34 protein-coding genes and 1 pseudogene are annotated in these 43,902 nt (G+C 39.6%); 18 read left to right on the forward strand and 17 right to left on the reverse strand.

Going from position 1 to position 43,902, the window contains the following annotated elements:
* Nucleotides 1–729, reverse strand: a pseudogene (locus tag RM368_RS19715) (cobaltochelatase subunit CobN); the annotation flags it as partial.
* Between the two features lie 94 nt (nt 730–823).
* Here RM368_RS19715 and RM368_RS19720 point away from each other — a divergent pair.
* Nucleotides 824–2,857 (forward strand): GAF domain-containing sensor histidine kinase, encoded by a 2,034-nt coding sequence (locus tag RM368_RS19720; protein ID WP_322695616.1) that lies wholly within the window; start codon nt 824–826, stop codon nt 2,855–2,857.
* 198 nt (nt 2,858–3,055) lie between these two features.
* Here RM368_RS19720 and RM368_RS19725 read toward each other — a convergent pair whose 3' ends face one another.
* The 3 genes from RM368_RS19725 to RM368_RS19735 form a co-directional block, all read right to left on the reverse strand.
* Entirely contained in the window at nt 3,056–3,679 is a 624-nt protein-coding gene (locus RM368_RS19725) for a hypothetical protein (RefSeq protein ID WP_322695617.1), read from the reverse strand.
* A 298-nt stretch (nt 3,680–3,977) separates the two neighbouring features.
* A complete protein-coding gene (locus tag RM368_RS19730; protein WP_322695618.1) occupies nt 3,978–4,808 on the reverse strand; it encodes an ATP-grasp domain-containing protein in 831 nt (276 codons plus the stop codon).
* A gap of 82 nt (nt 4,809–4,890) precedes the next feature.
* Nucleotides 4,891–5,799 (reverse strand): hypothetical protein, encoded by a 909-nt coding sequence (locus RM368_RS19735; protein WP_322695619.1) that lies wholly within the window; start codon nt 5,797–5,799, stop codon nt 4,891–4,893.
* 136 nt (nt 5,800–5,935) lie between these two features.
* Between RM368_RS19735 and RM368_RS19740 the strand changes: the two genes are divergently transcribed.
* The 5 genes from RM368_RS19740 (at nt 5,936) to RM368_RS19760 (ending at nt 9,874) form a co-directional block, all read left to right on the forward strand.
* Entirely contained in the window at nt 5,936–6,853 is a 918-nt protein-coding gene (locus tag RM368_RS19740; RefSeq protein WP_322695620.1) for a metallophosphoesterase family protein, read from the forward strand.
* Nucleotides 6,854–6,860: 7 nt separating this feature from the next.
* The gene (locus RM368_RS19745; RefSeq protein ID WP_322695621.1) at nt 6,861–7,394 is read left to right on the forward strand and encodes a GAF domain-containing protein; all 534 of its coding nucleotides are present in this window, start codon (nt 6,861–6,863) and stop codon (nt 7,392–7,394) included.
* Between the two features lie 57 nt (nt 7,395–7,451).
* Nucleotides 7,452–8,834, forward strand: a complete 1,383-nt coding sequence (locus RM368_RS19750; RefSeq protein ID WP_322695622.1) for an AAA family ATPase — start codon at nt 7,452–7,454, stop codon at nt 8,832–8,834.
* Nucleotides 8,831–9,466, forward strand: a complete 636-nt coding sequence (locus RM368_RS19755) for a retron system putative HNH endonuclease (protein ID WP_322695623.1) — start codon at nt 8,831–8,833, stop codon at nt 9,464–9,466. The genes RM368_RS19750 and RM368_RS19755 overlap by 4 nt, the downstream gene beginning before the upstream one ends.
* Before the next feature lie 114 nt (nt 9,467–9,580).
* The gene (locus tag RM368_RS19760; protein WP_322695624.1) at nt 9,581–9,874 is read left to right on the forward strand and encodes an antibiotic biosynthesis monooxygenase; all 294 of its coding nucleotides are present in this window, start codon (nt 9,581–9,583) and stop codon (nt 9,872–9,874) included.
* A gap of 533 nt (nt 9,875–10,407) precedes the next feature.
* On the opposite strand, the gene pcrA is transcribed toward RM368_RS19760, so the two are convergent.
* Nucleotides 10,408–12,732: a DNA helicase PcrA gene (gene pcrA, locus RM368_RS19765; RefSeq protein WP_322695625.1), complete on the reverse strand. Its 2,325-nt coding sequence runs from the start codon at nt 12,730–12,732 to the stop codon at nt 10,408–10,410.
* Here pcrA and RM368_RS19770 point away from each other — a divergent pair.
* From RM368_RS19770 to RM368_RS19785, 4 genes are all read left to right on the forward strand, one after another.
* On the forward strand, nt 12,719–12,919 hold the full coding sequence (locus RM368_RS19770) for a hypothetical protein (protein ID WP_322695626.1): 201 nt from the start codon (nt 12,719–12,721) through the stop codon (nt 12,917–12,919). The two genes, pcrA and RM368_RS19770, sit on opposite strands and share 14 nt — an antisense overlap.
* A gap of 425 nt (nt 12,920–13,344) precedes the next feature.
* A complete protein-coding gene (locus tag RM368_RS19775; protein WP_322695627.1) occupies nt 13,345–14,313 on the forward strand; it encodes a sodium-dependent bicarbonate transport family permease in 969 nt (322 codons plus the stop codon).
* Between the two features lie 4 nt (nt 14,314–14,317).
* Nucleotides 14,318–14,629, forward strand: coding sequence for a P-II family nitrogen regulator (locus tag RM368_RS19780; protein WP_322695628.1), 312 nt, complete (start codon nt 14,318–14,320; stop codon nt 14,627–14,629).
* A gap of 146 nt (nt 14,630–14,775) precedes the next feature.
* Nucleotides 14,776–15,489: a carbonic anhydrase gene (locus tag RM368_RS19785; RefSeq protein ID WP_322695629.1), complete on the forward strand. Its 714-nt coding sequence runs from the start codon at nt 14,776–14,778 to the stop codon at nt 15,487–15,489.
* Between the two features lie 144 nt (nt 15,490–15,633).
* Here RM368_RS19785 and RM368_RS19790 read toward each other — a convergent pair whose 3' ends face one another.
* Entirely contained in the window at nt 15,634–17,358 is a 1,725-nt protein-coding gene (locus tag RM368_RS19790; protein ID WP_322695630.1) for a sensor histidine kinase, read from the reverse strand.
* A gap of 1,032 nt (nt 17,359–18,390) precedes the next feature.
* Here RM368_RS19790 and RM368_RS19795 point away from each other — a divergent pair.
* Entirely contained in the window at nt 18,391–18,828 is a 438-nt protein-coding gene (locus RM368_RS19795) for a CAAD domain-containing protein (RefSeq protein WP_322695631.1), read from the forward strand.
* A gap of 414 nt (nt 18,829–19,242) precedes the next feature.
* On the opposite strand, the gene RM368_RS19800 is transcribed toward RM368_RS19795, so the two are convergent.
* Nucleotides 19,243–20,415, reverse strand: a complete 1,173-nt coding sequence (locus RM368_RS19800) for an S-layer homology domain-containing protein (protein WP_322695632.1) — start codon at nt 20,413–20,415, stop codon at nt 19,243–19,245.
* Nucleotides 20,416–20,694: 279 nt separating this feature from the next.
* Nucleotides 20,695–21,444 carry a Uma2 family endonuclease gene (locus RM368_RS19805; protein ID WP_322695633.1) on the reverse strand — a complete coding sequence of 250 codons (750 nt, stop codon included), beginning with the start codon at nt 21,442–21,444 and terminating at the stop codon, nt 20,695–20,697.
* Nucleotides 21,445–21,728: 284 nt separating this feature from the next.
* On the opposite strand from RM368_RS19805, the gene RM368_RS19810 reads away from it, so the two are divergent.
* On the forward strand, nt 21,729–23,087 hold the full coding sequence (locus RM368_RS19810; RefSeq protein ID WP_322695634.1) for a sensor histidine kinase: 1,359 nt from the start codon (nt 21,729–21,731) through the stop codon (nt 23,085–23,087).
* Nucleotides 23,088–23,595: 508 nt separating this feature from the next.
* On the opposite strand, the gene RM368_RS19815 is transcribed toward RM368_RS19810, so the two are convergent.
* On the reverse strand, nt 23,596–25,095 hold the full coding sequence (locus RM368_RS19815) for a glycosyl hydrolase family 57 (RefSeq protein WP_322695635.1): 1,500 nt from the start codon (nt 25,093–25,095) through the stop codon (nt 23,596–23,598).
* A 436-nt stretch (nt 25,096–25,531) separates the two neighbouring features.
* Here RM368_RS19815 and RM368_RS19820 point away from each other — a divergent pair, with 436 nt between their 5' ends.
* Entirely contained in the window at nt 25,532–26,746 is a 1,215-nt protein-coding gene (locus RM368_RS19820; RefSeq protein ID WP_322695636.1) for a ScyD/ScyE family protein, read from the forward strand.
* A 177-nt stretch (nt 26,747–26,923) separates the two neighbouring features.
* Here RM368_RS19820 and RM368_RS19825 read toward each other — a convergent pair whose 3' ends face one another.
* Nucleotides 26,924–27,745, reverse strand: coding sequence for an SDR family NAD(P)-dependent oxidoreductase (locus tag RM368_RS19825; protein ID WP_322695637.1), 822 nt, complete (start codon nt 27,743–27,745; stop codon nt 26,924–26,926).
* Between the two features lie 917 nt (nt 27,746–28,662).
* Between RM368_RS19825 and RM368_RS19830 the strand changes: the two genes are divergently transcribed.
* Complete coding sequence (locus RM368_RS19830; protein WP_322695638.1) at nt 28,663–28,956, forward strand: hypothetical protein; 294 nt, start codon at nt 28,663–28,665, stop codon at nt 28,954–28,956.
* 128 nt (nt 28,957–29,084) lie between these two features.
* Here the strand turns inward: RM368_RS19830 and RM368_RS19835 are convergent, their stop codons facing one another.
* Nucleotides 29,085–31,229, reverse strand: coding sequence for a peptidase domain-containing ABC transporter (locus tag RM368_RS19835; RefSeq protein ID WP_322695639.1), 2,145 nt, complete (start codon nt 31,227–31,229; stop codon nt 29,085–29,087).
* Between the two features lie 578 nt (nt 31,230–31,807).
* Nucleotides 31,808–31,990, reverse strand: a complete 183-nt coding sequence (locus RM368_RS19840; protein WP_322695640.1) for a hypothetical protein — start codon at nt 31,988–31,990, stop codon at nt 31,808–31,810.
* A 1,170-nt stretch (nt 31,991–33,160) separates the two neighbouring features.
* On the opposite strand from RM368_RS19840, the gene RM368_RS19845 reads away from it, so the two are divergent.
* Both RM368_RS19845 and RM368_RS19850 read left to right on the forward strand, forming a co-directional pair.
* A complete protein-coding gene (locus RM368_RS19845; RefSeq protein ID WP_322695641.1) occupies nt 33,161–34,492 on the forward strand; it encodes an HlyD family efflux transporter periplasmic adaptor subunit in 1,332 nt (443 codons plus the stop codon).
* 138 nt (nt 34,493–34,630) lie between these two features.
* Nucleotides 34,631–35,230: a Uma2 family endonuclease gene (locus RM368_RS19850; protein ID WP_322695642.1), complete on the forward strand. Its 600-nt coding sequence runs from the start codon at nt 34,631–34,633 to the stop codon at nt 35,228–35,230.
* Between the two features lie 211 nt (nt 35,231–35,441).
* Here the strand turns inward: RM368_RS19850 and RM368_RS19855 are convergent, their stop codons facing one another.
* A complete protein-coding gene (locus tag RM368_RS19855; protein ID WP_322695643.1) occupies nt 35,442–37,157 on the reverse strand; it encodes an alpha/beta hydrolase in 1,716 nt (571 codons plus the stop codon).
* Nucleotides 37,158–37,401: 244 nt separating this feature from the next.
* Between RM368_RS19855 and RM368_RS19860 the strand changes: the two genes are divergently transcribed.
* Nucleotides 37,402–37,596, forward strand: a complete 195-nt coding sequence (locus RM368_RS19860; RefSeq protein WP_322695644.1) for a hypothetical protein — start codon at nt 37,402–37,404, stop codon at nt 37,594–37,596.
* 20 nt (nt 37,597–37,616) lie between these two features.
* Here the strand turns inward: RM368_RS19860 and RM368_RS19865 are convergent, their stop codons facing one another.
* From RM368_RS19865 to RM368_RS19880, 4 genes are all read right to left on the reverse strand, one after another.
* Nucleotides 37,617–38,531, reverse strand: coding sequence for an ion channel (locus tag RM368_RS19865; RefSeq protein WP_322684788.1), 915 nt, complete (start codon nt 38,529–38,531; stop codon nt 37,617–37,619).
* A gap of 472 nt (nt 38,532–39,003) precedes the next feature.
* Complete coding sequence (locus RM368_RS19870; protein ID WP_322695645.1) at nt 39,004–39,876, reverse strand: YsnF/AvaK domain-containing protein; 873 nt, start codon at nt 39,874–39,876, stop codon at nt 39,004–39,006.
* A gap of 357 nt (nt 39,877–40,233) precedes the next feature.
* Entirely contained in the window at nt 40,234–41,142 is a 909-nt protein-coding gene (locus RM368_RS19875; protein ID WP_322695646.1) for a DUF2382 domain-containing protein, read from the reverse strand.
* A 471-nt stretch (nt 41,143–41,613) separates the two neighbouring features.
* Complete coding sequence (locus RM368_RS19880; protein ID WP_322695647.1) at nt 41,614–42,426, reverse strand: DUF2382 domain-containing protein; 813 nt, start codon at nt 42,424–42,426, stop codon at nt 41,614–41,616.
* A 234-nt stretch (nt 42,427–42,660) separates the two neighbouring features.
* Here RM368_RS19880 and RM368_RS19885 point away from each other — a divergent pair, with 234 nt between their 5' ends.
* Nucleotides 42,661–43,395 carry a DUF1995 family protein gene (locus RM368_RS19885; protein ID WP_322695648.1) on the forward strand — a complete coding sequence of 245 codons (735 nt, stop codon included), beginning with the start codon at nt 42,661–42,663 and terminating at the stop codon, nt 43,393–43,395.
* Nucleotides 43,396–43,902: the final 507 nt, after the last annotated feature.

Below are 43,902 nucleotides of genomic sequence, written 5' to 3' on the forward strand. Positions count from 1 at the left end.
TTCAAAGGTGGATGAACGAGTATCTGAGGTGGATTCATCCAGTTCAAAGGTGGATGAACGAGTATCTGAGGTGGATTCATCCAGTTCAAAGGTGGATAAACGGAGTTCTGAGGTGGATTCATCCGGTTCAAAGGTGGATGAACGGAGTTCTAACTCTCCCCTGCTCCCCTGCTCCTCCACTCCCCACTCATACAATCCCACGCGCGGAATCGGTTGAGGTGATGGGGGATTATATGCAGTTAATAAGCAACTATCGGAGATGAATTGTAGAGCATTAACGAAATTTTCCACGCCGCCTTCGCTAAAATACTGCCATACCTGGTTAACAATACCCAAGGGCACGGTAGACTGGGAGATCAAATCGGGATCGAAAGCGTCATCCCCTGGCATTACAATGAGGGTTCTACCATTACGTTGCACAATTTCTTGCACTACTTCTAAGCCATAACCCCAGTAAGAACGTCCTCCTAATAAGCGCAAAATAATTACTTGGGCAAGTTCCAAAACTTGCTCGCCATAAGTATCTATGCTTAATTGTTGCTGCAACTGCAACAGGTTGGCGACTCTTAATGCCGGAAAGCTTGTAGGTAATTTTGTCACCGCAGCTGCCAAGGTTTGAATGTCAGTATCAGCAGCCGTGATCAAGACGAAAGGGGCGGGAGTTTGTTCTAAAAAAATTATACCTTCTGACTGATTCCATCCACCCGATGTGCTACTTATACGATGCATAATCCTGTGTTACCGTTTTAAGTTATTGGTTAGTACATAATCAAAACAAACTTTTTTCCCTGGATTGTGTCCTCTCTTACCAAAATGATTGAAAATGCTTAGTTCTCCTGATTTGAGCTTTTCTCGAACCTTGCCTATTGTTGTATTTAATCAGCTTGGGGAGTTGTTAGAACAAATGGCTCAAACGGTGGGAAGTGCCGTTTTGATACTGACAGAAGCTACGCTGGCGCGGATTTACATACCTGTGGAGTGGCAAAGGCAAAGGTTTACATTAGTGGTTTCTGAGCAATTTAGCGTCCTTTTGGTAGGAACCTTTGAGCAAGGAAGCAGGGAAACAGAGGGGCAAGGAATTTACTCAGAAATCAATGCACAGTTGACGTTTAATTTGGAGGCGATCGCTTCTTTTGTCTACGAGTTGAGAAACTTGTTTGAGTGCGATTCTTATACTCACCAAAATCTCGAACGTTATCAGCAAATTATTAAACCCAATGATGCCACGCTCCAAAGTCAATTTACGCTGTTGTTATTAGAATATCTCCTAACTCAGCCAAACCAAGAAATAATAGCATCTCCCAGCCCAATTGGGCCAGCAGTTTATATCTGTCAGCCAGTGGAAGATGCTTTAAAAAAACAAATTTCCCAAGAGCGGTTGTTAAATCATGTAACAACACAGATCCGTAAAAGCCTGGATTTGCCGGTCATTATGGCAACGGCAATTACACAGGTGCGTGAATTTCTAGAATTAGACAGATTAGTAATTTATAAATTTGCAGCTTCTCAAGTAAATACTCAACCATACCTGTCTGATACTATTCCCTTCAATGAAACGGCACTGACAACAGACATGGAAGAATCGGTTAGTGAATCTGCCGAAATCTATTTTTATCTACAAGAAAACAACAATCGACACTCGCGTTTTATATCAACAAATAATCAATCTTTACTAGGAGACTGCCAAAAGTATGGAGGTTATATTGTCTATGAAGCTCGTGCTACAGATGCGATTACATCGGTGTTGAATTACACGGAAAAAAATTGCTTTATCCGAACCTCTCAGTGTTGGGAGAAGTATCAGCAAGGTTTTACCTTAGCTGTGGATGATGTCGAAAAAACTTATGTCCTAGAAGAATGTTTGTTGAATTTTTTAAGAGAATGCCAAGTTAGGGCTAAGTTCGCTGCACCGATAATGTTTGAGGAGAAACTGTGGGGATTGCTGATTGCTCATCAGTGCGATCGCCCATACCAGTGGAATGATAGCGAAAAAAGCTTGCTGGTTGCGATCGCAGAACAATTAGCGATCGCTATTCACCAAGCTGAGTTAATGCAAACTCTCACCCAAGAAAAACAAAATCTCGAACAACGAGTTATTGAGCGGACAATGGCTCTGCGTGATGCTCTCCTCGCCGCCGAAGCTGCTAGTCGGATTAGAAGTGAGTTTCTCGCTACAATCAGTCATGAATTGCTCACGCCTTTAACTTATGTGATTGGGATGTCTTCGACGTTATTACGCTGGCCTTTGGGTGAATTGAGCCAACGACAACGCGGTTATCTGCAAACCATCCACGACAGTGGAGAACATTTATTAGAAATGATTAATGACATCCTCGATTTATCGCAAATTGAGGCTGGTAAGACAGCTTTAAATATTTCGGAATTTTCTTTAGTAAATGTTGCCGAAAATGCTGTAAATTCGCTGCAAAAAAAAGCGGCGAGTGAACAAATTAATCTCATACTTGATTTGCAAATCGATCCCAAGTGCGATCGCTTTATCGGCGATGCCAAACGAGTAGAACAAATCCTCTGGAATCTGTTAACTAATGCGATTAAATTTACCCCTGAAACTGGCAGTGTTACTTTACGTCTTTGGGTGGAAGATAATACCGCTATTTTTCAAGTAGAAGATACCGGAATTGGCATTCCTGAAGAACAATTACCATTACTGTTTGAGAAATTTCAGCAACTCGATACACCTTATCGCCGCCGCTACGAAGGCACTGGGTTGGGATTGGCTTTAACTAAACAACTCGTGGAACTTCATCGAGGTCGAATTGAAGTAGAATCAACTGTAAGTATCGGCTCAATTTTTACTGTATGGATACCAACCCAGGCAATGAGAGTGGGGAGTTAGAAATTAGGAGTTTGGGTTTGGAGTTTGGAGTGTAGGAGTTAGGAGTTAAGAGTTTTACTCTCCAATGCTACAAGGTTTAGGATTAGGGGTTAGGTCTGTATTAGACTCAACTGCAAACCGATATATTAGCTTAATCAAAGTAGTTAATTTTGGCGTTTACGAAAATATTAGTGTTTTGAATATGTTTTCCTAGAACGCTTATTCTGATTTTAAAACTGCTAGGAGAATTCGCATTAGTTCTTCTAAATCTTCTGGAACTCTATAACTATTAATTGCTAATTCAAAATATTTGTTGGCTCTATCTAATCTAGCAAACTGCCATATCTTACCTGTAGTTACAGAACCGATCAAAATAGGTTGCTCTGTAATTGCAGGAGATTCTTCCCACTGATCTAGCGCTATCATTTCGGCAACTAATTGAGTGAATCCTCTAGTTAAATCCTCATACTTAGCTTCAACTACTAACAATTGATTTGTTTGATAAGTTCTAATTAGATAATCTAAATTTCCCTGAAGTAGATTAGAAACTTTGATGCCAAATTCAATTCTAATCTGAACATTTGTATAATGAATTAACTCTAAAACTACCTTAGATATTATTACTTCTCTTCTTGCCAACTCCGTAGTTAAAGGTACATAAGGCAGTACTTCAGTAATTCTATCTCTTAGTTCAGCTAACCTATCTAATTCTCCTTGATATAGTGGTAACATTAAATTAACTAAGACTAACTTATACCCGAAATAATCAGCTAAGTCTTCTGAATAATAACCATTTTCAAAATACTTACTAAAGGTATAATTTTGATTAGGATCTAACTTCACTTGATACACCTCTACTTTCTAAAAACTCTATCTGCTTGCAGTCACACAAGAGAGTTAAGCTTGCGTAGCTGACGTGGATATGAGTTGATGCAGACCCAATACTGCTCGGTTAAAGGGAAAAGGGTAAGGGGCAAAGGAGTAGAAGGCTCGATATATAAGATTTTTTTGAACATGAGTCCCTTTCCCCCAAAACCCGATAAGTATTGGATGCAGACCTTGGACATTGCTCCCGCGATGTCTACGATGGGCTACTACGCCTACGCTTAAATTCATACTTTAATTATGCAATGTCAATTTTTTATTTTGAGGCTAGACTAATTAGCATTTTTTCAAAAATTTTCAACACATACTCCTCTCCATTGTCTCTAATAAAGATGCCAAAATTGGGGTGAGAGTTGATTTCAATTAACCAATATTGATTATCTCGATCTAATACGATATCAAACCCACCATAATCAAGGTCTAACTCTTCAAAAACTGGTTGAGCAAAATTAGCAATCTCTGATAGTATTTGTGGATGGTTAATATACTTGGCTTTCGCACCATCCCAGTGTAGAGGACTGAGATTACCAGCAAATTTCGCATCAGTTATATCTTTTTCATAGAGCAAAACCAATTCTTTATTTAAGAAAACCGCTCTATATTCAGATTTTATCTGAATATATTCTTGAGCAAGAGCGACGTAATCATACTTATGATTAATAGTAAAAATTTCTTTTAAAGCAGTTTCAATTTCATCTGGATTCTTACACAAAAAGACATTATGTCCGCTTGCACCAGAGTTTCTTTTAATAATTACTGGTGTTTCAAAATTTTCTGTTATCTCTAATACGATATCTTGAATATTTGGAAATTTTAAGTAAATCTGATATTTGGTGTCACAAAAAGGGGAAAGAAAACCTACTGTCCGAGGAAGTTTAACTTTTTTATTTAAAACATGATAAGTATATTCTTTGTCTTTTAGCAGATGTGCTACTGCTTGATTAAGTAAGGGAGTGCTATAGTTACAAAAATAATGCTGTTTACTATTCAATTTAATTTTGATTAAGTTTTCCGAAGGATGAAGAATTTCATAGCTGATATTTAAATTTCCACAAGCTTTCAGCAATAGCGAAACATTGTCTAACATAAATACTTAAAGTTCAACTCCAAATTACGAATTACGTTAGCGACGCAGGAGCGTTATTACGAATTACGAATTACGAATTATTTTAACTTGCTGTTTGCCGTTTAAAAATTACTATCTCAGTACCAACAACCGGGTTACGAGCTATCAGCGTATTTTGGGAATCGATAATTTCTAAATGAGTAAAATCAAGTTCTTGAGAGCGTTGTAATATCTCCGCAGCTAGTTTGTCTTGCTGAGATTCATTGAGAGTGTACCAATCATTACTAATTTTTACAGTCAAGTTACTGGTACGGAAGTTGGCTTGAATTGACTTTATCAGACCAGAGGCAACGCGATCGCTAATTTCAGCTACCTGATTTTCAATAGCCGCAATCAAAGCTTGTTCAGGTGTCAATTCTATGATGGGTGTCGGCGTTGGCGTGGGTGTTGGGATTGGCGTTGGCGTAGGAATTGGTTCTGGTTCTGGTTCTGGTTCCGGTTCCGGTGTTGGTGGCGTAATTTGTACTTCTGGCGGCGTAATTTCCTCTGTTGGCTGTGGTTCTGGTACGACTGATTCCGGTGGAGTAGTTATCGTTGGTGTTGGTGTTGGTATAGGAACCTCTTCAACTGGGGGAACAGTTGCTATTTCCGTAGGTTTCCCACTAAAGATAGTCGTAGTTGTCCAAACGAGAATTACAGCAATTCCAGTCACAATTCCCGTCAAAGCTGTATCTGATAGCTTTGTTGACAGATTTGATGGTAAAAACAAGCGGATTGTCCTTAATAGTCCACCCCATCGCAACTGAAGTTGCTGAAAAAAACCTGGTTTTTCCTGAGTACCAGGTGGGGGTGCTTTCTCCAGTTTTTCCACCGTTACTTCTAGAACCCCAATCGTTCCTTGGAGAAGTTGGATAATTTTAGCCTTCCAAAATGGCTGAACTCTCTGGTAAGGTTTTTGGGGAGGTTGAGTTACTTGCTCATCCGTCGGTTTTGACTGATTGTCTTGTGACATGGAACTTTCACCAAAAGCAGCGAATCAAAGACAAACAACGTACATTATTACTGGTGCTGCCTTCTTTTGCATTAATGTATCACTTCATTGCTCAAAGTTTTCCGCTAAACTGACTATTTATTAAATTTGGTGACTTATGAAACTGAAACGCCGTCAATTTTTATTTTTAAGTAGTGCCAGCGCCATTGGTACAGGATTTTTAGCCTGGATGTTTACTCATCAAAATTATCAAAGTGCTGATATTAGCGATTCAACAACAGCTATAGCCGCCAACCCAGCCAAAAAAGACTTGTTATTACGTTTTGTGTCTGTAGCAGATACAGGAACTGGCGCGAAAGGACAGTATGCTGTGGCTGGAGCAATGAATGCGTATCACAAGAAAAATCCTTATGATTTAGTCGTCTTAGCTGGAGACAACATTTACAATAACGGCGAAATTGAAAAAATTAATGCAGTTTTTGAGCGTCCTTATCAAGGTTTGCTCAAGCAAGGTGTGAAATTTCATGCTTGTTTAGGTAATCACGATATTCGTACTGCCAATGGCGATCTACAAGTCAAGTATGCTGGCTTTAATATGAAGGGACGTTACTATACATTTCGCCGGGGAACGGTGCAGTTTTTTGCTTTAGATACTAACAGTAATGCTGATTGGAAAAACCAGCTAAGTTGGTTAGAAAAAAAATTAAGTCTTAGTAATGCTCCTTGGAAAGTAGTGTTTGGTCATCATCCAATTTATTCATCGGGTCAGTATGGGAATAATCCAGATTTTATTAAAACTTTTACTCCCCTATTTAAAAAATACGGCGTTCAACTTTACATCAATGGTCACGAGCATAATTATGAGCGCACTCGTGCTATTGATGGTACAACTTACTTAATTTGTGGTGCGGGTGCTGGTAATCGTCCTGTAGGGCGTTCTGAGTGGACAGGATATTCTACCAGTGATTTAAGTTTTGCTTCTTATGAAGTGTATAAAGATAGAATAGAAATAAGTGCGATCGCTACTAATAATCGCATTTTTGATAAAGGGATTATTCAATTAAAATCAGCTTAGTTATTATATGACTCAGCAAGAACTTCCTTCTGCACTCAGCAATATTTTAGAATCATCTCAAACCCCAGATACTCTATTTTCTGAACTGTTGGCAGCAGTAGGGGATTTTTTACAATCTGATAGATGTTTTCTATGCCTACATAATCCACAAAATAACCTTACTAGAGTTGCCTTTTGTTGGATTCGCACTCCAGATGTACCTACCGTCTACAATGAAGACTGGGAAGCGCTGCCCCCATCTTTAGTAGATGAAGATCCGATGTTTGCTGCTGCGCTACGTGCTGAACCTTCAATCTTTGTCGAAGATGTAGAAACTGCTGAACCTCAAGTCTTAAATCGGGAGTATGAAAAGAAGAATTTTGGACATCGCGCCCTGATTCATGCCCATATCCGCCAGGATGGACAACTTTGGGGAATTTTACAACCCTGCATTTTTGGTCATCCCAGAATTTGGACTGAATATGAACGAGGAGTGATTAATAATCTTGTCGAAAAAATCACACCTATTGCAGTTGATTATGTCAAATCTGCTTTTGATTAGCTGTTTTATTTTCCGATTTGTTAGCCTTAGTAAATTACGTTCAGCGTTGTTAAAACTATGAAAGTCAAGCGCTTGAAAATGCAATCTTTCCGTGGAATCGGCGATTTGACGCTTGATTTCCATGAGGCTGAACCAACTGTGCTTATTGGTAATAACGGTGTGGGAAAATCAAGTATTCTTGATTGTCTAGCTGTTCTTTTGTCACAGTTTACAGGAAGACTCGCACAAAATGATGTAATTGTTGGATCTACAAATACCACAGCAAGTATACAAACAGGACAATTAAATATTGGTGAGATCCACGGTCATGTTAATTTAAACATTGGCCATAACCGCGAAGCAATATGGTCGGGGGAACGGGACTTAAAAATACGTGATTTTAGCGATCAGGATCTCTATAACGGATATAAAGAAACATTCAACGAGATTACAACTTTACTTAACTCTCAAAAAGTTAATTGGTTTATTAGTAAGGTTCAGAAAGGAAAAAACACAGTTACAAGAAGTGATTTTGAAAAGTTAGAAACAGCTATTAATGAAATACGCCATTTATTAGAATCTAATTCTGAGACCAGCTTGCCTCTGGTGGTTTATTATCCGGTTAATCGTGCAGTTATTGATATTGCCTTAGAGATACAAGATGAGCATTCGTTTGAACAGATAGATGCTTATGACCAGGCACTCAATGGAGTACAAATCAGCTTTAATAGCTTCTTTCAATGGTTTAAAGTATTAGAGGATTTGGAAAACGAAGAAAGGCGAGATATCCCTGAATATCGAAATCACCAACTTGAATCTGTGAGGAAAGCAATTTATTCACTACTTTCAGGATTTTCTAATTTACGAGTTCGTCGTTCTCCTCTGCGAATGACTGTAAAAAAACAAGGTCAAGAACTAATCATTAATCAGTTATCTGATGGGGAGAAATGCTTGCTGGCAATGGTGGGAGATTTAGCAAGACGATTAGCGATCGCCAACCCTAGTTTACCAGATCCACTCCAAGGTAGTGGTGTTGTTTTAATTGACGAAATCGAACTCCACCTACATCCAAAATGGCAACGGGAAATCATTCCAGCTTTAACAAGAACATTCCCTAATTGTCAATTTATTGTCACCACCCATTCGCCTCAAGTAATAAGCCAAGTCAAGCCGGAAGGAATTTTTATTTTAGAAAAAACAGACGAAGGTGTTGTTGCTAAAAGACCAGAAAGTTCCTTTGGAAGAGACAGCAATCGGATCTTAGAAGACCTCATGGGTGTCCCAGCACGTCCACAAGAAATTAAAGATCGTCTACATGAGTTATTTAGGCTCATTGATGAAGGAAATCTTGATGGTGCTAGGCAATTATCTCAGGAAATTGCTGATATTATTGGACAAGATGAACCAGAATTAGTAAAAGCAAGTGTATCTATTCGACGCAAAGAGATTTTGAAGCGGTGAAATATATCAAAAAAGGTACGGAGCCAGAAAGTTTTGCCGTTTGGAAAAATCTAGCAAATGAGGATTGGCAACCAAGTTGGGAAAATTTTAGTAAACCACAAAAAACTGATGTACATAATTCATTGTTGCAAGAGCAAGGTTTTATTTGCTGTTACTGTGGAAGACGGATTAATATTGACAATAGCCATCTTGAACATTTAAAACCAAGAACAACTTATCCTCAATTAGCGCTAGAATATACAAATATATTAGCATCATGCCAAAAAGATACAGTACCCAAAGAACCTCTGCATTGTGGAAAGCAGAAAGATAAATGGCATGATGAACATCTCTTTGTTTCGCCTCTAGATATTAACTGTGCAGAGTTTTTTAGGTACACTGATGATGGTCAGATTTTGGCGACAAATAATTTAGAAAAGCAATTACCTGCTGAAATAACAATTGATAAACTTGGACTCAATATTGACAAGCTGAAAGATTTACGTGCAAAAGCTCTTGAGCCAATATTGGAAATTATCAACACAATTACAGAAGAAGATAGACAAGACTTGATTTTAGGCTTCAGTGAAACTGATTCCCAAGGATACTACGAAGAGTTTTGTACTGCGATTATCTATTTACTAAAAAATTAGTTTTAATTACAATCAAATATGTGCGTAGGTGTAGCCCGTCCTAGACATCACTCACGTCTACTTTATACTAAATAATATCAGCATAATATCGGCATAATTATTCACCACAAACTTATGATTCTTGAGGCTGTGATGCTTCTTATTAAACCTGGTCTAGAATCCGATTTTGAAGCTGCTTTCAAAAAAGCTTCTAAAATTATTTCTTCAATGGACGGATATTTATCCCATGAATTGCATAAATGTATAGAAGTCCAAGGTAAATATTTATTACTTATCAGATGGAAAACTTTAGAATCTCATACTGTAGGATTTAGAAGTTCTGTTGAGTATCAAGAGTGGAAAAAACTTTTGCATCATTTTTATGAGCCATTTCCCACTGTTGAACACTTTGAAGAAATTGAAATATAAAAAACAATAAGCTACAAAAACTCATCCTTTGATAAGTTCAGAAGAAGCTAAAGTTAATACAACCTAAGCTTAATTTATAAATGTTGGTGTTTTAGTCACAAATAACTCGTTTTTAGATAAGTAAAACTAAAGTTGGATTTAATGAATTTAAGGATTAATTATAAAAAGTCCAAAAAGGATAAGTAAAATAGGGGCTTTAGTTAACAAAACTTCTTCCTAACTTATTAATGAACAAGTTGTAGTTAGTTCGGCACGTTCTGGAGTTACAAATGAACAAGTTTTAGTTACTACAGCTTGTTCTGGAGCTATAAATGCTCCTTCTGTAGTTGACACAGCTTGTTCTATAGCAACGCATCATCAAAACATAGTCTATTTGATCGTTTATATACCTCTTAAGCTAATGCGCTTATATATTGCACAAACTCCGTATAGATCGTCATTAGTCATTAGTCCAGAAGTGTTTCTAAGAACAAAGGACTTTTGACAAAGGACAACCTTCATAAGTTAATGTGCAATTTTCTTTGCGTAACAGCTTACTCTACTCGTTGCAACTGCGCTACTCTGGGGTCAATAATTTTTTGTCCTAAGCTAGCAAATTTAATAGCTACAGACATCTTATTACCCGTTCCGAAAACATGGGTGATTTCACCAAGACCAAAAGTTTTGTGTAATACTCGATCGCCTACTTGCCAATTCTGCTTCGTGTCTTGCTTTCTATTCGGAGTAGAGGCACTTTTGGTATAACTTTGGCGACTTAGACGTTGAGTAGTTAATAATTCTTCTGGCAATTCGTCGAGAAATTGCGATCGCACCGCAGGTTCGCGAGAACCATACAAACGGCGTTCCCGCGCGTGTGATAAATACAACCTTTCTTGGGCGCGAGTAATCCCTACATAACACAAGCGGCGTTCTTCTTCCAAAGATGCGGGATCGCTGAGGGAACGAAAGCCGGGAAATAGCCCTTGTTCTAATCCCACCAAAAATACTACGGGAAATTCCAAACCTTTGGAAGCGTGCAAAGTCATCAAAGAAACGGCTGTCTGGCCTTCTTTTAAGTTATCCAAATCGGAACTGAGGGCGGCACTATTGAGAAAGTCTCGCAGGGAAATTTCTTCGTTTTCTTCTTGAAATTGCAGTGCAGCGTTATAAAGTTCCTGAACGTTTTGTACCCGATCTGTGGCTTCATCTGTGCCTTGATTCATCAAGTCTTGAACGTAACCAGAATCTTCTAATATTCCTTGCAAAACCTCTGTCACTGGAAGCGTAGCAACTTGTCCTTGCCAACGGCTAATCATTGCAGCAAAATTATTTACAGCTTTTGCCGCCCGTCCAGCTAATGTATTAACTGATGTTTCATCGCTAAGTATTTCCCACAAAGTTGTCCCTAGTTGCCCAGAGGCGTTTACCAAAGCGTCAATAGTGGTTTTGCCAATTCCCCGCCGGGGAGTATTAATAACTCGTAATAAACTGACTGTATCAGCTGGGTTAGCGATCGCTCTTAAATAAGCAACTACATCTTTAATTTCTTTGCGATCGTAAAATCTCATTCCCCCCACAACTGTGTAAGGAATTTGATATTTCACTAACAATTCTTCAAAGGGACGAGATTGGGCATTTGTCCGATAAAGTATGGCAAAACTACCCCAGTTTAACTCTGGATTTTGGTTTTTTAAAGTGCTAATTTGATTAATTACAAATGCCGCTTCTGCAAGTTCTTCATCGGCTTTGTGATAAGTAATTTGTTCGCCCGACCCCCGCGTTGCTTTCAAGACTTTATCAATCCGTTGGGTGTTATTTTCAATCAGTTCATTAGCCGCTTGCAGAATATTTTCACAAGAACGATAGTTTTCTTCTAGCTTAACCATCGTCCGGGTGTCATCATCTACCAAACCATCGCCAAAGTCTTCCTGAAATCCTAGCAAGATGGTGAAATCTGCCATCCGAAAGCTATAAATTGATTGGTCTGCATCACCGACAACAAAAACTGAGCGATTTTCCCATTCCCATTCGCTCTTTTTGGTTTCGCCATTAGTAACTAATAAATTAATCAGTTGATACTGAGTGCGGTTAGTATCTTGGTATTCATCTACGAGGATATGACGAAACTTGCGATGCCAGTAACCCAATACTTGCTCGTTTTGTTGAAATAATCTTGTAGGTACAAGAATCAGATCGTCAAAGTCAAGAGCGTTGTTTTGTGCTAATTTATCTTGATATAAATTGTAAACTTGGGCAATTACTCGTCCGCGATAATTAGGTTGATCTCGCTCAAATTCTTGGGGTGATAAACCTTGGTTCTTAGCGTTACTAATAGCGTAACGAACAGAACGGGCATCAAACTTTTTATCATCTAAATTTAGCTCTTTATTAACGATTTCTTTGATTAGACTGATTACATCTGATTCATCAAAAATAGAAAAATTGCGATTCCACTTGCGTCCTTTTTCGTCTACGTATTTTTCAATATCAAAGCGGAGAATGCGAGAAAATAGACTGTGGAAAGTGCCACACCACAAATCTTTGATCGTCTCTTTGTAAACTTGCGATCGCAGTTGCGTTTGTTGGTATTCTGTCAACAAATCCAATCGCTGGCCGTGTTGTTTCATCGCCAGTTGTTCCGCAAACAGCCGTTGAATCCGTTCTTTCATCTCCCGCGCGGCTTTATTCGTAAAAGTAACCGCCAGGATATTTTCTGGGTCGACACGGTGTTTCAGAATTAGATTTGCAATGCGATAAGTCAGCGCTCGTGTTTTACCGGAACCTGCGCCAGCAACAACTAGCAACGGGCCGCAGTAGTGTTCGACAGCTTGACGTTGGCTGGGGTTAAGGTGACTGAGAAAGTCGATGGTTGTTGTCATAGATGTGAAAAAGCGATGTCTCCGACGGTCACTGAGCGCAGCCGAAGTGCGGGCTACGCCTACGCCTGGGGTCACATCAATAGAAAGTCGCTATTGCCCAGATTACAACATCCTAACGAAACTTGGTCAACAAAGATTGTTAGGTATCATCTTTATCGGATTTATGCCAAAAATCCGCGAAACATAGACCAAAACATTGTCGGGGCAATTCATAATTCCCATGACAATACGTTAATTTTTCTACGTAGAAAACTTAGCCACTAGTTATTCCGGCGCGTTGTGTCGTAAAATCAGCCACGGGGAATCAAACATCAAAACATCGCGAGCAAGCTCTAACTTGTTCTGTTGTCAACAGTAGGGGCAATTAAATTAATAAATTGCCCCAATACGTTTTCGTGGGGACATAACAATGTTTCCTAGACCGTGGTTTATTTGCTTGAAAAACACTGTAATACCTAACTGAAAGTATAGTCACCAATAAGACTATTCACTCTTTGAGTACCCGATTGACATTAGGTAACAATACCAGATACATCATCATTGAACCGTTAAATTTTTAAAGATGAAAAATTTCTTGAATTGCAGGTTTACCAAGTATAAAGAGGGGTGGATATGGATTTTAGCTTAATTGTATCCAACATTTTGAATCCGCCAATTCTGTTTTTCTTTTTAGGCATGACTGCTATTTTTGTCAAGTCTGATTTAGAAATTCCCCCACCAGTACCCAAACTGCTTTCGTTGTATTTGCTGTTTGCAATTGGTTTTAAAGGAGGGGTAGAACTAATCAAAAGCGGACTGAATCAGGAAGTAATTCTAACACTCCTGGCAGCAATGTTGATGGCTTGTGTTGTTCCAATTTACACCTTTTTTATCCTGAAGTGGAAACTGGATACTTACGATGCTGCGGCGATCGCAGCAACCTACGGTTCTATCAGTGCCGTCACTTTCATCACTGCCGGCGCTTTTCTCACTGAGCTTGGTATTCAGTATGATGGTTACATGGTAGCAGCTCTGGCCCTGATGGAATCTCCGGCGATCATTGTAGGTCTGATCTTGGTAAGTATATTCACCGCCGATGAAAAGCGAGAATTTGCTTGGTCGGAAGTTTTGCAAGAAGCATTTCTTAATAGTTCAGTTTTTCTACTAGTCGGTAGCCTCTTAATCGGCGTCTTGACAGGAGAACGTGGTTGGCACGTATTAGAACCCTTTACTCAAGGATTATTTTATGGCATTCTCACCTTCTTTTTACTAGATATGGGATTAGTGGCTGCCAGAAGAATTAAAGACTTGCAAAAAACCGGAGTTTTCCTGATTTTATTTGCCATACTAATTCCAATACTCAATGCAGGCATTGGATTAGCGATCGCCAAATTCATCGGTATGCCTCGCGGAGATTCGCTGTTGTTCGCTGTATTGTGTGCCAGTGCTTCTTACATCGCTGTCCCTGCGGCTATGCGGATGACTGTTCCCGAAGCAAATCCCAGCCTGTATGTTTCAACCGCTTTAGCAGTGACATTCCCGTTCAATATTATTGTGGGAATTCCGTTATATCTCTACGGAATTAACCTATTTTGGAGGTAATAATATGCACGTAGTTAAAAAGATAGAAATTATCGCTAACTCCTTTGAGCTTGCCAAAATTTTAGATAATTTAGACAAGTCGGGTGTACATAACCATGCCGTAATCCGAAATGTTGTTGGTAAAGGATTACGAGGAACGACAGAAGATTTAGACATGACCATGCTTGATAATGTTTACATCCTCGCGTTTTGTATGCCAGAACAACTCAAGCGTGTTGTCGAAAATATCAAACCAGTCCTTAATAAGTTCGGAGGTACTTGTTACGTTTCCGATGTAATGGAGATTCGCTCTGTCAGATGTGTTGCGTCGATGTAAGTAGGTTGGCGTAAATATTTGTAGTTGGGATAAGGCAGAAAGCAGTTCTTGCTAAAGGCAGGAGGGAAGAGGGTTGTAAACTAGTTAATTTTTCTTCATATAGTTTGATTTTTTCCCGCCGACTTACTAAGAGAGTGATAAATTCAATGAAGCATTTCATAGAACGTCGTGAGTTTTTGAAGTTAGGAATGACCGGGGCGTTTGGGATGATGCTATCTGCCAGCGATTTACTTTGGCGGGTAGAACAGGCTAAAGCTGCCGAAATTCCCTCAATTTCCCCTGAATCTCTCAGTCCCGATGCAGCATTGCAAAAGCTGATTGACGGAAATCAGCGCTTTGTCGCTCATCATCCTCAATACCCCGATCAATCTGAGCTGCGGCTGCACGAAGTTGCTCAAGCTCAACATCCATTTGCAACTATTCTTAGTTGTGCGGATTCACGAGTACCCGCAGAAATTGTTTTCGATCAAGGTATTGGAGACATTTTTGATGTTCGGATTGCCGGAAATATTGCCACACATGAAGCGATCGGCAGTATTGAATATGCAGTTGTCTTATTAGGTTCTCCACTGCTGATGGTGATGGGTCATGAGCGTTGTGGCGCAGTAACCGCAGCTGTCCAAAACGAATCGTTACTTGGTGATATTAGTACTTTTGTGAAGGCAATTAAGCCAGCAGTGGAAAAGGTCAAGGATCAGTCGGGTGACGCAGTTGAAAACGCTGTGGTGGCAAATGTGCAATATCAAATTGAACGATTGAAGCGCTCAAAGCTTTTAACTGAGCAAGTGGAGTCAGGCAAATTGAAAATTGTCGGAGGACGTTACGACTTGGATACAGGGAGGGTGAGTATCATTACTTAATTCAGGGGATGAGGGAGCAGGGGGGCAGGGGAGCAGCACTTCGGCTACGCTCAGTGACCAAGGAGCAGGGGAGCAGGGGGAGAATAACTCCTAACTCAGCACTCATTACTTATTACTCAGCACTCCTAACGCCCAATGCCCCATTCAATCCTGCACAGTCATTGGCAGACGAATAGTGAAAGTAGAACCAATTCCTGGCTGACTTTTGACAATAATTTCACCACCCATCATCTGACAAAAGTGGCGGCTAATTGCCAAACCCAGTCCCGTACCTCCATACTTTTTCGTCGTTGAAGTATCACCTTGGGTAAAAGGTTGAAATAACTGCTGCTGTTGGCGGTTAGACATACCGATACCGGTGTCGGTAACAGTGAAAATAATGCTGCCCAAAGGAGCCTCCGGTCGGAATTTATCCTTTTCTCTGTTGACTGTCAACGTCACCTTGCCGTTTGTAGTGAATTTACTGGCGTTGCTGAGTAAGTTTAACAATACCTGCCGCATCCTAGTTTGATCGGCGTACATTGTGCCAAGTTGCTCATCAAAATTTACTTCTAAAACATTGGCATTTTTTTCTATAGCTGGTTTGACTGTGAGAACAACGTTATGAATTAGCGTTGCAATCTCGAATGTCTCAGGATACAAGGTCATTTTCCCTGCTTCAATTTTTGACAAGTCGAGGATTTCGTTAATCAAGTGCAGTAGATGCTTACCAGCAGCGTTAATTGTTTCTAAGTCGGTGATAAAGTCTGGCGATAAACCAAGATCCGTAGCGTCGTCTTCTAGTAGTTGGCTTAAGCCAATAACAGCATTTAACGGTGTGCGTAATTCGTGGCTGACATTGGCCAAAAATATGCTTTTTGCTTTGCTAGCAGCTTCGGCTAATTCTTTGGCTTGTTGTAGTTCTTTTGTTCGCTCAGATACGCGCTCAATCAGACGATTTAGAGATTTGGCGAGTAGGCCAATTTCATCTTCAGTGGTAACAGGTGCTCGCAAATCAAAATTATGTTTCCTGGCAACTTGTTCAGCTACTTGGGTTACAGTGATCACTGGTTCAGCGATCGCTCGACTAGTACGCCAAGCTACAATGGCTGCGATCGCTACCGAAACCAGCATACTCACGATCACGATCAATCGCTCAACTATTCTCGCCTGCTCAACGGCATTTTGCCTTTCTTGCTCTTGATCTTGGGCTGTTTGCAGGATGTTAGTCAAGCTTTGAGAAAGCTGGTCTAGCTGCATGGCTGTTTCACCACGCATTATTGTTAATAACTGCGATCGGGCCGAAGAAATCTTCTGAGGCTGCACTTTTGAAGAGTCAATTTTCTGTAAGACGACCTCGATTTGGTCAACGTAGGATTTTAAATTAGTCTTATAATCCAGCAATAAGGTCTGCAAAGTCGAACTTGTTGCTGCTAGTCTTTTAGGTTTACTATCGAGAAATCCGCCAATTTTTGACTCTAGTTGCTTGGCTTTTTCAACATTCTTCAGAAAATCAGCTTTTTTGCTTTGCAGTTGTTGTGAATTTTCTAATACAGCAACTAGGTTATAACTATGTAATTGCGCCCCTACTACTGCATCTTTATAATTACTCAGTAGTTGTCCTTGTTCATAAGCTTGATTGAATTGTCTAACTTCCCTTCCTCGGTAGTAATTAGCAATCACTAACCCAGTCAGTGAGCCAAAAAAGCCAATTCCAATAGCTACAAAGTATCCATAACCAATTTTTTGATGGATACGCCAAGAACTAGCTTTGAGTTTCCCTCGTGAAGGAAATTCTATAGTTGGGAATTCGTCTGTCGATGGCTCTTCGGCTGACACTTTTTTGCTTTCTGAACTGCTGTAGATAGGGGTTGGCTTTTGAGTCGGCATTTCTCAAACCTCCTTGCCTTCCCGCAAAAATAATCAAATTAGTCTAGATTGTCAAAATACCTTAATTAGTCATTAACATCTACATTATCTTCTTTTATCGCAAGAGCAAATCATTGCTTGCTAGATAATAGTACCACCTTAACTTATATAAGTAAATTTTCCAACTATCAACCTAAGTATAATTACTGTTTTAAGATAACTTACTTTTTTTAGGATCGACGATATAGTTTCCTCCACCAAAGACCAACCTGAGAGCGTCTTCTCCTGACTACACTACTTTCCACAATATGCGGTTGATAGCAAGCAATGAGTTCTTGCGATCGCCTACGCGATTACTCTACCTTATTGCTTCCTTAGAAAATTAATACAATCAGGAAAAAAACAAAAGGTTTGATACTTATTGGAAATTGGGCATGAAGAAGAGACAAGGTAGACAAAGAAGAGGGGGAAGACTTGGGAGAGATTTGTTCAATAATTCCCCCTTGTCTCCCTTGTCCCCCTTGTCCCCAAGTCTTCCCATATCCTGGCACACATATCATAAAACAGGTTAAAAGTCTAGTCTATATGAACGCGCAAAAATTTTTATTACGTATTAATATCAATACGAATGCGTGAATTGACGAACGCGGCTTAAGATAGCTTTAATATCGGATAAAATCGGCTTCTAGGCTTATATAAATGAGTAATGGAGTGATTTTTGCATAATTTGTACTTAGATTTAGTACGATTATGAGCAAATGACACGCAATGGGATAATCACAACCTGAGGATTCCAGTTGATTCCAAAAATAAAACTCAGGAAGTTGATTATAATACATCCTGCTGCCTTCTGAGTTCTATCCTCCTACTGACTGTCTATCTTGTAGTTGATGCAGTAGATAGTATGGGGCAACTATGGTTATAGGACACTAAAATCTTTTTGTGCCTTTCACCAAATTGTACTGATTCACAAGTACATTACCTAATCAACAATCTTTTGGTTGTAATTATCCAGATTAGAAAAACTCAACTGTCAAATTAATAGGAGTGAAAATGCCAGAACAAGAATTTACCGAAACCCCATCTAAAGAGACTACAGTGGCAGAGATCAACAGCCAAACAGGAACCATCACCAAACTCCAGCCTCCGGCACAGTCTCAAGACGAATGGCTAAAATACGGGGAGCAAATTTCTACCTTTTTAGCAACATTACCAGATTATGTGGGAAGCTTCTTTAATCAATATAAGCAACCCCTGGTAACAGTTGGCTTGATTGTAGGATCAATTGTTGCCGTTAAAGTACTCTTGGCAATATTAGATGCTTTGAATGATATCCCTTTGGTAGCACCTACTTTTGAGTTGATCGGTATTGGTTACTCTGCCTGGTTTGTTTACCGTTATTTACTCAAAGCCTCAACCAGGAAAGAGTTAACGAGTGAAATCACCACTCTTAAATCACAAGTTGTCGGCAAACAAATTCCAGAAGCTTAATATCTAATTATCAAGGAAGGCAGTTCTTGCTGGAGGAAAACTGCCCGGTTGTTGAGCGTAGTCGAAACACTGTTTCTTGCCGTGAGCAAACGGGTCTTGGGTTTAAGACCACCACAAAACAAGAAAATTTGGGGCTGCTTATTAAGGAGGGGTCTGAATCCCCTTCTTAATAAAACCTCCAGCATAGCTGCCTACTTCAACGCTTCTCTATGAGACGCTACGCGTAGCTTGCTCTTTGTAGAAGTACGCTCTAATTCCAAATCCCCGAAGACTGGACGCCGGAAGTCGGTGTCCAGTCTTTTCTCAAAGTTGCTGACGAAATCTTTAACAGTTTGTAATATTAAGACTACACCATAACGCTAGTAGCCGTAGAAGTTGCTTCCTGCGATCCTTGGTTTAATTACAAATTAGTAATTATTGTTGAGGCGAACCTCCGGTGGGTAATTTAACTTTTGGGTTTGGTTTTGGAGTCTGTGGAAGTTCTGGAGATATTTTGGGCGATGCCTGCGGTGGGCTATCCCTACGCACTATATTCGGAGATGTAATTGCCGCCAGTTTGCCCCGTTTGACTAAAGCTTGATGAATCATCGCCGCCACTTCCGCCCGACTAGCTACTTTGTTGGGATCGAGGACTTGGGGATTTGGGTAGTTAACTACCAAACCATTGGTTGTAGCGGCAGCGATTTTGCCAATAGCATAAGGTGGAATATCTTTAGCATCTTTATAGAAACTAATAATTTGATTTGGGGAAGTGGGTGCTTTCAAATTCAACCCGCTGACAAGGGCAACTAAAACTTGCACTCGTGAAATATTTTGTTGTGGTTTGAAGGTTTTTTTCGGGTAGCCCTTGAGAAAACCCGCACTGATGGCTTGGTCAATTGCTGAAGTTGCCCAAAATTTTGTTGGTACATCTTGAAATGCGATCGCAGTCTTAGACGGTTCTTGGTCAAAAGCTTTTTCTAGTATGGCAGCAAATTCAGCGCGGTTTACAGGCTGATTTGGTCTAAAAGAATAATCAGGAAATCCTTTGAGAATCCCACGGGCAGAAAGAACGTCTATAAAACGCCTACCCCAAAAGTCATTAGGCACATCGTTAAATGCAATTGGCGGCGGAATGATTGATTTTGGTTTTGCTGGAGTTACTAAAGGCAACGCTGATGATTTGAGTGATGACTCAAGTTCTGTTGCAGGAGATATAGGTCTTTGTGGTTGTGGGGATTGAGTTGGGATTACCAGAATAGATGGTAACATTGCGCGGTAAGGAGTTGCGCTGTTAGTTGGGAATGAAGGTGTTTTGGGTTCAACAACAGCTTCAGGTGAAGAATAGGGCAAAACGTTGTTGGGGACTGTATAAGGTTCTACCTTGGCAGTAGGAGAGGGCAATACTTGATTTGGTTGAACGCTAGGAGATGGAGTAGAGGAAGGCAACAGCAGTCCGTTTAAGTTCCAGCTAGAATCTCTGCGGGACAATGACCAAAAGAGAATCGCTCCGATAGTGGTGAAGGCAACCAAAATGGCTATAAATTCATCAAAGCCAAGGGCAGTTTTTGGGGATGACTCCGGTTCGGAAGGAGGTCTATTTGTCATCGTGATTACCCTGGTAGCAGTAAAATTTGTGTCTAAACAAATTAAGCCACAGATGACTCTTTTACACCAGCCCTTTTTTAATTCGTAATGACGCTCCTGCGTCGCTAACGCTGCGCTAACGTAATTCGTAATTACGCCTAATGTGAATTAAGCTTTGAAACCCTTGTAATTTCATAGGTAATCCCAAAACTATGATTTTGAGTGAATCTAGAAACCCTTATAGAATAAGCGGTGTTTCTAATTCACATCAGACGTTAATTCGTAATTTGTAGTACGGTATTAGATTTCTGGTTCAATGCCAAGCGATCGCAATTGGGCAGCTAGGCGATCGGCTCTTTGGGATTCTTGTTCAGCTCTTTGGGATTCTTGTTCTGCTCTTTCATCGCCACTCAACAACAAATTCCCTTGTAAATCCCACCAACGCAACCAGGGTAATTCCACATTCTGATATTTTCCCTGCCATAAGCCTAATTCAACACCCAAAGCAACTATAGGATAATGTCCTCGTTCATTTGCTGGTAAAATCTGATACTGTCCTTCAATCAGATGATAAACTTCTAGGCTGGCTTTACTCGCTTCATAAATGCCGTAGAAGGCAGGACGAATCACCTGCTCATAAATCCAAAATTTACTCTTCAAAGGAGTTTTATCTCGTTCTTCACTACCCTCGCTAGAGACAAATTCTAAGACAATCAACGGGGCAATAAATTCTCGCCACATCACATAAGAACGTCGCGTTTGCCCATTGAGCAAAAATGGTACATTCGGTACATAAAACCAATCTGGTGCTTCTGCGCCTTTTTCAGGGGGATCGGTCAAGCGCCAGTAAATGCCTAAGTCCTGCCCTATACAGTATTCACCTTCAGGATTTAATTGCTTGAGTATGGGTGTAATTGAGTCAGTTAGTAGAAGGCTTTGGGGATGTTCTTGCCAATTTTTCACGAACGTACCATCGGACTCAGGAAGCTGGGTATGATCGGGGAAGGGGAAAGGAGCGAAGGCGTTGGGTGGATTGGTTACAGAGGTCATAACGCTACCTTTGCACTCTTGGTAAAGGTTATTTTTAGTTTAGCTTGCGTAGGCGTAGCCCGCACTTCGGCAAGCTCAGTGACCATCGTAGACATCGTTTTCTCAATATTCTCCACCCGGATTATAAATTGCACGCCAATTACTTCCAGTCGCCTGAGAAAGATTTTCAGCTTGATAGACCCTTGGTTTTATTAGATACCTAAACTAAAACCGGATTTTGAGGGTGGCAGAATGTAAAATATTAACTTATTCTTTACCTGTCTTTGAAAAAATCAGGGTGTCTAGTGCCAGAAGAATTTAGTTGCCAAATCTCACCGCCATTTTTGTCTCTTGGTAGCGATCGCGATCTTGGTTTAGATTCAACCCTCCAAGAACTACCAATGTATAACTTCTCGGTGGAAATTAGTCACACCGGGATGGAAGTAGCTAGTTTTTTGGACAAATACCCCTTGCTACCAGGAGTAATTTTGGTAGAACAGGGACAGTTCATTGGGATGATTTCGCGGCGGCGACTACTAGAATTTTTGATTCGTCCATTCGGACAAGAGTTATTTGTTCAGCAACCATTAGCTGTTCTCTACAGCTATGTGCGGACACCGATGTTGATTGTTACTGATACAACATCGATTTTAACAACAATGCAACTTAGTCTAAAGCGATCGCCAGAATTATTAGCAGAACCAATTGTCGTAGAAACGGAATCTGGCGCTTATAGATTGTTAGATGTCCAAGAATTGAATATTATTTCTTGGCAAATTCGGGGAATTGACAATTTGATCCGCTACGAACGCAGTCAAGCCCAAATGATTCAAAATGATAAAATGGCAAATCTGGGGCGTTTGGTAGACGGCGTAGCCCACGAAATTTTAGACCCAGTGGGTTTTATTTGGGGTAACATAATTTATGTTTCAAACTACAGTCAAGATTTACTCAAACTAATAGCAGCTTACGAGCAAGAGTTACCATTAGTTTCTCCGGCAATTAATCAGATTAAAGAAGAAATTGAATTTGATTTTTTAGAACAAGATTTGTCGCGATCGCTTGCTAGTATTCGCACGGGGGCGGAAAGATTAAAAAAACTCGTTACTAGTTTGCAAAACTTTTGTCACATTGATGAACTTTTTCCCAAACCAGTAGATTTACACGCCTGTATAGATAGCATTATTTTATTAATTAATAGCCGTCTTCAAGGAGAAATCGAAATCGTCAAATACTACGGTCAATTACCCCCAGTGTATTGCTTTATGGGGCAATTAAACCAGGTTTTGATGAATATTTTAAGTGAAGTTGTGGATACTTTACTCAATGAAGGAGTGCGACAGCAGTTACATTTAGAAGAAACAAAGACTGTTCAAAAACCCCGAATTGAGATCGCCACAGAAGTTATATCACAAGAAGCAAGCAACCCAGATGCACCAGATTCTCGCTGGGTTTTAATTCGCATTGCTGACAATGGCTCTGGAATGTCTGAAGAATTACAACAGCAAATTCTAGAGTCTTTTTCTCTGGAAACAAAGAATGGTAAAAATACTGGTTTAGCAGTAAGTTATCGAATTATCACTGTGAGACATGGCGGAAAATTAAATTTCCATTCACAAATTGGTATAGGTACAAAATTTGAAATATTGTTACCTCTGGTGTAAAAAAATATATTGATAAAAATGACTCATATTATTAATAATTTTATATTTTACTTTATAAATAGGTTCTAAACCCCTTGTTTGTCTATTTATTTGTAGCTTGTGTTCAAGGATAAAACTCAATATTTACTTTGGCATCGAAATTATAAGGAATACTTTCAGGAACTTCACCTTAACTTCATCTGTTGACTAAATTCATTAAGGAAAATGCTTAAATGCTTTCTCGAAATGCTCGATTGCTTTCTCAAAATGCTTGATTGCTTTCTCATTTCGGTAAATTTAGCAAGCAAAAAGGTATATTGCTTTCTCAAAATGCTTAAATGCTTTCTCATTTCAGTAGATTCAGCAAACAAAAAGGCATATTGCTTTCTCAAAATGCTTGATTACTTTCTCATTTCGGTATATCGCGTATTTATTTTGGTAGATTCAGCCAGCATTAAATTGGAGGGTGCGTTAAAACAGGCGTAACGCACTAATAAATGCAGTGCGTTACGGCTAGAACACCAATTAATTAAAATGTCTTTTGCAGCAAGCTTTCGCCACGTTGATAAATTTCCCGCGCGTGATCAGTCCAAGCGCCTTGCCCCCAATAACGAAAACAACTGGTTTGCAGCAAAAGATTATGTAGGAGAACGTTACGATATTGAGATTGTCTAGTAATCGGTTCTGCTGAGTCAGTTTGCAGTAATGGATCGATCTTTTGATGGAATAAACTGCTTAATTGATACATGGGAGATAACACATTTTCATATCCTTTTACCCAACTGATATGATTTGTCCACGAGGCTCCATCCAGATGAAAATTAGAGTTTGTTTGCTTCAATTCTTGAATAGCATTCTCTACAGCTTGCGGTTGAATATTATCTGGTGAAACTCTCTCCCAAATCTGATATTGCCCCACTGGTTGACAAGTTGGATAATCTTCAGGGTTGCATCCTGCTGCTTCGATTAATTCTAAATATTCTGTACCACACATCCCAACTACACCTGATTTTCCTCCGCCATTATTTACCATATCCCACCAAGCTTGTTTAAAAGCGCTAGGAAATTCATTCATCATCACGCCGCCATTTTCACCATCGCCAATTTGGCTAACTATTGGTGGCACAAATCCACTACCAATTTGTTGTTTGGATAATGTCTTCGCTTCATAATAAGGCTGCATCTGAGCAACTAATTTCGTATCGGAACCTTGAGTTTTAATTAAAGCTGTGATGCTAATTGTTTCGCCTTGAGAATTCCGGGCAATTAGACGATGTGGTAAATGTTTATAAGTGAGAGATTGACCAGTAAGAGTTTCTACAGAATGTTCTTGAACAAGTAGCCAACGATAGCCACATTCTTTCAACGCTTTCACAAATTCAAACAGAGCATCCGGGTGATTTGGTAGGTGCATTTCCGGGGGCGAAAATCCTTTGACTCGCGCTAATGCTTCCCAGCCAAAAATTGCGGCAAAGTGATGTTGCCATGCAACGATATGTAATTTAATATCTGCTATGGGTGTAGAAGGAATAACTGCATGACCCCACATTGTACCCAGCCATTCTACATAAGGTTGGTAGGTTGGATCGCAAGTAATACGCTTAAGATTATCCAGAACATCACCGCGTCCCATTTGCCGCAGTCCCCACAGCAGATTACCTGAGTAATCCAACATCACACGCGGATTGCAACCTTGATTTACAAGTTCCGGAATGAAGTCTCCCATACGGCTGTAACAATGAGCAAAAGGATCTGCATTGTGGTTATCCCCTTCATGGGGATGTTCAAACATATATTGCAGATTGCTGATCAGTGTACCGCCATTTCCAGCAGGTATAGTTGGCTGATGCATGTGCAAAGCGATCGCAAACACAGCATTTACATCTTCTAAACGAATATTCGTTGTTGGTAAAAATACTGGTCGATCTTGGTTAACCACAGAGAGAACCTCTGTTTCCCAACCAGAAATATTCGGTAAGCCATCAATGATTTCGGGCAAAGGAGTCAGGGTTGTAGGGAAGGAAAGCATTTCTGATTGCTCCGAAACAAGGTATGTCTAATTATGCGATCGCCCAGCAATTTCTGATCTACAACTTTATCTATTGATGCAAACTGCGATCGCCTTGTAGTCCTGCAATATCTGTGTATTTCAACAGTTTTGATATCACACTTGTATAAAAAGCGCTAAAAAATATCCAGTAATTCTATTTAATTTTGTTGCTATAAGCGTACATTTGTACCTCCCTATAGCCGATTCATTATGTTGCAAATATTTTTGGAAATGGTATGATACAACTCGAAATTTATAAATTCAGATTTTATCTGAATTTATGAACTTGAATCTGTTTCCCTTTTTTAAATAAGCTACAAAATCCACAGAAACTATAAACATTAAATATTATTCTTTATCAAGATAAATTTTTTTATTCTATGCTTTACGCAAATTTAACTTTAGGAGCAGTCTAATGAAACTAAAACAATTTGGAATTACATTTTTGAGTGTTTGTATTGCTGCTTTTTCAGGAATGAAAGCAGCAGAAGCGGCATCATTTTCAGTAATTGCCAACGATCTTAATAGTCCACGGGGTCTAAGTTTTGGCCCTGACGGTAGCCTCTATGTCACAGAGGCAGGAACAGGCGGAAATGGAGCTTGTGTTCCTTCACCGAGTGCCGCAGGTCAATCTTTATGTTATGGCACAACTGGTGCAGTCACCAAAATTAGAAATGGTACGCAAGAGCGTATACTTACAGGACTTCCTTCTTTAGCATTACCAAATGGTACTGATTCTGCTGGGCCTCAAGATATTAAATTTGATGCTACTGGCAAGCCTTATATTGCAGTTGGGTATGCTTCCGATCCCACATTTCGCGCCACATTAGGTAACACTGACTTAGGAAAAATCATTACTGCTAATTTCAATACAAATTCCTGGACTAGTGTGGCTGATTTAGCTAATTATGAACTTGCAAATAATCCCGATGGAGGCGATGTAATTAGCAATCCCTTCTCTCTTCTTTTAGATGGAAATAAAATTGTTGCAGTTGATACTGGTGCTAATGAGTTACTCAGTGTCGGGACTGATGGAAGTAATTTGAAAGCGATCGCCACAATTCCCCGCCAGACATTAACTAATCCAGTTTTTCCCACTGGTGCATCTTCATCGCCATTTGAAATCCAAGCAGTACCCACAAATATCGTCAAAGGCCCAGATGGCGCTTATTATATTAGCCAATTAACTGGTTTTCCTTTTCCCGAAGGTGAAGCAAAAATCTACCGAGTTGGTGCTAATGATAAACCAACAGTTTATACTGATGGCTTTACCCAACTTACTGACTTAGATTTTGATAGTCAAGGTAATTTATATGCTTTGCAATACGCTAATCAGTCACTTTGGAAAGGTAATCTAGATGGTTCTGTAATTAAAATAGCCAAGGATGGAACTCGCACAACTATTCTTAGTGGCAATGGATTAGAGTCTCCTACTGCTTTGACTATTGGTGCTGATGATGCTATTTACGTGACAAACCGAGGCGATGGCCCAGGACTTGGACAAGTTATCAAAATTGAGAATTCCAAGTCTGTTCCTGAATCTAGTTCTACTTTCAGCTTATTAGCATTTCTTGGCACTGCGAGTGTTACTTTGTTGCACAAGAGTAAAGCCAAAGGACTTTCCAACTAAAAAAATAATCCCATCGCTTTAGTGAGCAGGGGAAGTAGGGGAGGAAGAATCTAACGATCGTCTTCGCTCCCAAAATTGAATAATTTAATTTTTGGAAATCCCCAAAGACTGAAGATTTCGGAGAAGTTTATTCAGAAATGCTGAGTGTTGAGTCAGCGATCGCCCTCGGCATCTTCTCTACAAGACGCTACGCGAAGGGATAAGTTTTTCAATCAGCCGTTGTCTGCTTGGTGCTAGTGGTGTTGCTATTCGTAAAATTAGCTCTAACAACCAAGGGGCGAGGCGTTGACACAACACGGCTAAATGACTTTGCCATCCAACTAAAATTTCTGATGAATCATTTTGCATTCCGGTGACGAGTGCTTTAGCCACTTGCTGGGGAGTCATCGGGATCGCCCAGCGAAATAATTTTAAGTCGCGCACCATGTCTGTGTCTGTTAGGGAAGGTAGTAATGCAATGACGCGGATATTGTGTTCAGCTAATTCTTGGCGCAAAGCTTGGGTAAATCCTAAGATGGCAAACTTGGTTGCTGAGTATGTCGCCATCGTTGGTGCAGCCACTTTCCCCATCAGGCTCGATACATTGACAATTGTCCCTTGTCTTTGGCTGGCCATACGTCGAGCAATCAAACTAGTCAGGTTGTACATTCCTAACAAGTTCACAGAAATTTCTTCTTGAACTTGAGGCATTTTAGACTGCAAAAATGAGCTTTGGTAGGCAACTCCCGCACAATTAACCAGCAGGTGAATCTGTCCGTAATTGCGCCATAGTTGGGCAACAGCGATATTTACTTCAATTGTCTGCGTTAAATCTAAAGCTACGATCGCAGCTTCTGTACCCATCGCCTCGATTTCCTTGGCTACTTCTAATAACTTGCCGCGATCGCGTGCTACCAATATCATCTGCTTGATGCCTTGTTGCGCTAATTCGATGGCGATCGCTCGTCCAATTCCACGCGAAGCCCCTGTAATTAGGGCAACTTTACCTTGAATCTCCATTAGTTTTATTCTCCAAAATTTAAGTCTTACCAAACTCTTCGTTATTGCCGATACACACAAGCAAGAGCTACTTACTTGTCGGCGCAAGGTAAGACAAATAATCAATCGCAATTGAAATCAAACTGAAACTAAGCCTTTAGCAACGAGATATTTCTTGGTTAATCTGCAATCCCTCATAGTTGTCTATATGAGGCAGAAATTTCTCGTTTTGAACCCGTCAAAGCCTAACACACTTGGCTGAATGGGTATAGCTCATAGATTTTATTTCTCCTAGATCCGAGCGTTCATCAGCATCGCTGTCATACACACGTTAGCAATTAAATCAAGCTATTGCAATATTCTTTAATAAGGATTTCTTAATACTTCTTAACGACAAGTATATATATACAAAAGATTTTCTTAAATAAGTTTTTATGAATCCCTCAGTACCAATATCTCATTTTCCTGACAAATAGCCTTGTTTGAGGAAATTGTGATATCTAATTCATCGCTTAGAAACAAAAAAGACATATAGCATTTTGGCTGATGGTTGCAATAGTTAGAGTTTTTAATTCACAAAATTACATCAGTATATTTACTGTTTTCTTGAAAAGTAAGGTTGATGACCTTTATTGATTGACAATAATCAAAAATGGCTAGATTGTTGTCTAAAATTATCTGCTAAAACTTTAGAATAAATAGTAATTTCTTTAAGTTTAGCTTTGAGTTCATCAAAGTAATGCTTGAGACTTGCTTTGTTTATAACCAACTTCAATCATTCATTAATAATAAAATCCCCGATTTCTCTAAGAAGTCGAGGATCTGAACTGTAAGTCAATATGATTCCTAATTGATGATTCTGCCTAAAGTCATACTCCGTAAATTTACATAATTAGTAATTATTATCCTACGCTTAAATCGACTTACTCGCAGCAAGAATGGATATCAATACTGCTCGGTTAAGAATATTTGTAAAACAGATACCTCGAAGTCATGTTGAGGTACTCAAAAGTCGTGTTGAGGTACTTAAAAGTCGTTTTGAGGTACTTAAAAGTCGTTTTGAGGTACTTAAAAGCCGTTTTGAGGTACTTAAAAGTCGTTTTGAGGTACTCCGAAGTCGTTTTGAGGTACTCCAAAGTCGTGTTGAGGTACTCCGAAGTCGTTTTGAAGTACTTCAAACTTTGTTGCACCGCGATCAAGTACACAGGTGGGTAGGCTACGCCTACGCTTGAGTTTTAAAACAGTCGCTACACATTTCTATTTTTTAGGCAAAACCTACGCAGTATTGACACCACTCCCTATTCCCCATCTAAGTTGTGGCCTAAATGCCTGAAAAATGCTGTAAAGTCCATCAGCTTAATTAAGGAGTTAAAAAGTCTAAATGGTTTCCAGGTTTGGCACGCAAATCTTCCACAGTTCCCTGAATTTGTAATTTGCCTTGATTTAATAGCACAATCCAATCAGCACGGGCAATTACTCTTGGACGGTGGCTAATCAGAATCGTAGTTTTGCCTTGGCGATGCAACAATAGCTGATTTAAAACTTGAGCTTCACTAACAGGATCTAGTCCAGCTGTTGATTCATCTAAAATCAGAACTGGTGGATCATTGATAATGGCTCTTGCTATAGCCAATCTTTGCCGTTGTCCACCAGAAATATTTGACCCAAATTCACCTAATACAGTTTGATATTTTTCAGGTAGTTTACTAATAAAATCGTCTGCTTCAGCAATTTGGCAAGCATCGACAATTTGCTCAAAAGTGACGTGAGGAGAACCTAACCGAAAATTATCAATAATAGAGCGACTCCAAAAATGAGCTTCTTGCGGAACCAGGACTACTTGTTGTCGCAAACAATCAAGGGCTAAATCTTGTAGATTATAAATACCAATGCGAATATTACCAGAATTAGGTGTATATAATCCTGCAATCAGTTTAGCAAGAGAACTTTTACCGCAGCCAGATGTACCAATTAGAGCAATAACTTTACCGCCAGGAATAGTTAAGGAGAAATCTTGCAGTAACTCTAGTCTCCCAGGATAGTGAAAATTGAGATTTGTGCAAATAATATCAGCTTTCCCAGGAATCTTCGTAAAAGGTTTTTTAGTATCGCCTTGAGTTTCAGGTGTGGAATCGATAACTTCTGTTAAGCGCTGCGTGGCAGTTTTGGCACGAGTGAATTCATCTATAAAGTTGAGCGCAGTACTAATAAATGCTAAAAAATTACTATTCATCCCGTTAAATGCCAGCAGTTGACCAATGCTGAGTTCTTTACTAATAACCAGGATGCTGCCGAAACCAATCAGACTAATGCTGCCAATACTAGAAACTAAACTAGAGAAGATACCGTTAATAATTCCAATCTGAATTGTGCGAAATGTTTGATTTGCTAAACGACCAAATCGGTTCTGAAATTCTTCCCAAAACTGAGGAGCGGCGGTAGTAGTTTTCAGGGTCAAAGCGCCTTTAAAGCTTTCAACCAGAACACCTTGGTTTTCTGCATCTAAGACTAAAACACTTCTAATTTTTTGTTGAAGTGTAGGCAAAAAAATAATCGTGGACAAACTCATTACAATCGCAATAATTACACCAACTAAGGTAAGTTTCCAGCTATAGAACAGCATGAAACCTAAAGAAACTGCTGCAATCAATAATTGACTTGGTAGACTAATAACTGCTTGAGAAATTAGTTGATTAATTTGTTGAATATCTTGCAATCTGCTCACAATCTCGCCACTACGACGCGATTCATAGTAAGTCAAAGGCAACCGCAGGATTGTCCTAGCAAATTCTAAAATTAATCCTAACTCCAGCCGTTGGGCAAAATGGGCAATCAGGTTATATTGAACTAGTTTTAAACTACTTGACACAAGATTCATCACCACAACGGCAATAATCACAGCACTCAGAAGTTGGGTGTCACCCCGAACTAGTACATCATCTGTCAGAATTTGGAGCAGAATGGGAGAAGCTAACGAAAGCAGACCAATAATTAAAGCGCAAAGAAAAGCCTCAAATAGTATCTTTCCATAAGGCAATACACGCCGCACAAAGCGCCCAAATCCGTCAATTTTATCATCAGGTTGAGCATAAAAGCGAACCGAATCTGGCTCTAGTAAAAGCATCACTTTATCTGACCAAGCCTCTGTTAACTCTTTTTTAGAGACATAACGGATGTTAGCTGCTGGGTCGGCAACTATATATTTCTTGCCTTTTTGGCCATACAAAACAACCCAGTGGTAGCCTCTCCAGTGAATGATTGCTGGCAGTGGCGCTTGGTTCATCTTGTCTAATATTTCATTAGATGCTCTGACAGAGCGCGCATTGAAACCAAGTGCTTCGGCTCCCCGCCTCAGTCCTAACAATGTTGTTCCTAATTGACCAGTGCCTACTGCTTCCCGGATGTGATTTAGTGTAAAGTTGCGTTGATAATGTTTAGCAATGGAAGCAAGACAAGCCGCTCCACAATCTTCTTCACTATGTTGTGTAACAACTTGGTATTTCATTTCGCACTCCAGTATTTATATCGTGACAAAACCAAAAAAATAGCAGGGTTTTATCCCTGCATGGTTAAAAATTTAACCTATAGTTTAGTCGCACTATAGTTTTAATACTTAGACAAAATATCGTATTTTGATGCTCAGAGGGCTGTAAACAGCAACTCATGTTAGTTATCTTAAATTCACTTTGTTAAATAAAAGCTGATACAAAATGTATTAGTTTTTACTATGCTTACTTGTCTTTAAGATTGATCAAAGGTTATGGATATTGTGAGCGAAAAGCCTATGTAAAGTGTTATTGATAATTGCTAGTAGTAATTATCAATAACACTTTGTTAAGTTTTTTAAAGAAAAGTAGATAGGTAGGAATAAACGTATGTTAGGATGACTGCCATAAAGAAACAGCTAATGGCTACTAGGATTAAGTCGATTAGCAATTAAGCCACACGCAAAATTAATTTAACCTGCGTCAACAGTGTAAATTACTTGAAACGTGAACTTTTATCCTGAGTAGAGACACGTTAATCGTGTCTTTACGCTTATTATTTCCCTTCTACTGAACTTCATACAAATTGCCTATTGCCCTAATTGTCGATATAAACGCTGTTGTAGTTGCTAGCAATTGCAGTTGCTTTAAAACCATATGCTTTAGCACTAGCATATTGATTTGTTATTACTACATTCTTATTGGGCACGTTAAAAAAGAAACCACCAGACAGATTGGCTTCTTCGTTGGTGGTTAATGCAGTAAACAATGTGCTTTCCATAGTTTTAGTTCTCACTTGGTTGTTGAGTTTTAGATAACATCACACTACATTTATCAATGCAAACAGCACATTTATGAATGTTTTTGTGTTGTTAAGGAAATTATATGGGTGAAACTAGTGTAATAAAACAACTATTTCCTTAAGAAATATGTATTACAAGCTCTTAACAAACATACTACTTGGCTAATATTTATACTATTTTCACTGTTTTCTGAAAAAACCATGAATTTTATTCTCTTTAAATAGATAAATATTCTGGATTTAATTGTATGGCAAAAATATATATACGTATAAAGATTTTCTGAACAATAATGTCTAATTTAAGACTAAAATAGACAAAATAATTAACGTATTAATACTGATATTGAGGTACAAAACCTTAAAGTAAAGAGTATCAAATCAGTTAAATAGTATTTTGTTATACAAAATCATAAAAAAGCAATTTGGAAAACTCCAAAAATTTTGTTTGATTTTGAAATTTACGTATTGTCACGTAAGTATTGTTTTTTTTTATTTTGATTATACAGAGACTATTGAAAATAGTATAAAAAATTGTGATAACAACGGTTTTAAACTAGCTTAACTACTTATTAATTAGAAGAGAAAAGAAAAGTTTTTCTCTCTATTATAAAAATTTTTACAAGTAAATAAAGAAAAGGTAAAATTTTAAAAGAAAATTATAAAGATTTGGTCTTTTTACTAAAAGGCACTAATTGTTATATAGACTTAGGCTATGCATCAGTTTTTAGCTATTGCTGATGGAGAAACCTCTAAGACAAGCGGCTTATCTTCTCCCAAGGGAAGAGGCTAAGAAGACTAAGCTTTCAGAGGATGTTTGAAAAGTTGCAAAGTATACTAGAAAACCCTTTTTAAACCTCTTCCCAAAAGGTCGATAGGCTTTGAAATCCTCTCTTTTCTTCTAAAAAAGGGGGATAGAGACGTTAGATTTATGGGGCTTAGATGTTAGCAATAATACTTTTCAAACAACCTCTCAGAATGAGAAAGGCGGCTCCTAAGTTGAAAATGCTGTTCAATAAATACCTATATATAGATGTAATGTCGTTTTGTATTTTCATACTTGGTAGTGTACGAAGTTCATAACTATCACCTTCTTATACTAGCTAGCTATTTGCTAGATTGTTTGCACAACTAAAATATTTTTTAACATATATGCTTATTGACCCCCAACCGGACTTTCTTCGCCCAGTTGAAAGCGACGAATATCTTCCTCCGATTAGCAGTTGGACATGGCTGGGAGGGATATTTTTAATTGGAAGTGTTGGCGCTGCCTTCGGTCTTGCAAGTGTAATTCAATACAATGTAGTAGTGAGAGCAGATGGTACTGTCCGTCCCACGGGAGAAATACGGTTAGTGCAAGCAGCAGTAGAGGGAACAGTTAGAAGCATTAGGGTGAAAGAAAATCAAGTTGTGAAAAGGGGAGATGAGATTGCACTGCTCTACGACGCCCAATTACAAAGTAAAAAAAGCCAAATTGCTGGCAATATTCGGCAGAATCATTTACAAAGAACGCAAATCGATGCACAACTAAGAGCGCTACAGAATCAAATCACAGCTGAATCCAATTCGATGGGACAGGCGATTATCTCCGCGCAAGCCGATCTTAGTCGTAATCAACGGGATTATGGAGACAAGCGAATTACCAGTAAGGCAGAAGTGGATGAAGTAGAAGCCTCTGTGGAATTAGCAAGGGAAGAACTAAAGAGATATCAGCAGTTAGCAGAGACTGGAGCGATTGCAGCTTTACAGATTAAGGAAAAAGAACAAGCTTTCAAAGCAGCACTTGCCAGATTAGAACGGATCAAAACTGGACTCAATCCCACTAGGGCAAATGTGGAGATCGCCCAAGAACGCATTGCCCAAGAACGGGCAAAGGGTGAGTCTATGCTTGCGGCATTGAACAAAGAAAGACAAGAACTGATTGGGCGTCAAGTAGAAATTCAAAATCAAATCAGCAGCGCTCAAGAAGAGCTAAAACAACTCTCAACAGAACTGCAAAAAACTGTAATTCAGGCTTCAGAGGCAGGTACTATCCTAAAACTAGAATTAAGGAATCCTGGGCAAGTTGTTCGTGCTGGGGATGCGATCGCTCAAATTGCTCCTAGTAAAGCACCTCTGGTTATCAAAGCCCGTGTTGCCGCTTCTGATATTAGCAAAGTACAGGTGTGTAAAGTCGCACAAGTAACGAAATGTTCGCAAGGGGAAGTACAAATGCGGCTTTCTGCCTATCCCTACCCAGATTACGGCATCCTCAAAGGAGCTGTTAGAGCCATAACCGCCGACGCTATTACATCTCAAGTTAACGGCAATCCAATTCCACCTTACTATGAGGTGACAATTGAGGCAGAGAAACCTTATTTAAAAAAGGGCGATAAATCCTATCCCATTCAACCGGGGATGGAAGTTACAGCTGATATCATTTCCAAAAAAGAAACCGTAATGACATTTATTCTGAGAAAAGCAAGGTTGCTAACAGATTTGTAAGCTTTTTCTTGTATTCCACGCCATTGATAACCACTTCTGTATCATATTTTTTGTGAATTGGTATCACCACCGTTCATTGGCAATTCTTCTTTCCTTTGCTGATAATAGTTTTAGAGCTAATTATTTAAGAAGTTGATTGTGGTCTTTGCTCAAACTAGTCCCCCAGATGTAATAACAACTCGCCTCACGTTAGACGAGTATCGGGCTATGGAAGAAACCAACCCAGAACGCCATGAATACCGCAACGGAGAGATTATTACTATGTCGGGAGGATCGGAATCTCATAGTGCGATCGCCAGCAACTTCTTAATTTACTTGGGATTTTTACTGAGAGACACCGATTTTCGCTTGTATAATAGCGACTTGCGAGTTTGGATTCCTGAATATCAGTGTGGGACTTATACCGATTTGATGGCTGTTAATGGTGAACCAGAGTTCAATGGCAATCGCAATGATGAAATTCTGAATCCAATGCTTATTGTCGAAGTTTTATCGCCCTCTACCGAAGCATACGATCGCGGCGAAAAGTTCAGAAAATATCGTTCTCTTGCCAGCTTTTGTGAATATCTGCTTGTAAGCCAAACAGAACCCTACATTGAGCAATATCACAATTTGGATCGTAATAGTAACGATCGCTGGCTATGGCAAGTTCACTCTCACCTTGAGCGAACGATTATGCTGCACAGTTTAAATGTAGAAATTCCCCTGACTGAAATCTATCGTCGGATTAATTTTTAACTAATTCGGTGGAATTCCAGCTAATTAGTTAAATCAGAGCAATTTTGTTTTTAAGCCATTGATTGAAGCTCCCGCATTTATGCAACGCCAAAACCAGAAACCTCGATCCTCCCTAATTCTCCTCAAATACTTGTGTCTACACACAAGTATTTGAGACTTGCACCACAGGTTTTTGATCCCTCCAACCCCCTGCAAAAGCAACAGGGCTATTTCATTGCCTCAAAGGTTGATAAGGGGTGGAAGTAGGTTGAGGATTTGATGGTTTGCTAGACTGGGGAGTTGACCCACTCCAAACTCGATCGAACTGAGCTACCGATAACGACTGTAAAATACTAAGATTAAGCGGCTCTTTGCTGATAAATGTAGCGTAGGAAGGCTGCAAATAAGAACGATATTCAGGGCGGTTAAGGAGATGGGTTTCTAAAAAAGCGACGCTGAGGGCGTTGAGATAAGAATAAACAGCAGTACGATCGGGGCCTAGTAAGGCAGGTGGTACAGGTAAGACATCGTTTTGAGGAGTAGGTTCGGCGATCGCTGAAAAGTGGGTGGCATTTTCAATCAAAGCCAGGTACTTATTGGAGTCAGAAAGCCAGGTAAAGGGGCGAATTTGCTCAGATACGGGTGGTGCGAAAACATCTTGACTACCTGCTACCAGCATGACGGGAATTTTAATTTGACTGATTCCCCCCTGACCTAAAACTGAACTGTCAATGGGATTAATGGCAATGATGGCCTTGATGCGATCGTCTTTGAGTTCGTAATTTATTGGTGGTAAATCGTTTGCTTGACACTGCAAAAACACCGACAAATTTAAGGATGAATTATCGGGATTGCAATCTTGCCTGAGTTGCTCAAAGTTAATATTGGCTCCTGCTAAAGTCAAAACAGTATAACCACCAAAAGACTGACCGATCGCCCCAACTTGCTGAAAATTGAGTTTTCCTTGGAGGGTAGGATCGGATTTATCTAGACGCTGGAGTTCATTTAGTAGATATTTGATATCCAAAGGTCGGTTGATAAATTCTGCTGCATCTGGCGGCCCTGCCAAACCTGCAAAATATAGTTGAAAGCGTTCGGCATTACTACCTGGGTGTTCTAGTACAGCAACAGCAAAACCATAAGATGCTAGATGTTCAGCCAGATAGACAAAGGTAGAGCGGTCTGAAGCCAGCCCGTGAGAAATTACAATCAGGGGAAAGGGAGGAGAGAGTAAATCTCCAGTTTTTTGTGAACCTGCTGATGGCAAATAGATATCTACAGGTAGACGGCGCGAGCGAGAAATGTCATTTAACTCCAGGCTTTTTTTCTGCCAGGTGAATTTTCCTGGCGATCGCAAATCTGGTTTTTGGGAGAAATCAATTTTGGAAGTGGCTGCTTGAGCGATCGCTTCTTTTTGCAGAGAGGCAAAAACTTCATCCTTTTTTTTAATCAATTGCGACAAGTCATCGACTATCCTTAACCCCTCTGTAAAATTCACCCGGATAGTATCGCTAGGAAATTTCCGCAGTAAATTCACAACCGTTAACCCCTCTTTTTGATCGGCAGCAGACAAAATTAAAGAGGCACGTATGGCATAGAAGCCATTATTTCGAGACTCAGTGAGCAGTAATTTTCCTAGTTGTTGCACCAACCGCTCGCCTATCGGTGAGTAGGTAACTTGAGATACTAGTGTAGGAGTGACATCAAAGCGCTGCTGGAGTAGATCCCGCAGTTGAGCGAGTTGTTCGGGAGTCGCACGGCTAGCATAAAATGACAAATCTTGATCGATTTTGCCCTCTTTAGCAAAGGTTTCCAGCGAGTCCACCGATAAGGAAAATTCGCCGAAGGGAGGATAATAAAAGCTAATGCGTTCAGCCCCCAATCCGGGAGTAGCAGTCAAGAACGTAGATAGCAAACCTAAACCCAGATATTTCAAAAATTTTTTCATTAGAAAAACCCACTATCTAACCCTGGCAAACAACTTTGAGCAGGGAGGAAAGCGGGGCGGGATCTATAACCGCTTTCCTGTTGAATTGGTTTAGATATATCAAACAAGCTACAAGCACAATAAAGCAAGTACTTACGAGAAATTTGACAGGAGCTTTGAACGAGCAAAATACATGAGTAGCAAATTTTTCAGTCAAACAGCATCAGTAGCGCGATAATAGATATAGAGATCAAAATTAAGTTATATGTCCTTTGCTTCCTGCGCCTGTTGTGTTGTCGTCCTCAACCAACAACAAGAGCAAAATATCTCCCACCAAAACCAGTGCCAGGATGTGCCAGTTAAGCCCAGTAAAAGCATGGTTAAAAGTTGCACTGTAATTGAAAATGGCCGGGTGGTCGTTAAACCCTTACAACCACCACTCAATCAGGCTTCCGAGTAAATTTCAGGAATTTCCCTCCTTCACTCTAAGGGTAAAACATCGTGGAAGCGGTTGTAATCAATGTAGCGATGTCCATCGGGTGTGTGGTAAAAGATATCGACAAATTGATTGTTCCACAAAATCTCGTTAGCACCATAGCTATGACGGGCATGAACAACCTGGGCAACCGTTTCATCAATGCCACTCAAAGAGACAATCAGCATAGTATTTGTCTGGGTTAACGATTCTGGTGTCATCCCATACAAAGGACTAAACTCATCAATGACATGCATCACTGACCAGCTTAACGTGAAGCTAGGTGTTTGGTTCCTTACCAGTTTAAGATCGTGGAACCGACGTATGAACTGTCCTTCTAGGGTTACTTCGTCGCGCATCAAGTAGACTCGCATCTGCGCTTCCAGAATCGTATTGCGACGCTTATTAGCGCTGCGAAATATCAGAGTCGGCATCGCATTATGAGCTGTAATGACAGCAACACGGCTAAAAAGTACACGGGCTGTAGGTCGAGAGAACCGAGCAAAGGCTAGTCCTGTCATTACTGCAATTCCCACCAAACCAATCATTGCTTCAATTGTGACAATAATGTTGGCGTAAGTTGTTTTCGGATACATTGCCCCATAGCCAATAGATGCTAGGGTTTGGACGCTAAAGAAAAAGACATCTAAAAAAGAGCCAGGTTGGGCGTTGGCAATACAATCTCCTCCGATCAAGTAAGCTAGGGCAAATAGAGCATTAATCGTTATATAGAAAGTACAAATTAGCAGCAGAAAGCCAATCCAAGGAATCGTTAACAGCAGATGATAAGGATCGCGCCAGTAGGAATGCCATGCACCCATACCTATAATTTCAAATTTTCCATCTTGAACTTGAATCTTAATCGGTGGGATCGAACGCTGTCGTTTCTTGGGTGAAAGTCTCTTCAGTCGAAATTTCATTACAAGTAGCCAAAAGAACGGCAACTACTTAGTATTGTAAATTAAGTTGCATTAGAGACATTCACTCTGTAGCAGTCCTAAATCATTTGTGAAGTATTTTTCTGTGGGCTGTCATTAGTCATTAGTCATTTGTCATTTGTCCTTTGTAATTGCAAATGGCAGAGAACAAATTACCAGGGACGACCATAACAAAAATTTTCACAATCTCATTTAGGATTGCTATAAGTAAGTCGGTGATAAAAAACCTAACTAGGTTACGAAATGTAAATATATCTAGAATCCTTACAAATGACTAAGAACAAATGACAAATGACAACCCTCACTAATGATCTTTATTTGCACCTACCTACTTAGACAATTAGAGAGTGGGGAGTGGAAATTTAGACTTTCTTTTCTTAAATCAGCAAAAAAATAGGGTGTGCAATGCCCACCCTACTAATTTATCTGCTAGAAACTTATTAAAAACTTGTTGTTATGGCTTTAGTGATTGACCTTTAGAACAGCGGTCAAACCACTCCTGGTATTTTTTCTGGTGCGATTCATCTTCAACTGCAATGGTAACACGCACCTGCTTGCAACCGTTATTTCGCTCTAGTGCGATCGCATTCAATAATAAATTAGCAATTCTAGGTGAGCTAAACTCGCCGCTTACCGTTAAACCGTTGTCATGTGTAACTTCAAGTCTTTCTACTTCAGTCAAATCAACGCCAGGAATTTCTTCTTGTCCTAAATCAATTTCTGCGAGTTGTTTGTGTTCTGGGTTAATTTGTTCCACAATCAGCTTTTCACGCCGGACAGGAACTTGTACTATCCGAGTTTCAATGACTTTGCGAACAATTACCTCACCAACTTTACGCTTACTGCTTTCAACAACTAGTCGTTCTTCTAGTAGACGAATAATCTGTTCTTCAGGAATCTGTTCTAAATTATTTAATGACTCAACTGAGCTACTTGTCGTTTGATTGTTAGCTACTTGCTCAGTTGAGTTAAAATCGCCTGGTGTTTCTGATTCTAAATATTCAGGCATATATTCAATTTCTGATTTGTTTAAGTCTATGAAAACAGATTGAGTCGGCTTGTCTATTTTTTTGATTCTCTGGCTCTGCAACTGAAATAAAGAAGGATGTTTATCAGCTAACTGCTGGCTAGATTCATGGTTCGATATTACGAGGTTTAGCCGACGATTAGCATCCACAATTAAATCATGAACTACTCCTACTAGCTGACCTTGATTATCAAACACAGCAAAATTGTTCACCTTCTTTCTTAAATCTACCAGCGAGGAGATAGTGCGAGAATTACCCTTTGCCTGTAAAGTATTTTTTGCCATAATTTGGCTATTCATCTGGAAAGTTTACTAACTGCTTTCTACTTAGCTAAATTAAATGTATTAATCATCTGGATACCATTTAGAAAGTATTTGCGCTCAATGGATTTATCCAACTCATATCCAGAGTAATATTTGCAATCAAAAATTCTAAGTGGTATTAATACTTTTCGCTTAAGCGGGAAAGAGGAAAGGGTGACGATTTCAATTTATCTTTACCCCTTTTCCCAGACCAAAAGAGAGATTGTTGGGTTTATCCGAAAAGTATTGTAAGTGGTATCAGCGTAAGCACAGGTAAAGCTAATTCAACTGCTTCACCTGTACTGTGTAAAATTAATTATTAGTCATTAGCTAGTAACTAATGACTATATATAGTTAGCGTTCTTCAATGGGAAGATTACCAGAATTCACATCTAACTCTTCACGACGCACAGTTTCTTGAGTTTCAACTGTGTCTTGCTCGACCACTTTTCTAACTCTGACTTCTTCACGCAAAAATGCTTCTTTGCGAATATCAGGAGTTTCTTCATGGATTTCTATGCGAGCAACTTCGCCTTCACGGAAGTCTGCTTCGCGCCCAGAAACAGGTGTACCCGCATCTGCTGGAGTTACACGTTCAATCACGACTCGTTCTCTTTCTATTGGCACTGCAACCCGTGCGGTATCAGTTTCAATATGCTTGCCAATCGTTACTTCTCCAGTTTTTTGGCGTCGTTTGCTGGCAATCAACCGTTCTTCATACAATCTTAGAGTTTGATGATCTTGCTCGTTTAAACCGTATAAAGCAGGCTCATTTTCGTAAGTGTAGCTATCACGGGCGTAAGTGGGAGTTGTACCCAATGGTGCTACAGGCGTTCCTAAAGGATCTAATCCTGCTAAAGGGTCTAATGGGGTTGCAGCTTCTACAGGAAGATTATTGTAGTCTGTGGGTTGGCGATATACCCCACGCACCCGTTCTTCATAGTCGTAATCAAGGGTTTGACGTTCATCAAACTCAGGCAAATCTTCAGCTTGCTCTCTAGTCAAACCAATTGTGTAAACGCGATCAGTATTATAGTCGATACGAGCGCGGCCGATTGGTAGTAATACTTTTTTACCAAAAATCCAGAAGCCTAAGTCAACAACTAGATAGCGAAAATGACCTTCTTCATCAACTAAAACATCGCTAACAGTACCAACTTTTTCATCAGTTCCCTGTGTATAGACACCCTGCCCTTTAATGTCATGACCATCAAAACTCTCTTGATAGCTAGGCTCAAAATCTTCTAGTTTGTAAAGAACCATTATTTTTAACCTCAAATATTTTTTGTCAATCTCTTAATAACTAAAGTAGACATTGATTTATTTTTGTACATCCTTCTGCCGAATGAATTATTTCCAGAGTTAAATAATCGAAAGTTATAGATAATTTTGAGCGATATGGCTAACTAGAGACATGAAATTAGGAATATCTCACTTGAATATTGTAAAGATATGTCTAGCTTTAGTACGCGGGGTTCACCAGATATATTAAGATTTTCAATGCAAAGTTTTGTATTTTGTATCTTGTATCTTTTGATCTGTAGATGGTTTCTCAAAATATAATTTTTTGAATGTTAAGATTCCTACTTTTTAGAAAGTTGAAAATCTTGTTATTGAATAAAAAATACAGGCAGAAATAAAATTAACTTTGCCTGTATGATAATTTTTAGATAAATCTATCAAACAAATTTATAAACCAGCTAATTAAATAGCTTTATATGCAGTAATACCAGATTATTGCACATCTAAATTACCCGTAGCATCAACATCTAATTCTTCTCGACGAATGGTGTCTTGTGCTTCCACAATGTCCTTTTCTACTATTTTTTTCACCCTGACTTCTTCACGCACAAAGGCTTCTTTCTGTATATCAGGCGTTTCTTCGTACACTTCTATGCGTGCTACTTCTCCTTCTTGAAACTTAAGTTCATTGGGATTTACAACCTTTCCTGCTTCTGTCGGCGTAACTCGCTCAATCAAAACTCGTTCTTTTTGAACGGGTACTGTAACGCTTACAGTTTCTGTTTCAATATGCTTACCAACCGTGACTTCTCCGGTTTTGATGCGCTGTTTATTGGCAATCAATCGTTCTTCATAGAGTTTAAAAGTTTGATGAGATTGCTCATTCAATCCATATAAATTGGGATTTTCTTGGTAATTGTATGTATCGCGATCGGAAGTCACACCGCTAGTTGGAGAACGAAATACACTACGTACCTTTTCTTCGTAATCATTATTAACGATCGCATCTTCTGTATGATCGGGTAAACCTTCTATTTGCTGTCTGCTCAACCCATCAACATAGACGCGTCTTTCTAGATAACTGATCCGGCAAAGACCAGTTGGTAGTAAAATTTTCTTGTTAACAAAATCTAAGCTGACATCAATAATTAAATAGCGGAAATGACCATCATCATCAACTAAAACGTCAGCAACTGAGCCAACTCTGTCCCCACCCTCAGTATAAAGATCCAACACTTTGAGATCGTCTCCGCCAAAAGTATCTCGATAATTTGGGTCAAAGCGTTCAAGTTTATGAAGAGGCATACGCTGTTCCTAAGTTGTTTATAAGGTTTATTTACGAGTGTAAAAAATATTGAGCTAAATATCCTCCTGCTGGCGACTGAGTTTAATGGAAATATTTGAGGATTTATATTAAGGGGAATACTCAAGTGAAACAGTCCTGCGTTTTAAGGGGATTGGGCAATCTCATCTGCGTAAGTCCTAATTAAGAGCCAATACTGAAACAATGGGAATAGAAACTACAGAACCATGCAGATTATGAGTGAACTTCCAAATAGTCTTGAAGATGCGATCGCCCAATCTCGTGTAGCCGTTCAAGCTGCCCTTGCAGATGGCTGTACTCGCTTACAAGTTGAGTTCCTGTTCCCAGAACTGAAGTTTATGCCGATAGCGGAACAATTTCTGCCAGCATTTACAGATTATGATTCCCGTTTGAAAATTTTCTTTGCTGACGCTGGCGCTGCGGCCCTAGCCCGACGTGATTGGGTAGATTCGCCATTTCAAATTTTGGATATTGGTACGGGTAGGGCTGCTTCCTTGGAGACAAAAATTCAGCCAGAGGATGAAATTTTCTTATTCATCGCCCCCACATCGGTAGAAGTGCCACAGTTGGAAAAGCTGTGTGAAGTAATAGGCGATCGCCCTTTAGTCTTGTTAAATCCCCGTTTAGAAGATTCTGGAACCGTGGGCATTGGTTATACAGCGAGAAAAATCCGCGATCGCTTTATCAGTACCATTGAATCCGCCTATTACGTACGCCCCATAGACGATCAAAGTGCCCTATATCGCTGCTACCCAGGACAGTGGGAAGTTTGGCTGGAAAACAAAGGCGAATATCAAAGAATTGCCGAATTACCCACAAAACCATCAGGTGATGATTTGGATCTGATTGTTTTAAAAGGACAACCGCAAACAACAACAGATGCGACACCTGCGAGAAAGCCCAGTGTATTTAAGAGTTTGCAACGGTTCTTAAAAGCATTGAGTAGTTAGGGGGACTTAGACAAAAAATACCCAGAAAATGTTTAAGTCACGTTAGGAGAAAGTAGAGGTAGCAGGGAGAGATTTTGTTATCTGCTGCCTCATTTTATTTGGCTTGGTTAGCTCGACTTTATCCAAGATTAAAAACTTGGTTTTGTTTCTCCAGTAAAAACCCTGGCTTTTTGGCAAATACTTTTTCCACGTCATAGATTATTTATGAAGTTAAAAAAGTAAAACTACTGTTCCACAGAAGTTGCAGTGATAGCGATCGCGTTGTAAAAAAAATGGATAAAGTCGAGGTTAATAGAAGCCTACATCGACCGCTTGCAGCGATCTAAGTAGTTCACTCTTACTAGCCCTTACCTAACTAAAAGCTACTGCTGCTGCTAGAATCATTGCTACTGCTACTCCCAGAATCACAGCTACTGTTGCTGCTAGAATCATTGCTACTGCTAGTGCTGGAGTCACAGCTACTGTTGCTGCTAGAATCATTGCTACTGCTAGTGCTGGAGTCACAGC

The sequence above is a fragment of the Nostoc sp. DedSLP03 genome (assembly GCF_034530815.1).
GTDB lineage: Bacteria > Cyanobacteriota > Cyanobacteriia > Cyanobacteriales > Nostocaceae > Nostoc.

What these genes read in the sequence shown, in the direction of transcription:
- RM368_RS19840 (WP_322695640.1), bottom strand. Translation starts at nt 31,990, where the DNA reads ATGGAAAGCACATTGTTTACTGCATTAACCACCAACGAAGAAGCCAAT.
- RM368_RS19815 (WP_322695635.1), bottom strand. Translation starts at nt 25,095, where the DNA reads ATGCTTTCCTTCCCTACAACCCTGACTCCTTTGCCCGAAATCATTGAT.
- RM368_RS19870 (WP_322695645.1), bottom strand. Translation starts at nt 39,876, where the DNA reads ATGAATAGCCAAATTATGGCAAAAAATACTTTACAGGCAAAGGGTAAT.
- RM368_RS19865 (WP_322684788.1), bottom strand. Translation starts at nt 38,531, where the DNA reads ATGAAATTTCGACTGAAGAGACTTTCACCCAAGAAACGACAGCGTTCG.
- RM368_RS19820 (WP_322695636.1), top strand. Translation starts at nt 25,532, where the DNA reads ATGAAACTAAAACAATTTGGAATTACATTTTTGAGTGTTTGTATTGCT.
- RM368_RS19720 (WP_322695616.1), top strand. Translation starts at nt 824, where the DNA reads ATGCTTAGTTCTCCTGATTTGAGCTTTTCTCGAACCTTGCCTATTGTT.
- RM368_RS19760 (WP_322695624.1), top strand. Translation starts at nt 9,581, where the DNA reads ATGATTCTTGAGGCTGTGATGCTTCTTATTAAACCTGGTCTAGAATCC.
- RM368_RS19875 (WP_322695646.1), bottom strand. Translation starts at nt 41,142, where the DNA reads ATGGTTCTTTACAAACTAGAAGATTTTGAGCCTAGCTATCAAGAGAGT.
- RM368_RS19800 (WP_322695632.1), bottom strand. Translation starts at nt 20,415, where the DNA reads ATGACAAATAGACCTCCTTCCGAACCGGAGTCATCCCCAAAAACTGCC.
- RM368_RS19790 (WP_322695630.1), bottom strand. Translation starts at nt 17,358, where the DNA reads ATGCCGACTCAAAAGCCAACCCCTATCTACAGCAGTTCAGAAAGCAAA.
- RM368_RS19795 (WP_322695631.1), top strand. Translation starts at nt 18,391, where the DNA reads ATGCCAGAACAAGAATTTACCGAAACCCCATCTAAAGAGACTACAGTG.
- RM368_RS19730 (WP_322695618.1), bottom strand. Translation starts at nt 4,808, where the DNA reads ATGTTAGACAATGTTTCGCTATTGCTGAAAGCTTGTGGAAATTTAAAT.
- RM368_RS19860 (WP_322695644.1), top strand. Translation starts at nt 37,402, where the DNA reads ATGTCCTTTGCTTCCTGCGCCTGTTGTGTTGTCGTCCTCAACCAACAA.
- RM368_RS19825 (WP_322695637.1), bottom strand. Translation starts at nt 27,745, where the DNA reads ATGGAGATTCAAGGTAAAGTTGCCCTAATTACAGGGGCTTCGCGTGGA.
- RM368_RS19835 (WP_322695639.1), bottom strand. Translation starts at nt 31,229, where the DNA reads ATGAAATACCAAGTTGTTACACAACATAGTGAAGAAGATTGTGGAGCG.
- RM368_RS19750 (WP_322695622.1), top strand. Translation starts at nt 7,452, where the DNA reads ATGAAAGTCAAGCGCTTGAAAATGCAATCTTTCCGTGGAATCGGCGAT.
- RM368_RS19775 (WP_322695627.1), top strand. Translation starts at nt 13,345, where the DNA reads ATGGATTTTAGCTTAATTGTATCCAACATTTTGAATCCGCCAATTCTG.
- RM368_RS19885 (WP_322695648.1), top strand. Translation starts at nt 42,661, where the DNA reads ATGAGTGAACTTCCAAATAGTCTTGAAGATGCGATCGCCCAATCTCGT.
- RM368_RS19745 (WP_322695621.1), top strand. Translation starts at nt 6,861, where the DNA reads ATGACTCAGCAAGAACTTCCTTCTGCACTCAGCAATATTTTAGAATCA.
- RM368_RS19830 (WP_322695638.1), top strand. Translation starts at nt 28,663, where the DNA reads ATGGATATCAATACTGCTCGGTTAAGAATATTTGTAAAACAGATACCT.
- RM368_RS19740 (WP_322695620.1), top strand. Translation starts at nt 5,936, where the DNA reads ATGAAACTGAAACGCCGTCAATTTTTATTTTTAAGTAGTGCCAGCGCC.
- pcrA (WP_322695625.1), bottom strand. Translation starts at nt 12,732, where the DNA reads ATGACAACAACCATCGACTTTCTCAGTCACCTTAACCCCAGCCAACGT.
- RM368_RS19770 (WP_322695626.1), top strand. Translation starts at nt 12,719, where the DNA reads ATGGTTGTTGTCATAGATGTGAAAAAGCGATGTCTCCGACGGTCACTG.
- RM368_RS19845 (WP_322695641.1), top strand. Translation starts at nt 33,161, where the DNA reads ATGCTTATTGACCCCCAACCGGACTTTCTTCGCCCAGTTGAAAGCGAC.
- RM368_RS19805 (WP_322695633.1), bottom strand. Translation starts at nt 21,444, where the DNA reads ATGACCTCTGTAACCAATCCACCCAACGCCTTCGCTCCTTTCCCCTTC.
- RM368_RS19785 (WP_322695629.1), top strand. Translation starts at nt 14,776, where the DNA reads ATGAAGCATTTCATAGAACGTCGTGAGTTTTTGAAGTTAGGAATGACC.
- RM368_RS19855 (WP_322695643.1), bottom strand. Translation starts at nt 37,157, where the DNA reads ATGAAAAAATTTTTGAAATATCTGGGTTTAGGTTTGCTATCTACGTTC.
- RM368_RS19880 (WP_322695647.1), bottom strand. Translation starts at nt 42,426, where the DNA reads ATGCCTCTTCATAAACTTGAACGCTTTGACCCAAATTATCGAGATACT.
- RM368_RS19780 (WP_322695628.1), top strand. Translation starts at nt 14,318, where the DNA reads ATGCACGTAGTTAAAAAGATAGAAATTATCGCTAACTCCTTTGAGCTT.
- RM368_RS19735 (WP_322695619.1), bottom strand. Translation starts at nt 5,799, where the DNA reads ATGTCACAAGACAATCAGTCAAAACCGACGGATGAGCAAGTAACTCAA.